50 protein-coding genes, 1 tRNA gene and 1 pseudogene (2 of these 52 cut by a window edge) are annotated in these 57,671 nt (G+C 41.7%); 37 read left to right on the forward strand and 15 right to left on the reverse strand.

Annotation, left to right across the window (positions count from 1 at the left end):
• Window positions 1-1,382, forward strand: the 3' portion of a protein-coding gene (locus tag H2245_RS00250) for a diguanylate cyclase (RefSeq protein WP_182405027.1). It extends 151 nt beyond the left edge of the window; only the last 1,382 of its 1,533 coding nucleotides appear in the window; its start codon lies off the left edge, out of view; the stop codon is at window positions 1,380-1,382.
• A gap of 91 nt (window positions 1,383-1,473) precedes the next feature.
• Here H2245_RS00250 and truD read toward each other — a convergent pair whose 3' ends face one another.
• A complete protein-coding gene (gene truD / locus H2245_RS00255; protein WP_259365014.1) occupies window positions 1,474-2,706 on the reverse strand; it encodes a tRNA pseudouridine(13) synthase TruD in 1,233 nt (410 codons plus the stop codon).
• Window positions 2,707-2,930: 224 nt separating this feature from the next.
• On the opposite strand from truD, the gene H2245_RS00260 reads away from it, so the two are divergent.
• Complete coding sequence (locus tag H2245_RS00260; RefSeq protein WP_182405028.1) at window positions 2,931-4,589, forward strand: FAD-dependent oxidoreductase; 1,659 nt, start codon at window positions 2,931-2,933, stop codon at window positions 4,587-4,589.
• Between the two features lie 156 nt (window positions 4,590-4,745).
• The gene (locus tag H2245_RS00265) at window positions 4,746-5,354 is read left to right on the forward strand and encodes a GNAT family N-acetyltransferase (protein ID WP_182405029.1); all 609 of its coding nucleotides are present in this window, start codon (window positions 4,746-4,748) and stop codon (window positions 5,352-5,354) included.
• Here the strand turns inward: H2245_RS00265 and H2245_RS00270 are convergent.
• A complete protein-coding gene (locus tag H2245_RS00270; RefSeq protein ID WP_182405030.1) occupies window positions 5,351-5,572 on the reverse strand; it encodes a hypothetical protein in 222 nt (73 codons plus the stop codon). The two genes, H2245_RS00265 and H2245_RS00270, sit on opposite strands and share 4 nt — an antisense overlap.
• Before the next feature lie 112 nt (window positions 5,573-5,684).
• Between H2245_RS00270 and H2245_RS00275 the strand changes: the two genes are divergently transcribed.
• Complete coding sequence (locus H2245_RS00275; RefSeq protein ID WP_182405031.1) at window positions 5,685-5,966, forward strand: DUF503 domain-containing protein; 282 nt, start codon at window positions 5,685-5,687, stop codon at window positions 5,964-5,966.
• Between the two features lie 86 nt (window positions 5,967-6,052).
• On the opposite strand, the gene H2245_RS00280 is transcribed toward H2245_RS00275, so the two are convergent.
• The 4 genes from H2245_RS00280 to uvrA all read right to left on the reverse strand — a co-directional run bounded on the left by H2245_RS00280 (window position 6,053) and on the right by uvrA (window position 11,267).
• Window positions 6,053-6,499, reverse strand: a complete 447-nt coding sequence (locus H2245_RS00280) for a TM2 domain-containing protein (protein WP_182405032.1) — start codon at window positions 6,497-6,499, stop codon at window positions 6,053-6,055.
• A 91-nt stretch (window positions 6,500-6,590) separates the two neighbouring features.
• Window positions 6,591-6,959, reverse strand: a complete 369-nt coding sequence (locus tag H2245_RS00285; protein ID WP_182405033.1) for a double zinc ribbon domain-containing protein — start codon at window positions 6,957-6,959, stop codon at window positions 6,591-6,593.
• A 133-nt stretch (window positions 6,960-7,092) separates the two neighbouring features.
• Window positions 7,093-8,133, reverse strand: a complete 1,041-nt coding sequence (locus H2245_RS00290) for a hypothetical protein (RefSeq protein WP_182405034.1) — start codon at window positions 8,131-8,133, stop codon at window positions 7,093-7,095.
• 227 nt (window positions 8,134-8,360) lie between these two features.
• Window positions 8,361-11,267: an excinuclease ABC subunit UvrA gene (gene uvrA, locus H2245_RS00295; protein WP_182405035.1), complete on the reverse strand. Its 2,907-nt coding sequence runs from the start codon at window positions 11,265-11,267 to the stop codon at window positions 8,361-8,363.
• A 674-nt stretch (window positions 11,268-11,941) separates the two neighbouring features.
• Here uvrA and H2245_RS00300 point away from each other — a divergent pair.
• The 10 genes from H2245_RS00300 (at window position 11,942) to H2245_RS00345 (ending at window position 23,717) form a co-directional block, all read left to right on the forward strand.
• The gene (locus H2245_RS00300) at window positions 11,942-13,306 is read left to right on the forward strand and encodes an MFS transporter (protein WP_182405036.1); all 1,365 of its coding nucleotides are present in this window, start codon (window positions 11,942-11,944) and stop codon (window positions 13,304-13,306) included.
• A 132-nt stretch (window positions 13,307-13,438) separates the two neighbouring features.
• The gene (gene ssb / locus H2245_RS00305) at window positions 13,439-14,095 is read left to right on the forward strand and encodes a single-stranded DNA-binding protein (protein WP_182405037.1); all 657 of its coding nucleotides are present in this window, start codon (window positions 13,439-13,441) and stop codon (window positions 14,093-14,095) included.
• Between the two features lie 401 nt (window positions 14,096-14,496).
• Window positions 14,497-14,820 carry an H-NS family nucleoid-associated regulatory protein gene (locus H2245_RS00310; RefSeq protein WP_182405038.1) on the forward strand — a complete coding sequence of 108 codons (324 nt, stop codon included), beginning with the start codon at window positions 14,497-14,499 and terminating at the stop codon, window positions 14,818-14,820.
• Window positions 14,821-15,071: 251 nt separating this feature from the next.
• Window positions 15,072-15,851, forward strand: coding sequence for a type II secretion system protein N (gene gspN / locus H2245_RS00315; protein ID WP_220464356.1), 780 nt, complete (start codon window positions 15,072-15,074; stop codon window positions 15,849-15,851).
• Window positions 15,852-16,760, forward strand: coding sequence for a type II secretion system protein N (locus H2245_RS00320; RefSeq protein ID WP_182405040.1), 909 nt, complete (start codon window positions 15,852-15,854; stop codon window positions 16,758-16,760).
• Window positions 16,761-17,054: 294 nt separating this feature from the next.
• A complete protein-coding gene (gene gspD, locus H2245_RS00325) occupies window positions 17,055-19,316 on the forward strand; it encodes a type II secretion system secretin GspD (RefSeq protein WP_182405041.1) in 2,262 nt (753 codons plus the stop codon).
• A gap of 34 nt (window positions 19,317-19,350) precedes the next feature.
• Window positions 19,351-19,530 (forward strand): hypothetical protein, encoded by a 180-nt coding sequence (locus tag H2245_RS00330; RefSeq protein WP_182405042.1) that lies wholly within the window; start codon window positions 19,351-19,353, stop codon window positions 19,528-19,530.
• A gap of 268 nt (window positions 19,531-19,798) precedes the next feature.
• On the forward strand, window positions 19,799-20,821 hold the full coding sequence (locus H2245_RS00335; RefSeq protein WP_182405043.1) for a TatD family hydrolase: 1,023 nt from the start codon (window positions 19,799-19,801) through the stop codon (window positions 20,819-20,821).
• A gap of 304 nt (window positions 20,822-21,125) precedes the next feature.
• Window positions 21,126-21,947 carry a ThiF family adenylyltransferase gene (locus tag H2245_RS00340; RefSeq protein ID WP_182405644.1) on the forward strand — a complete coding sequence of 274 codons (822 nt, stop codon included), beginning with the start codon at window positions 21,126-21,128 and terminating at the stop codon, window positions 21,945-21,947.
• Between the two features lie 66 nt (window positions 21,948-22,013).
• Complete coding sequence (locus H2245_RS00345; protein WP_404944640.1) at window positions 22,014-23,717, forward strand: ATP-binding protein; 1,704 nt, start codon at window positions 22,014-22,016, stop codon at window positions 23,715-23,717.
• A 115-nt stretch (window positions 23,718-23,832) separates the two neighbouring features.
• On the opposite strand, the gene efp is transcribed toward H2245_RS00345, so the two are convergent.
• Window positions 23,833-24,408: an elongation factor P gene (efp, locus tag H2245_RS00350; RefSeq protein ID WP_182405045.1), complete on the reverse strand. Its 576-nt coding sequence runs from the start codon at window positions 24,406-24,408 to the stop codon at window positions 23,833-23,835.
• A gap of 218 nt (window positions 24,409-24,626) precedes the next feature.
• On the opposite strand from efp, the gene epmB reads away from it, so the two are divergent.
• From epmB to H2245_RS00385, 7 genes are all read left to right on the forward strand, one after another.
• A complete protein-coding gene (gene epmB, locus H2245_RS00355) occupies window positions 24,627-25,634 on the forward strand; it encodes an EF-P beta-lysylation protein EpmB (protein ID WP_182405046.1) in 1,008 nt (335 codons plus the stop codon).
• A 163-nt stretch (window positions 25,635-25,797) separates the two neighbouring features.
• The gene (locus H2245_RS00360) at window positions 25,798-27,708 is read left to right on the forward strand and encodes a hypothetical protein (protein ID WP_182405047.1); all 1,911 of its coding nucleotides are present in this window, start codon (window positions 25,798-25,800) and stop codon (window positions 27,706-27,708) included.
• 198 nt (window positions 27,709-27,906) lie between these two features.
• Window positions 27,907-30,000, forward strand: a complete 2,094-nt coding sequence (locus tag H2245_RS00365) for an EAL domain-containing protein (protein ID WP_182405048.1) — start codon at window positions 27,907-27,909, stop codon at window positions 29,998-30,000.
• 102 nt (window positions 30,001-30,102) lie between these two features.
• Window positions 30,103-30,711 carry a cytochrome c family protein gene (locus tag H2245_RS00370; protein WP_259365016.1) on the forward strand — a complete coding sequence of 203 codons (609 nt, stop codon included), beginning with the start codon at window positions 30,103-30,105 and terminating at the stop codon, window positions 30,709-30,711.
• A 136-nt stretch (window positions 30,712-30,847) separates the two neighbouring features.
• Window positions 30,848-31,831 carry an AAA family ATPase gene (locus H2245_RS00375; RefSeq protein WP_404944641.1) on the forward strand — a complete coding sequence of 328 codons (984 nt, stop codon included), beginning with the start codon at window positions 30,848-30,850 and terminating at the stop codon, window positions 31,829-31,831.
• A gap of 95 nt (window positions 31,832-31,926) precedes the next feature.
• Window positions 31,927-32,949, forward strand: a complete 1,023-nt coding sequence (locus H2245_RS00380) for a DUF58 domain-containing protein (RefSeq protein WP_182405050.1) — start codon at window positions 31,927-31,929, stop codon at window positions 32,947-32,949.
• Window positions 32,946-35,204 carry a DUF3488 and transglutaminase-like domain-containing protein gene (locus H2245_RS00385; RefSeq protein WP_182405051.1) on the forward strand — a complete coding sequence of 753 codons (2,259 nt, stop codon included), beginning with the start codon at window positions 32,946-32,948 and terminating at the stop codon, window positions 35,202-35,204. The genes H2245_RS00380 and H2245_RS00385 overlap by 4 nt, the downstream gene beginning before the upstream one ends.
• 38 nt (window positions 35,205-35,242) lie before the next feature.
• Here the strand turns inward: H2245_RS00385 and H2245_RS00390 are convergent, their stop codons facing one another.
• Window positions 35,243-35,470: a hypothetical protein gene (locus H2245_RS00390; RefSeq protein WP_182405052.1), complete on the reverse strand. Its 228-nt coding sequence runs from the start codon at window positions 35,468-35,470 to the stop codon at window positions 35,243-35,245.
• A gap of 235 nt (window positions 35,471-35,705) precedes the next feature.
• Between H2245_RS00390 and H2245_RS00395 the strand changes: the two genes are divergently transcribed.
• The 5 genes and pseudogenes from H2245_RS00395 to H2245_RS00410 all read left to right on the forward strand — a co-directional run bounded on the left by H2245_RS00395 (window position 35,706) and on the right by H2245_RS00410 (window position 38,788).
• Window positions 35,706-35,782: transfer RNA gene (locus H2245_RS00395), tRNA-Val, on the forward strand.
• 397 nt (window positions 35,783-36,179) lie between these two features.
• Window positions 36,180-36,455, forward strand: coding sequence for a DUF4172 domain-containing protein (locus H2245_RS12020; protein ID WP_259365017.1), 276 nt, complete (start codon window positions 36,180-36,182; stop codon window positions 36,453-36,455).
• Window positions 36,456-36,524: 69 nt separating this feature from the next.
• Window positions 36,525-37,223: pseudogene (locus tag H2245_RS12025) on the forward strand (Fic family protein); the annotation flags it as partial.
• 931 nt (window positions 37,224-38,154) lie between these two features.
• Window positions 38,155-38,511 (forward strand): hypothetical protein, encoded by a 357-nt coding sequence (locus H2245_RS00405; protein ID WP_182405053.1) that lies wholly within the window; start codon window positions 38,155-38,157, stop codon window positions 38,509-38,511.
• A gap of 115 nt (window positions 38,512-38,626) precedes the next feature.
• Window positions 38,627-38,788 carry a hypothetical protein gene (locus H2245_RS00410; RefSeq protein ID WP_182405054.1) on the forward strand — a complete coding sequence of 54 codons (162 nt, stop codon included), beginning with the start codon at window positions 38,627-38,629 and terminating at the stop codon, window positions 38,786-38,788.
• 160 nt (window positions 38,789-38,948) lie between these two features.
• Here the strand turns inward: H2245_RS00410 and H2245_RS00415 are convergent, their stop codons facing one another.
• Window positions 38,949-39,581, reverse strand: coding sequence for a hypothetical protein (locus tag H2245_RS00415; RefSeq protein ID WP_182405055.1), 633 nt, complete (start codon window positions 39,579-39,581; stop codon window positions 38,949-38,951).
• A gap of 320 nt (window positions 39,582-39,901) precedes the next feature.
• On the opposite strand from H2245_RS00415, the gene H2245_RS12030 reads away from it, so the two are divergent.
• From H2245_RS12030 to H2245_RS00430, 3 genes are all read left to right on the forward strand, one after another.
• Complete coding sequence (locus H2245_RS12030) at window positions 39,902-40,102, forward strand: hypothetical protein (RefSeq protein WP_259365018.1); 201 nt, start codon at window positions 39,902-39,904, stop codon at window positions 40,100-40,102.
• Window positions 40,103-40,690: 588 nt separating this feature from the next.
• A complete protein-coding gene (locus H2245_RS00425) occupies window positions 40,691-41,356 on the forward strand; it encodes an acetyltransferase (RefSeq protein WP_182405056.1) in 666 nt (221 codons plus the stop codon).
• Between the two features lie 246 nt (window positions 41,357-41,602).
• Window positions 41,603-41,887: an aminotransferase class I/II-fold pyridoxal phosphate-dependent enzyme gene (locus H2245_RS00430; RefSeq protein WP_182405646.1), complete on the forward strand. Its 285-nt coding sequence runs from the start codon at window positions 41,603-41,605 to the stop codon at window positions 41,885-41,887.
• Between the two features lie 350 nt (window positions 41,888-42,237).
• Here H2245_RS00430 and H2245_RS00435 read toward each other — a convergent pair whose 3' ends face one another.
• From H2245_RS00435 to H2245_RS00455, 5 genes are all read right to left on the reverse strand, one after another.
• A complete protein-coding gene (locus H2245_RS00435) occupies window positions 42,238-42,696 on the reverse strand; it encodes a DIP1984 family protein (RefSeq protein WP_182405057.1) in 459 nt (152 codons plus the stop codon).
• 591 nt (window positions 42,697-43,287) lie between these two features.
• A complete protein-coding gene (locus H2245_RS00440; RefSeq protein WP_182405058.1) occupies window positions 43,288-44,043 on the reverse strand; it encodes a DUF305 domain-containing protein in 756 nt (251 codons plus the stop codon).
• A gap of 186 nt (window positions 44,044-44,229) precedes the next feature.
• Window positions 44,230-44,871: a DUF411 domain-containing protein gene (locus tag H2245_RS00445; RefSeq protein WP_182405059.1), complete on the reverse strand. Its 642-nt coding sequence runs from the start codon at window positions 44,869-44,871 to the stop codon at window positions 44,230-44,232.
• 202 nt (window positions 44,872-45,073) lie between these two features.
• The gene (locus H2245_RS00450) at window positions 45,074-47,506 is read right to left on the reverse strand and encodes a copper-translocating P-type ATPase (protein ID WP_220464340.1); all 2,433 of its coding nucleotides are present in this window, start codon (window positions 47,504-47,506) and stop codon (window positions 45,074-45,076) included.
• A gap of 101 nt (window positions 47,507-47,607) precedes the next feature.
• Window positions 47,608-47,754, reverse strand: coding sequence for a hypothetical protein (locus H2245_RS00455; protein ID WP_182405060.1), 147 nt, complete (start codon window positions 47,752-47,754; stop codon window positions 47,608-47,610).
• Between the two features lie 234 nt (window positions 47,755-47,988).
• Here H2245_RS00455 and H2245_RS00460 point away from each other — a divergent pair, with 234 nt between their 5' ends.
• From H2245_RS00460 to H2245_RS00480, 5 genes are all read left to right on the forward strand, one after another.
• On the forward strand, window positions 47,989-48,705 hold the full coding sequence (locus tag H2245_RS00460; protein WP_182405061.1) for a heavy metal response regulator transcription factor: 717 nt from the start codon (window positions 47,989-47,991) through the stop codon (window positions 48,703-48,705).
• Window position 48,706: 1 nt separating this feature from the next.
• Window positions 48,707-50,176, forward strand: coding sequence for a histidine kinase dimerization/phospho-acceptor domain-containing protein (locus tag H2245_RS00465; protein ID WP_182405062.1), 1,470 nt, complete (start codon window positions 48,707-48,709; stop codon window positions 50,174-50,176).
• Window positions 50,177-50,563: 387 nt separating this feature from the next.
• The gene (gene nirK, locus H2245_RS00470; protein WP_259365019.1) at window positions 50,564-51,934 is read left to right on the forward strand and encodes a copper-containing nitrite reductase; all 1,371 of its coding nucleotides are present in this window, start codon (window positions 50,564-50,566) and stop codon (window positions 51,932-51,934) included.
• Window positions 51,935-51,985: 51 nt separating this feature from the next.
• The gene (locus H2245_RS00475) at window positions 51,986-52,696 is read left to right on the forward strand and encodes a succinate dehydrogenase iron-sulfur subunit (RefSeq protein ID WP_182405064.1); all 711 of its coding nucleotides are present in this window, start codon (window positions 51,986-51,988) and stop codon (window positions 52,694-52,696) included.
• A gap of 11 nt (window positions 52,697-52,707) precedes the next feature.
• On the forward strand, window positions 52,708-53,898 hold the full coding sequence (locus H2245_RS00480) for a leucine-rich repeat domain-containing protein (RefSeq protein ID WP_182405065.1): 1,191 nt from the start codon (window positions 52,708-52,710) through the stop codon (window positions 53,896-53,898).
• A gap of 558 nt (window positions 53,899-54,456) precedes the next feature.
• Here the strand turns inward: H2245_RS00480 and H2245_RS00485 are convergent.
• Window positions 54,457-55,362: a LysR family transcriptional regulator gene (locus tag H2245_RS00485; protein WP_220464341.1), complete on the reverse strand. Its 906-nt coding sequence runs from the start codon at window positions 55,360-55,362 to the stop codon at window positions 54,457-54,459.
• A gap of 176 nt (window positions 55,363-55,538) precedes the next feature.
• Here H2245_RS00485 and H2245_RS00490 point away from each other — a divergent pair, with 176 nt between their 5' ends.
• From H2245_RS00490 to H2245_RS00500, 3 genes are all read left to right on the forward strand, one after another.
• Window positions 55,539-55,928: a RidA family protein gene (locus H2245_RS00490; RefSeq protein WP_182405066.1), complete on the forward strand. Its 390-nt coding sequence runs from the start codon at window positions 55,539-55,541 to the stop codon at window positions 55,926-55,928.
• Window positions 55,929-56,003: 75 nt separating this feature from the next.
• On the forward strand, window positions 56,004-57,467 hold the full coding sequence (locus tag H2245_RS00495; RefSeq protein ID WP_182405067.1) for an aldehyde dehydrogenase family protein: 1,464 nt from the start codon (window positions 56,004-56,006) through the stop codon (window positions 57,465-57,467).
• Between the two features lie 29 nt (window positions 57,468-57,496).
• Window positions 57,497-57,671, forward strand: partial view of a dipeptidase gene (locus tag H2245_RS00500; RefSeq protein WP_259365020.1) — the 5' portion only. Its footprint extends 890 nt past the window's final position; the window shows 175 of its 1,065 coding nt (coding positions 1-175); the start codon lies at window positions 57,497-57,499; its stop codon lies off the right edge, out of view.

Genomic DNA, 57,671 nt, shown 5'->3' on the forward strand with positions numbered 1-57,671 from the left:
GAGACATGTATGGCAAATACGTCGATATGGCGCTGCTATATCCACTATGGGCAGGCGTTACTATACTGGGACTGTACTTCTGGTTTATGGTTGGGCATTTTGCTCGTGTAAAAAATGACTATCAGCGCCTGCATTACTGGCAAGTCGTTTTAATTATTATTTATAGTATCTACATTGCGGTTATGGTGTTGGTCATGGGGCATAGCAGTTTGGTCTCTGGCGTATCGCTGATGGGCGGTGCAATGCTTGGGATGATGCTACTACGAAGGCGATATATTTGGTATGCCTTTTTATGGCACATTGCATTAATTATCGTCGTGACTCTCATTCCCTATTTGGGTGTTAAGTTGCCCAATTTACGCCAGCTTACCATTACTTCTATTCCCCTCGATACGTACAGCTATCTCACTTACAGCGAAACCACCACCCTAGAAAACGCGATAACTGCTTCTATCTTCAAAAATGGTACTATCAGTTGGGAGATGGTGCACAAGCTGCGCTTATCGTCTTCGTTTTTTTGGCGCTCAACCCATTTATATTTAGCTTTGCCTAAAGCCATTTTTATGGTGTATGTCTTCCGTCTTTTATTATTAATAGTTGATAATAGTAAAGCAGAAATCCTACAGCATGCCAATCAAGATGGGCTAACCAGCTTAAATAATCGCCGCTTTGGTTTGAACCAAATGCAGCAGACCATCATCGCCACTAACGCTGGGCAAAACACCAGTGTTATCTTGATGGATTTGGATTGGTTTAAAAGCATTAATGATGACTATGGTCATGAGGTGGGCGATCAGGTGCTTTGCGAGATAGCACAAATACTCACCCATACCTTTAGCGATATAGGCATTGTGAGTCGTTATGGTGGTGAAGAATTTTTGGTGGTGCTGCCCGATACTGGGCATGAGCATGCGATGGCACTTGCTGAGCAATTACGTGAAAATATCGCTGAACATGCGGTACAGCTTGAGGGCGGCGCTGTACTTCAGATAACCGCTAGTATGGGGTTATATACCTTAGTTTATGATAGGTTATTTAGCATCAAACAAGAATGGAAACCTGCCGACACCAATCTTGCTAAAGACACCTGGAGTATCAGAGATGGCGGCCCGTTTGTCAATCTAAAGGCACATGCTAGTGTTAGGAGCCTTGAAATAAATGGTCACTATCGGACAAAGCCACGCCTTGATAAGCGCGCGGTATTGAAGCTCAGTCAACAACATCAAGAGCTGTTCGCCAGTGACATATGCAATTGTATTATCAGTACGGCGGATAAAGCGCTGTATAAAGCCAAAGAACGTGGACGTAATTGCGTCCTTAGCGCCAATGAGTTACTTGCAGAGGGTAGTATTTCGGAGCCGCGTTATGGTTATGGCACTTGATTCAGCTAATAAATGGAAAATAGCTCTTAAGAAAAACTGTTCTTAAAATAGCTTAAACAACAGTTTAAAATTATGTTAATTACCAAGCTGATTATAAATGCAGCTGTTGCACCAAAGCGGCAAGCACGCTGGTTGCAAAACTACCTGTAGGCAAGTTAAAGGATAATACCAGCGTTTGTGCGTCCTGCCATTCCCACTTTAAACCTTCAATGGGCAAGCGTAATGCTCGCCGTTGCGCTTTAATATCTCGTTGTATTAGACCTGTTGCCAGTTGAGTTAACACTGGATTTTGCTGTACTACATCATTCTCTAAAGCTGCCGCTGCGCCACTTACCTTATCATTGTCCACGCCCCACAATGGGGCAGTCGGATGGATATCGCCTTCAACAAGTCGTGCGCGTAAGGCATCGTCCATTTCTTCACTTGAAAATATCGAGCCTGAGCCGTTAAGGTTAAATACTTCTCCTGCCATGCCTGTATTCCAGCTGCCGTCACGTACTCGCACTGCTAAAATCTCATTAAATACCAAGCTGCGTGCGGCAGACAATGCCATGGTATGGTGCTCTTTTGGTGCACGTTTGCGCTTATTTTTAACATTATTTTTTCGTGCAGGTTCAGCAAACAATCTTAGCGCCTCTTTAATATTATTACCACCATGACCAAAGCGCTGCGAACCGAAATAATTGGGTACGCCCATTTGGCTGATGTGCTCTAAATGCTGTGCTATCTTTTGTTTTGCCATGAGCTGCTGTTCTGCATCTAAGTTATCGGTTGCCAACTGAACATCACGTAAGGTAATGATAAATTGATTGGCTTGATGCGCACCGCGACCCAATTTTTTATGATGCCAGTGCTGTGCCAGTATCTGTACGGTTTCATCGTCGCCAAGATCAACAGGCGCAAAAGGGGTTGGGGGTAATTGCTTTTTAGGAATGCGCAAACTAACCCATTGCGTTGTTAAGGCGTGCCTATCTTTTAACCCCGAATAGCCGATATCGCGCAATGGAATATCTGCCCACTCTGCTAGTAATTTAGCCAGATACGCGGTATTCATACCCATTTTTTGGATATGTAGCCATAAATGTTCGCCTTCATCAGTAAAGGTATTCGGCAGAACTTCATTAACCACAAAGTCAGTTGCGACTGCCTTATATTGGGCTTGCAAAATAGGCGGTGTCATCGGTTGTGGTAACTTGGCGGTATCGGCTATTGCTGCTATATCAAGTGTGGCTATATCAGGCATTGATATGAGGTCAGATGTTGCATTATCTGCTGGCAGGATGGCGGTCGGCGCTATGAGTACAGTACAAGCATGATTAGTCATAAAATAGGCTTCAATGATGGTTATAAGAACAGGTATAAGAAAGTGGAAATGCTTTCAGTTTACGTTTTGCTACGCGCCAGCCATACAAGTATACAGCTGAACTTGAGTAGGCTTGCTACTATCAAGAATGTCTGTGTATTCATGACGCTATTTCGCTCACGATAATAAATTTTACTCATTATTATAATTAATAAGGCAGCAATCGCTACCGTTAAGGATGACTTATGACTGACTCAAAGATTAATACCGTAACCATCAATAAAGCTGACGTTCCCAGTGGTGGTATGAAGTCGTATAAACAAGAAGATAATAGTATCATTTTAATCACTCGTGACGATGATGAGTTTCATGCGTTCGACGGTAAATGTCCTCATGCCGGTGCAGATTTAGGCACGGGATTACGTTGTGGCAATCGCGTCATTTGTCCGTGGCATCATGGCACCTTTGATAGCCGTGATGGGTCATTATTGGAGCCAGTGGCAACGGAAGGTCTCACGCAATATGAATTCACTGATAATGGCGATAGTCTGACTGTCAATACCGCAGCGAAAGTAGATAATACTATTGATACTAATAAACTTGAGGCAACGCATACCGTTATCGTCGGAGGTGGAGCGGCTGGCTTTATGACCGCGCATCATCTGCGCAATACGGGCTATGGCGGTAAAATTACGATAATCAGTGCTGATGATAAAGCACCTTATAATCGTACGCTGCTATCTAAAGCATTTTTAGCGGGCAATATGTCTGAAGACAAACTGTTACTTGGTGGTACGGATTGGGCAGAAAAACAGAATATTGAGTTACGCCTGAACCAAACCGTTAGCGAAGTTTTGCCAAGTGAGCGCACCTTAATTATTAATAATAATAATGTTAAAGGCAATGATAAAAAAGGTAATGGCTCAAATAATAGCGAAAAATTAACCGCAGACTTTTTAGTCGTCGCAACGGGTGCATCTCCTATTGTACCACCCATAAAAGGTGCTGACCTTAATGGTGTTTACACCTTGCGCAGCATGGACGATGCCAAAGTTATTAAAGCTGCCAGTGAAAATAAAAATGTCGTCATCGTTGGTACGGGCTTTATCGGTATGGAAGTCGCGTCAGCATTAGCACAGGCAGGCACGAGTAAATCTATTACTGTCATTGGGCAAAATCAGCGGGTTATGGGTAATATCATCTCAGAAACCGTCAGTAATGCATTGATTAAATTGCATGAAGATAACGGCATTAAGTTTGTACTCGATGCCACTGTCAACGCTATTAATGGCACTGAACATAGCGATAGTGCGACAACGGTAGGTAGCATTACTCTTGCCAATGGAGAGCAACTCGATGCCGATATTGTGATTTTGGGCACAGGCGTGTTACCACGTACAGAATTACTGGGCGAAGAAATCAACCCCCGTGAAGGCGTTGAGGTTGACAGTCATCTACAATTGCGCGATGGCGTCTATGCGCTGGGTGATATTGCTAAGGCAGACGGTCAAATGGGACGATTGCGAATCGAGCATTGGCGTGTGGCATTGCAACATGGTCTGGTCACGGCAGCAGCAATTTTAAAAGATGATAGCGTTCATTCGCTTGATGAACGTGTACCGTTTTTCTGGACGATGCAGTATGGCAAAAGCTTGCGCTACAGCGGACATGCCAAAACACCCGATCATAATATTTTAATCGGAACCCCTGACACGCTTAATTATATTGAATACTATTTTGATGATGAGGAAGATAATAGCCGCGCCACTGCCGCAAGTACGCTTGGTCATGATAAGGAGCTGATTGCCTTTGGTGAACTCTTGCGCCTTGGTCATGCGCCAACCCGCGCGCAGATTAACGCTAGATTTGATATTATTGCCCAAGCTCACGCTTTATCGCTTTAATAAAAAGCAGCTAAAACGGCTAGAAATATATCCATAGTGATAAATAATAATCAAAAACAACCTTTAAAGAAATAACCACGAAAAAGGCTATCATTTATTTTATCTTGGTAGCCTTTTTTCAAGATTAAATTTTCAAAGTTAAATAAGGAGACGCATATGACCGATAACCATACAGACAGCTCCGTATTTTTACGCCTAGCAGTACCTAATGACATTTTGGCGCTTGAGAGCTTTCTCAATCGTTGCTATCGCTTTGATGAAGGCTGGACGAATGAGTTTGAGCTGGTCGGCGGCATCCGTACCAATCAAGACGAGCTAAAAAGTGTCATTGCTGACCCTACGCAATATCTGTTTGTTTATCCAAAAACAGACAATGCTCAGCGTGACGGTGAAGAAAGTGGCGAGATATTAGGCTGTATCAATGTCGGCATACATGATGGCAGCGCTCACATTGGCATGTTTGCAGTGCATCCAGAATTGCAAGGATGCGGCGTTGGGAATACATTGTTGCAGGCAGCTGAAACCTTTGCACAGCGTCATTTATCGACCAATAATTCAACAACTGACAATTCATCTACTGGTGCGGAAAACCCTACTGTTATCAAAATGCTAGTATTAAACGGTCGCCCAAAGCTGCTCGCTTATTATCAGCGCCGTGGCTATCTCAGCACCGGCAATACCGAGCCATTTCCAGAAGATGGCAATAATGGTGAACCCAAAAAGGACGGCTTATTCTTTTTAGAATTAGCAAAATCAATCTCTTAGCGATGGCTGACCCAAAAGTTATTGAATGTCAAAAAAATACCGATACTCAGCAAAATGAATGCCACAATGAGTAAGCGTTTAAACCATTTAAATGCAGGCAGGCGCGTGGCATTTTCATTAGAAGTCAAATAGGCAAACAGACACATCAGGCTAGCAACCAAGGTCATAATGCCCAAGCCAATCGGTAGAATAAACAGATATATCTGCCACATAGTCATCTCTCAGCGGTCGTTGCTCATTATTAATCGCATCATAACAGTATGTGGATTGCGCTGTCTGTAATGCGCTTGAAAACTGAATCATTCCCACCTTCTGTATAAGGAAAATCACATGCATATCGGCATCCTCACGTTGACATTTTCTTTACCCGGATGTGGCTCATTAAAAGAAAAACGCCAACGCATGGGCGGCTTGCATGCGCGCTTTGGTAATACGCCAAGTGTCGCGGTATGCGAAAGTGGAGAGCGTGATCGCCATGATGCCAGTGAATGGACTTTCGTAATAGTCGGGCTGTCGAGACGTGAAATCGAGTCGCAGTGTAGTCAAATCGAAGATAAAATAGAGCGTACAGTAGATGGTCGAGTGATGAATGTGGTGAGGGAGTTTATTTAGGTGGGGAAGTTTTTATATATTTCAAAAAATACATAATCTGTAGGTTGGGTATCTCAAGCCCTACTCAACCTACGGGCTATAGTTTGCTAACCAAATCTTTTATTGAATTCAGATTCATTCATAAATAACAATATTATTACTTCGAAAAGAGAGATTATCGCTGGAATAAATGTCCAACAGAATAATAGATACAAAATACCCCAGAGAGTTTGACCTAAATAAAACTTATGTATTCCAAAGCCTCCTAAGAACAAGGCTAACAATGCTGCAACACCTTTACTTTTGCGATTTACATGTACGATGGTAGTGTAGTTATTAGTAGGCAAAGGAGGTGGGGCGGCTTTGAACGGTGAGGGTTTAGCAATAGGAAAACCACAACTAGTACAAGAGTTGCTTTGATTACTAGTGGACTCAGAGCATTCAGGACATTTAATTAAAAAATTCATTTTAGAAGTTGGGAATCCACAGTTAGTACAAGACGCGCTTTGGTCGCTAATTTTATGTGTGCATTCAGGACAATCAATAATGGCCATATATTTTCCGTTTCTTACATTTTTTAGTTGTTATCTATAACGTTTTTATCAAATGAATATGCTATCTCTAAGAAATAGAGAGCTAATTGCTTTACCTTGAAAATTGGTCTATTACATGTTGTAAAATATAGTGAATTTCTTCCTTAGATATAAAGTAAATAATAATGCAGCCAATGATGAACATATTTGTATTGTTGAAAAACCCATATTCTTCATGTTCATCAACTTCTTCAAGCTCTTTAAGTTCACTAGACGAAAATGGGGTATTATTAAATACTGCAGGTTTCACAAGAGGAAAGCCACAAGTAGTACAAGACACGCTTTGATTACTAATCGACTTAGAGCATTCAGGACATTTAATCAAAAACTTCATTTTAGAAGTTGGGAATCCACAGTTAGTACAAGCTACGCTTTGGTCGCTAATCTTATGTGTGCATTCAGGACAATTAATAATTGCCATATTTGTCCCTGTATTTAGCTAATAGATGGCTTATTCCCATAGTCAAAATTGACTATATCTGTTCTGTCTCATTCGCTTCTGGGCTCATTTTGATACATTACTTACGAATAACACCGATTTGTATTTACTAATTTCACTCATATAGTTTATCTTTCATACAATTGGCACGCTCAATTGCCTTCCACTGACTATATTCCGGTTCGTCCTTCCCTAGGTAAGCATTGTTTACTTTTATAGCTTGTTCACATATTGCTCTATCATCACTTTTTCTGCGTGCTATGTCCCTCTCTTTTTTATCGTCCGCTGCATTATTAACTACTTTTTCGTTGTAAGGTTCTTTCGTTTTTATTGGTGTTTCCCGTACTTTATGTTCTTTCTCACTACCCGAAGGGACATTCGATAATAAAACTTCCCTCGGTCTTGCTTCTACTGATATCACTGGCTCTGGCTTGAATTGCTCCAATGTTACTTTTTCAACTACTTCGTTCTTTGGAGCTTCTAGCGTTACTACTTTCTCAACTGCTTCATGATGTTCTATGTTTTTTGACACTACTCTTTTGATTGGACATATGAAATTAACAATATCTTGATCTGTCCAATCTGGTGTTGGCGTATACCAATCCCCCAGTTCTGCTGATGGTAAGTCTTTAAAACTCTCTGATGATTTTTTTCTTATCTCATGGTCTGTGCAGTTAATTTGCATTTGCCCATAAGAATTACTTGTGTTCCCTCTACGTACATACTCAATATGTTCAAGATCATAAGATGTAAAATGGGAGATGAGGAAATAGCGGCCATCTTCACCTGAACCAGAAAGCAACATTGGTATCTGTGTTAATTCAGAATCAAGTAATGAGTCCTCGACTTGTGGTGGTTCGTCATCAGGTTCTGACTGCTCTTCACTGTATTGTCTTGCTTTTTCTGTATAGCTGTCATAAGCATTCACAAGCCAATAGCCGATAGCAACTATAATAATAAGTAGGAAAATAGTTGCACCAGAGCAGCCGCTATTTTTCTGTCTTTGACGATTACCTGCTAGTGAATCATTGTTATCAGAATATGCTTGTGGTAAAGGAGGAGGAACAACTCTAGCAGTAGGGAAACCGCAACTGGGGCAAGCAGTACTTTGATCGCTGATGCTCTTGGAGCATTCAGGGCAGTTGATTAGAGCCATATTTTCTTCTTTATCTTGATGTGTCGTATCTCTAGAAGATTTTTAAAAGCATAAGCACTACAAAATTTATTGGATAAGTGATCCATAAGATAAGTATTATAACTTACCAGCAACAATTGAACAACAAATGTCAATATGTTTTATTTAAACACTTTTTTGTTTTTCTCATTAATAAAAAAAGCCACTCCCTAAAGAGTAGCCTTTTATTAAAAATTTACTAGTTTGTATTAACTCACTTCTTTCATCGCTTGTTTAAGCATCGGCTTCAAAAATTCACCCGTATATGAGCCTTTAGCCTCAGCCACTTCTTCGGGTGTGCCTTCCGCGATAATCAGCCCACCACCTTTACCACCTTCAGGACCCAAGTCAATCACCCAGTCTGCGGTTTTGATCACATCCAAGTTATGCTCAATCACGATGATAGTATTGCCTTTATCACGCAGCGCATGCAGGATATTGAGCAGCTTGGCGATATCATGAAAATGTAGACCAGTGGTCGGTTCATCCAAGATATACAGCGTCTGTCCGGTATCACGCTTCGCTAGCTCACGTGCCAGTTTCACCCGTTGCGCTTCACCGCCCGATAGTGTGGGCGCAGATTGACCAAGGCGAATATAGCTCAGACCAACTTCCATGAGTGCTTCAAGGCGACGATGAATCGCAGGAATCGCAGAGAAGAATTCTGTCGCATCTTCCACGGTCATATCGAGCACATCGGCGATACTTTTGCCTTTATAAAGAATCTCTAAGGTCTCGCGGTTATAGCGTTTGCCTTCACAGCTGTCACAGGGCACATACATATCTGGCAAGAAATGCATCTCAACTTTGATAAGACCATCGCCTTGGCAAGTCTCGCAGCGACCCCCTTTGACGTTAAAGCTAAAGCGACCGGGTTTATAACCACGCGCGCGCGCTTCTAAAGTTTGGGCGAACATTTCACGCACTGGGGTAAAGACGCCGGTATAGGTTGCCGGATTAGAACGCGGTGTACGACCAATCGGGCTTTGGTCAATATCGACCATTTTATCCAAATGCTCAAGTCCAGTAATGCTGTCATGTTTATCGGCGATTAACGTTGAGGCATTATTCAGCTGTGTGGCGGCAAGTGGCATTAAGGTGCGGTTAATCAAGGTTGATTTACCAGAGCCGGATACGCCCGTCACGCAAGTCATGATGCCAACCGGTATAGTCAAATTCACATCTTGCAAGTTATTACCTATGGCACCTTTTAGCTCAATGGTCATTGGTGCTCTTTTTGGTTTCGCCTTTCCTTCCACTGCAACATCAATCATTTTGGGTTGATGGCGGATTTTAGGCACTGCTATTTTTAATTTGCCCGATAGATATTGTCCAGTCAGCGATTCTTTTGATGCCATGATGTCATCGACTGTGCCCTGAGCGATAATATGACCGCCATGTACGCCTGCACCCACGCCAATATCAACGACAAAATCTGCCTGCCGGATAGCGTCTTCGTCATGCTCAACCACCAATACGGTATTACCCAAGTCGCGCAGGCGAGTCAGGGTATTTAACAGGCGATCATTATCGCGTTGATGCAAACCAATAGACGGCTCATCGAGCACATACATAACGCCCATCAGACCAGCACCGATTTGGCTTGCCAAACGAATACGCTGCGCTTCACCGCCGGATAAGGTTTCAGCAGAGCGGGCGAGTGACAGATAATCAAGCCCGACACTGACTAGGAAGTTTAAGCGCTCGTTAATCTCTTTAAATATTTTCTCCGCAACTTCACCTTTATGACCGTCAATTTTTATGGTTTTATAATAGTCTGCGGCATCACCGATAGACAGTTTTACAATCTGAGCGATGGTTTGGTCATCAACGCGCACATTGCGCGAAATCTCATTAAGACGTGCGCCATCACAGACATTACAAGTGGTATCCGCCAGATACTTTGCCAATTCATCACGCACAAGGTTGCTTTGTGTTTTGGCATAACGGCGTTCAAGGTAAGGTAACACTCCTTCAAACGGAATGGTTTTATTGGTTTTGCGACCGCGCTCATCGGTAAAGTTAAAAGTTAGCTTTTCTTTGCCTGAGCCTTGCATGATTAAATCTTGCTGCTCTTTTGACAGCGCTTGCCATGGTGCATCCATGTCAATTTTAAAATGATTGCAAACGGTTGCTAGCAGACCAAAGTAATAGGCATGACGCTTATCCCAACCATTAATCGCACCTTGGTTCAGTGATTTTTCATGATGGGTAATTAGTTTTTCTGCTGAAAAATACTGACGTTTTCCCAAACCATCGCAAGCCGGACACGCGCCATAGGGATTGTTAAAACTAAACATACGCGGTTCAAGCTCAGACACCGCGCGGTCACAAACCGGACAGCTGTGTTTGGCGGATAGCAATTGGTCGTCGCTACCGCCTTCTTTTGGATTGCCATCCATGTGATGCAAGATAACCAAGCCTTGACCCAGACGCAGTGCCGTTTCTAAACTTTCGGCAACGCGGTTGCCCAAATCATCACGCACTTTAAAGCGATCAACGACCACTTCAATCGTATGCTTTTTATTTTTCTCAAGCTCTGGCAGCTCGTCCATATCATAGACTTGACCGTCAACGCGCACGCGTACAAAACCTTGCCCAACCAGTTGCTCAAGCAATACGGTATGTTCGCCTTTACGCTCACGAATCACAGGCGCTAGAATCATCAGCTTACTGTCTTCGGGCAGCGCCATAACGTGATCAACCATTTCGGTCACCGTTTGCGCAACCATCGGCTCATTATGTTCTGGACAAAAAGGCGTACCGATACGCGCATAAAGCAAACGCAAATAGTCATAAATTTCGGTGATTGTCCCCACCGTTGAGCGTGGATTGTGATTGGTTGATTTTTGCTCAATAGCGATTGCAGGCGATAAACCTTCGATGCTATCGACTTCTGGCTTTTCCATTTGCGATAAAAACTGACGTGCATAAGCCGACAGACTTTCGACATAACGGCGCTGTCCTTCGGCATACAGGGTGTCAAACGCCAATGACGATTTACCAGAACCCGATAAACCAGTAATCACCACGAATTTATCACGTGGAATGTCTATATCAATATTTTTTAAATTATGCGTGCGTGCTCCGCGTACTGAAATATGGTCATGTGCCATCGATGATAGGTATCCTATTTGCTAAAAGAATGATTAAAACCAATATAGTAGATATTAAACGCTGATTAAAAATACAAACAAAGGTTTATTAAATAAGATTTAAAATAAAAATAACTTTAGTTTTAAGTAACTTTTAAATGAAGTCATTAATCGGCTTGAACAGAATAATTTAATAATATCGTTAATCAATATCATTAAATGAATAGTTATTAATAGGAATGGTTAAAATAGTTATTTTTGAATGCAATTGCGATGATAGTAAAAAGATATAGGTTGTTATTATCAGTTTGAATCAACTTTTGTTTTTACCAAAACCAGTCGCTTTATATTCATTGTGTTGGACTACTTTATTGTTATGGCAAGCGTATTATTCAAGGTATATACACGAATACGACGCACTTAGTAACAAAAATTTTAAGTAGCTGGTGAAGATTGGCGTCGGTGTGGATGCAGATATAAAAGTATCGGCAATAGAGTGGCTAATGTTTTATACTGTGGAGCTAATTTAAGCGCTCAGCGGTTACCAGCCAGAATAATGATCACGTTATATCCTAAGAATAATCTGAAGAATAGCCTTGATAATCTTGAACGATAGACGCATGAAGATAGCGCAGTTTTACAATCTATAAATGTGTAAAACGTCAGACGTCAAATGATGAACCAGTGAGGCAAGTATGAATAGCGTAGAAAAACGGGCAATCTTGGGTGTCGGCGGTATTTTTGCCTTACGAATGATTGGTCTATTTATGATTGTGCCGGTGTTTTCTGTTTATGGAAATGATTACGCCCATGCGACCCCATTTTTGATTGGTTTAGCCGTCGGTGTGTATGGTCTTGGGCAAGCTGTATTTCAGATTCCAATGAGCCTTGCCGCCGATAAATTTCCAAGAAAACCTATTATTATGCTCGGTCTGGTATTGTTTGCGATAGGCGGTATCATCGCTGCCAATGCTACCGATATTTATGAAGTGATTATTGGGCGCGCGCTTGCAGGTAGTGGCGCGGTATCAGCGGTGTTAATGGCGCTATTAGCTGACGTCACTCGTGAAGAGATGCGTACCAAAGCGATGGCGACGATGGGACTTACCATTGCCACGTCTATTATGCTGGCGTTTGCTTTTGGACCTTTATTGGTAGGCTCGCTGGGTATCTCTGGCTTATTTTGGCTGACCGCAGGCTTTGCGGTTTTAGCAATGGTATTGTTGTGGGTTGTGCCATCTCCTATGCGAGTTCTTAAGCACAATCTTGATAGTAAGTCGATTGGTCAGCAGTTATCCGCTGTCCTTAAAATCGGTGATTTAAACCGTTTGCATATTGGTATTTTTGCTCTGCATTTAACCATGACTGCGATATTTGTTATTCTGCCACACCAGTTGTCAGAAGTGATGGGTTTAAGCGTACGTCAGCAAGGCATGGTCTATTTGCCATTATTGTTTATTGGTTTTGCCATCGCCATTCCATTTATCATTATTGCTGAAAAGAAGCGTAAAATGCGCCAAGTATTCTTAGCCGCAATTGGGTTAATGACCGGATCACTTGTGATATTAGCGTTGGGTAGTAGTTGGGGTATCGGTATTATTTTAGGTTTATTGCTGTATTTTATGGGCTTTAACTTATTAGAGGCGACCATCCCATCTTGGATATCCAAACGCGCGCCAGTTGCGAATAAAGCAACTGCGATGGGCTTAAACTCTTCCAGTCAATTCTTTGGTGCGTTTGTGGGTGGGGCAATGGGTGGCTTGCTGCTTAATCAGCCAAACCTATTAGCATGGGGCATTCTTGCCGTTATCATGGCGGCATCCTTACTACTGATTATCCCCATTGCTGATCCACCTTATTTATCAAGTACTACTGTTACTATTCCAAAAAATATTGATATTCAAGACTGGTCACGGCAGATGCTGGCGATTCATGGGGTTGATGAATTGGTGGTTATGGCAAAAGAGCAAGTCGCTTATTTAAAATTAGACAAAACGCAATTGACCGATAATTCGCGACAAGAGCTGTCGCATCTAGCGCAAAGCCCACTAGATATTTGAGATAAAATTGGTTACAGTAAAATAAGAATAATGAGTTATAGAATTGATTTTATGTCTATCATTCATTAAATTTTTTGTTAAAATTATTCATAATTAAACTTATAAAGTGATTCATTAAAAAAGGACAAGCTGATGCGCGGTGTTAATAAAGTAATCATTATCGGTAACCTGGGTGCAGACCCTGAAGCCCGTCAATTTAACAATGGCGGTAGCGTGACCAATATCTCAGTTGCCACCTCCGAGCAGTGGACAGACAAGCAAAGCGGTGAGAAAAGAGAAGCGACTGAATGGCACCGTATCGCGCTGTTCAATCGTTTGGGCGAAATTGCCGCTCAATATCTGCGTAAAGGTAGCAAAGTCTATATTGAAGGCAGCTTGCGCACGCGTAAATACCAAGACCAAAGCGGTCAAGATCGTTATATTACTGAAATCCGCGCTGAGCAAATGCAAATGTTAGATGGTCCTGGCGGTGCGCAAGACGGTGGTTCTGCAGGTTTCGGCGCTCAACAAGGCGGTTATAATCCAAATAACCAGGGCTCTAATAATCAAGGCTTTAGCAATCAGGGTTCTAACAACCAAGGCTCTAACAATCAAGGCTCTAACAATCAAAACTACGGTAATCAAGGTTTTGGGAATCAAGGTAATGCGCCAAGTCAAGGCAACGATTTTAGTAATAACGCCAACACGTATAATCAGCCCAATCAATTTAATAAACCCGCTCAATCACCATCTCAGCCAAAACCAACCGCTATGCCAGACGGTCCGGTAGATGATGATATTCCATTTTAGGATATATAATAATACAATATTGTATTTATAAAGATTAAAGTTATGAGAGCCTATAAATATAGGCTCTTTTTTATTGAAATTTTTTAGAATGTGAAAAATAATAGTAAAAATAGAATTATACTTAAAGGCATAATTGTTGATTATATCTCTTTCCTTAAAGTAATAAGTCCGTCAGTAAAAAAGTAAATAAAAGTTGTTTAATTTATTAAAGCAATGATTGTTCTTAATAATTTTAAAGATTAGAAATACGATATAGTTATTTTTTATCGTAATAAATTATGTTAGTCTACTATCTTTATGACTATTGCCTCTATTATTAATATTCTAAGATTAGATTAAATATAAAATCAATAGTTATTGAATAGACCATTTTATATGTACCAAATCAAAAAGAGACAATTATGACTAACAGTACCTCTATTAACTTAGATAATTTAAATGTAGAAGAACTAAGAGCTATTACTGAAAGTGCTCAGCAATTGATTCATCAAAAACAGCATCAAAGTTTGTTTGAAGCTTATATTAAATTCGAGCAGATTGCCAAAGACACTGGCAGTACGATTGAAGATATCTTGAAAGCTGGTGAAAGCTTAGAGAAAAAACGCAGTATTAAATACCGTAATACTGCCAATGCTGAAGAGACGTGGACAGGTCGCGGTCGTAAGCCAACGTGGTTGGTAGAGGCATTAGCAGCCGAAAGTAAGCTAGAAGATTTTGCTATATAAGTAATATGTGTAATAAAAAATACGTATAATTTCCAGATTTTTTAAATCCTTGAAATAAAAATGCATGACATTGTACAAGAATAGAAGCCAGTATCTTAGTTATAGGATACTGGCTTTTTTTCTGTCATCTGTAGGGAGTAGTTTGTTATGATGATGGCATTTTTAACTGTTACAAGAGTACTGTACCTGTGCCCCAAGTATCTGCGTCGTCTAATAAATACCCTCGCAAGCGGTGGTGGCTAGTCGGAGGTATGTTATTTGTGCTATTTGCATTTCTGCAACTTCCGGCAGCATGGGTGGTAAAAAAGGTGGCTGCAGACTCAACCTATATCCAGCATGTATCCGGTAACTTATGGCATGGCTCAATGATTTGGCAATTACCGTTAACGGATACGCCACTAACCGGTGCGGCAAGCTGGACATGGCAGCCATGGCATTTGTTTCTCGGCAAACTCGGAGCAGAGGTTGAGGTAGGTACGGGACAGACGCGTCTTGATGGTCAAGTCAAAGTTGGGCGTGATTCATGGCAGATTAATGATATGAGCGGTAAGATTGCCCCTGAAACGCTGACCAGTGTTGTTAAATGGCATCTGCCCAATACCCCAATTCAAGTTAATAAAGTGTCATTGCAGCGTCAATCCAATTCCGGTGGCAATACCGATGCAGGTACGGGCAAAGAGAATAGCGCCGCTGAGTTTACCCGTGCTGATGGTCAGTTGACTTGGGTGGGCGGTGAGATGGGCTATCCAAGTGGCGGCAAAACCTTTTATTTGACCTTGCCGCCGCTGCGAGCGCAATTAAGTACTGAACAAAAAAATAATAAAAACGTGCTACATATTAATTTATTAAACAATCAAGATAAGCGTTTGGGCGACTTATATATCGATGGGGACAGTATGCTGGATGTGAGCTTAACCCAGCGCTTACTAGAAAGTATGCCTGAATATAAAGGTCAAGCGCCCCAAGACACGCCGGTGGTCAGCGTGCGTCAGTCGCTGTTGTCAGGGCTATCTGGGGCAGGGGCGCAGTAGATGCTAAGTATGACACCGCGCTTAAAGCCAATCCTCGAGCTGCTTAATCGCTTCTCAGTATGGCTACTGTTATTGGCGATTGGCTGGTTGTGCTGGACGGCAGCGCGCTTATTGTGGCTGCTGGTAGCAGCGCCTGTTGCACCGACGTTGCCACTTGTACCGTTACAAAACAATAAAGCAACGACGGACTATAGTGGACTGTATGCGATATTTTCTGACCCAGCACCTGCTACCGCTGCTGTCCAGCCGCCCAATGTGTTGTTAAAAGGGGTGCTGCTTGCAAGTCCGGAAAGTTTGTCCTCTGCGATGTTAGACGTCAATGGTGAGGTAAAAAATTATCGGATTGGAGACACCTTGCAAGGCAGTGGATATACCCTTATAGCGGTTGATTGGAATGCAGTGATTATTGCCGATGCCAATGACCAGCAGACTGTTATTCGTATGGCAGATGCGATATCGCTTGACCAACGCGGATTGGCAGAGGGTGCCATGAGCAATCAGCGGCTGCCGGACGGCATTCAAAATATGGGTGCGCCTATGCAAAATGTGCCTATGGAAGATGGGTCAGTCGATAATAATGGCGCTGGCGCAACGACCGACAATAACAATCCTGAATCGCCTATTGACGAAGCAGTCACTGCCTTACAAGAAAATCCGGCAAGCTATTTAAGCCGTATGGGCGTCATGGCATCGGGAGAAGGCTATCAGGTAACCGCAGCAATGCCAGCAGGCGTACGCAGCCGCTTAGGGTTGGAGCCGGGGGACAAAGTGCTATCGGTTAATGGGCAATCGGTCGGTAATAATCCTAGCCAAGATGCTGGGCTCTTACAGCAAGTGCAGCAATCAGGTGAAGCCAAAATAGAGGTGAAGCGCGGTAATCAGGTAATTACGATACGTCAGCAGTTTTAATAAGACCGTTTGCCTAGCTATATTTTAGGCGTTTTATTTAAGTGTTATTTCACTGTTTTATTTTTATTAAGCTCTATATTCTATTGAACAAGTCATTTTATTTATTCATATTTTCTCTTTACAATACTAACGAAATACTATTTAGCAGCTATTGCTTATAAACGCTTGGGTATAACTATTTGAGTTTGAATTAATAACAGTCGGATGGTTATCGGCATCCTTTGTAGCATTATTTTCTCTTATTTTATTTCATGTTGCGTACTATTAGCGACATCACAGTGGGTAATTATCACCATGGTACGTTCGCATAAGTTTTCATTGACGCCTTTATCTCATGTTGTGCAGCGCTTGCTTTATATTTGCCGTCCACTATGTTTGGCGTTGCCACTTTGGGCGGCATCGTGCGAGCTTGCCAGTGCGGAGAGCTGGAAAGTCAATCTGCAAGATGCGGATATTAAGGCGTTTATTAATGAAGTGGCGACCATCACTGATCAAAATTTTGTGCTTGACCCGCGTATTAATGGCAACGTGACGGTTATCTCAAACCGTGCCTTGTCTCGCGATCAGATTTATGAGCTGTTTTTAAGTGTAATGCAAGTAAACGGTATTGCCGCGATTAAATCGGGTACGACTACAAAGCTAGTACCGGATAATGTGGCTAAGCAATCGGGTATCGCGGTGGATTTGCGCGGTGAGATGGTCGGTGAAGCGCTAACCACACGGGTAATTTATTTAACTAATACTCAAGCTGCAGAAGTCTTAGGGGTCATTCGTCCGCTGATGCCACAGTCAGCACATGCTGCAGCTGTACCTGGTATTAATGCATTGGTATTGTCGGATCGTGCTGATAGTCTGAATCAATTAACTACATTAATTCGTGACTTAGACAGCAATGTGAATGACAGCTTGCGCGTGATTCCGTTGCGTCATGTTGATGCGGAGCGCATGATGGACTTAATCAGTGCCCTTGTTGCGAGTGCCGGTAGCGGCGCACAAGGTCAGGGCGGGGATCAGCTCAAAGTCATCGCTGACGCCTCAAGCGATAGGCTGCTGGTAAAAGGCAGCCCTGAGATGATTGCTAAAGTTCAAGATATGGTCAATCAGTTGGATACCACACCCACGCGTCGCCTGAGCGGTCTACGCGTGTTCCGGTTAAAATACGCCAGTGCCAACCATATTGCTCAAATGCTGCGTGGTCTGCTTGCCAATCAATCTATCAACAGTGCCAGTGCGGCATCGACTTTAGAATCTGCGTCCTTAGCCAATTCTAGCACTGTAGGGGCGTCGTTAAAAAATGAGGACACGTCTGCGCTATTGAACAATCAGCTGGGTAATCAGCCAGCAGTAAGTGCGCCTACTACAGGTACGGGTGGCTCAGCAAGCGGCAGTAGCGCGCGTCCTTTTAGCATCATCGCTGATGAAACTCAAAACTCGGTTATCGTTAATGCCTCCCCCGAGCTCATGTTTGAGATTGAAGAGGCGGTCAATCAGCTGGACAATCGCCGCGCCCAAGTTCTCATCCAAGCGGCAATCGTCGAAGTATCCGGCGATGATGCGACCCAACTGGGTGTGCAATGGGCGCTGGGTAATGCCAATAGTGGCTATGGCGTGGTAAATTTTAATAATGTTGGTGCAAGTGCCACGACCCTTGCCGCCGCTGCATTATCAGGCGGCGCTAATATTAGTGCTGCCGCTGGTTCCATTGCAGGTGCGTTACTTGGTATTGGTAGCAGCAGCAAAGACAGTAAAGGCAATGCTCAATTTTATGGGGCTATCTTACAAGCATTAGACTCCTCAACCAGTGCCAATTTATTATCTATGCCATCAATTTTGACCTTGGACAACGAAAAAGCCAGTATTTTAGTGGGTCAAAACGTACCTTTTGTGACTGGTTCCTACACCACTGGTAGTGATTCTTCAACCAATCCATTCCAGACCATTGACCGCAAAGATATCGGTATCAACCTCAATGTTATTCCTCATATTGGTGATAACGGCACGGTACGACTAGAGGTGTCTCAAGAGGTTTCCTCAGTCGTACCGGGTAGTATTGGCAACGCCAGTGGTCTAATTACCAATAAAAGCCTAATTAATACCACTATTTTAGCCGATGACCAGCAGACTATTGCGTTGGGTGGCTTAATGCGTGACAATTCCACCACCAGCCAACAAAAAGTCCCCGGTTTAGGTAATGTACCGCTCATTGGACGTTTATTTCGCTCCGATAATGACAACACGCAAAAAAGTAATTTAATCATATTTTTACAGCCAACCATTTTACGTGATGGCGGAGCAGTGGCAAGCGTCACTGAACGTAAATTTAATCAAATGCGCGTGTTACAGTTGGTCATTGATAAAAATGGCACGATTAAGCAATTACCATTAAGTGGCACCGAAGGCTGGGATGGTAATGTCAGCACCGATTATGAATTAATGCCGCTCAATCCACTGGTGCCCAAACGCGATCAAACGCCAAAACCCTCTACTAAAGCAAAACCAATCACTAGAGTAGATACTGGCGACTCAGGTATTACTACCTATCCCTTAAGCCGTTAAATTTACATTTTAAAGACATTCTAGGCGTGACATCATGACCAAACAAGATGATAAAAAGCTAAGCGATAAAAGTAATAAGAAAAAATGGTTAACGCTGAGTTTGATGGGCGTAGCGTTACTTTTGATTCCAAGGCGCAGTAGTCGGCAGGATAGTGCGCCTATCGATAAAAAATATAATAAGCCAGATAACAATAATAATCCTAGCCTTCCCTAATGATTGGCGCATTATTATTATAATGAGTTAGTGGTGATTGGATTTGAATTTGTATTTTTTAACACACTTTCTTTGGAAAACGTTTCAGGCGCGATTACCATACAAATTTGTCCTAATTATAGAGTACGTTCATTATATGATGGTAGGTGCAATATCGACGTAACTACACCCTATTATTTATAACATCGAAGATGCGGTTCATAATGCTAAGTATTGGTAATTATTTAGCATTTTATTGATTAAAAATGTTAAATGGTAAAGGCTATTTATGACTGCTATTAACCACCCAATAATAGGTGATGCCAAATCACTGTTATTGCCTCCTGTACTGCCTTTGATTGATACTCACACTCATTTTGATGCCCCTGTTTTCGATGGGGATAGAATGATACAAGCGCAGCAGGCCTATGAGTGTGGAATACGGCATTTGGTATTATTAGGCTATGTTGCTCGCCATTTCAAACGCTTATATGTGACTCAGCAAGCCTTAACGCAACCTTCAGTACCGCAATCTTCAGTACCGCAACTAACATTACCAGAATTAACAACCCAACACTCATTATTACCGCACGCGCATATCGCTGTAGGGCTACATCCTTTTTATATTGACCAGCATACTGAAAACCATTTATCACAGATGGCGCAGCTAATAGAGCAGTGCCGTCCGTTAGCCATTGGCGAAATTGGCTTAGATACATTTACCCCTGCCATGAAACAGCCTGAAATGCTTGCCAAACAGCAGTATTTTTTTAAGGCACAATTGGATATGGCGGTACAGCATCAACTGCCCGTTATGCTGCATATTCGTAAAGCGCATGCTGAAGTGTTAGCGATATTAAAGACACATGATTATGATGCGCATTTATTGGGTGGCATTGCTCATAGCTTCAGTGGTGGTGAGCAAGAAGCAAAAGCTTTTGTGAAATTGGGCTTTAAACTTGGCGTTACCGGACAAATTACTAATCCTAATGCCAAAAAATTAAGACGTTCTATTTGTGCAGCAGTAGCAAAATATGGTGTAAACTGCTTAGTTATTGAGACAGATTGTCCCGATATGACTCCTGTTATGTGTCAGACATCAAACTATACTCAATCAGCACTTGGACAGCATGCAGATAATGAGTGGCATGGAGCTGAGGGTCAAAATCGTAATGTACCGAGCAATTTACCTTGGGTGCTGCTGACCTTAAGTGAGTTACTAAATGTTGCGCCAGCTGATATTGCTCGACAATTGTGGCAAAATAGCACCCACGCATTACAAGTTGATTGGAGTTATCCTGGGCTCAATTGATTTAAATATACAAACGTAAAAGGATAAAAGCTGTTTTGGTTAAAGCCATTCTAGTTATTAGCTACTTTTTCTGTCATTAACTGTCCTAGAAAAGTTATTAATAACTTATTATTAATAACCGACTATCTTATGCACTTTTCTTTACCTTGTGTCTTTTCATTTCTATCAGAGTGTTATCTTGCCTATGAGTTATTCACCGACCACTGTGACGACAAATATATCTGCTGCCCTCTTTGAGAGTAGTGCTGATGCTACCGATAATAACCTGACGAATACAGTAGCTAATAAAGATTCTATCGATACGATGGCGAAAGCTGTAGCCACAGATGATCAGCAATACCAGCGACGCTTTCAAGGCACGCAAACATTATACGGCAGTGCAGCATTTGATATTTTTGCAGCAGCGCATGTAATCGTGATTGGCATTGGTGGAGTCGGTTCTTGGGTGGCTGAAGGGCTAGCAAGAACGGCAGTTGGTACGATAACGTTAATCGATTTGGACGTGTTAGTAGCATCCAATGTGAATCGCCAACTGCCTGCACTTGATAGTACCTTTGGCCAAAGTAAAATCGCAGCAATGGGTCAGCGTGTGACGGAGATTAATCCAAACGTTACCTTACATTTAGTTGATGATTTTTTAACTCCTGAAAATGTTGCAACCTTACTACCGAATCGCGCTACCGCGAAAGCGGCTGCTGCGGCGAACCGACCCATTATTATTTTAGATTGTGTGGATGATATGCAGGCAAAGCTTGCAATTGCGCTGCATTGTCGATTTAATAAACTTAAGTTGATTTGCGCAGGCGGGGCAGGGGGCAAGCTTGATCCGCGTCATATCACCGTTAGCGATTTAAAAGACAGCTATCAAGATCCGCTATTGGCAAGACTGCGCACCAAGCTGCGGGTTGAAAAGGGTATCAATAGCGAGCTTAAAGAAAAATTTGGCATTAAATGTGTGTATTCAACCGAGCCACCAAAAGTAGATAAAAGTTGCCAAACTGGCGGTTTGCACTGCGGTGGTTACGGGTCGGCAGTCACAGTGACGTCCGTTGTGGCGATGATTATGGTGAGTGAGGCGCTACAGATACTTATGCAGCATGCTGCAAAGCCGTCTATTTCGCATTGATTAATGGAGACAGTTTTGTCTACTTATACCTACCCTGTAGCGGATGACGACTTTGCTCGCGTTGCTATGTTAAAAGAATATAAAGTACTGAATACCAATGAAGAGCCTGCATTTGCCCGTTTGACCGAATTGGTTAAAATGTTTTTTGGTGTCCCTATAGTGACGATTGCCTTTTTGGATGAAGACACTCAATACCTTAAGTCGCCGCTCGGACTTGGCGATATCTGCACGACCACGCGTGAAGTATCTATTTGTAATTACACAATTTTGTCGGACGATATATTTTTAGTTCCGGATTTATTGCTTGATGAGCGCTTTATTTACCATCCTTTTGTCACTCAAGATCCACATTTACGCTTTTATGCTGGCGTCCCGATTGTTTTATATGATAAAGATAAAACCTATCGCTTAGGGTCATTATGTTTAATTGATATCAAGCCAAATCATAATTTCAACGCTGAACAGGCCGAGTTATTAAAGAAATTTGCTGTCATGGCAGCGGATGCCTTGCAGTTACAAAAAAGTCAGCGCGTGGCAAAATATGCTAATGAGATGAAATCTGAGTTCTTAGCTAATATGAGTCATGAGATACGTACACCAATGAATGGTATTGTGGGTACGCTCGATATGTTGAATGACACTACTCTTAGTCATGAACAACAAGAATATGTAGACAATATAAAGCTGTCGAGCGAGCATTTATTAACGGTTCTTAATGGTATCTTAGATTTATCTAGAGTGGAATCTGGACAGATGGTTATAGATGCTGTACCCATGAATTTATCGGTACTGTGCAATGAAGTTATCAGTTTATTTGCTGCAAAAGCCCTTCAGCGCGGTGTCATACTAGAGTATCACTATACTGAAGCCCTATCGCCTTATGTTCAAGGTGATTCAGTGCGCATCAAACAAGTATTAGCCAATTTAGTGAATAATGCGATTAAGTTTACGCGTGAGGGCGGGCTAGTCAGTATAAAGGTTAATCATGCTCTAAAGTGCGAATGCGTTTCTTCTGTCCCTACTAGAAACAAACTAAAGAATGATCCCACGTATGATTCCCATAATTGTAGAGATATGACATTATGTATCACGGTATCGGATACTGGTGTTGGTATCAAGTCTGAGTCTTTAGAGGCGATATTTGATGCGTATAATCAAGCCGATAAGTCAACGCATCGGCTGTACGGCGGTACTGGGCTGGGTTTGTCGGTTTGTAAATCATTGGTTGAACTGATGGGTGGCCATATTTGGGCTGACAGTGTGGTGGATGAAGGTACTAATTTTCATGTGGTACTACCACTTGCCACACTAGATAAAACGCAGTACGATGTTTGGCAATACTCTGAACGTATAGAGCCGGAAGTGACGGCACAGCATATTGGTCATGTGTTATTGGTAGAAGATGACAAGGTTAACGCTATTATTGCGCAAAAAGCGTTAGAGAGTAGTGGTCATCAAGTGACGCACGTAACGAATGGGCAACAGGCGATAGATAAATTTGTAGCCAATCCGCACAGCTATGATTTGATCTTAATGGATCATCATATGCCTATTATGAATGGGATGCAGGCAACGATGAAGCTCCATGAACTTTATGGTGCCAGTCGATTGCCGCCGATTATTGCTTTGACTGCCAATGCTATGAATGGCGAGCGTGAAAAATATCTGCAAGCAGGTATGCAAGACTACTGCACCAAGCCCTTCAAAAAAGAGCAGCTCAATTCATTAGTGCAATATTGGCTTATGTATAAACAATCTATGCAAACATGATGGTTAGCTGGTTATAATAAATTTTTTTCATTACATTTTTTTATTACATTAAAGAAAAAAGCTCAATCTGAAACCAGATTGAGCTTTTTTTCCTGCCATTAAAATAAATAGTAAACTATTGGCTAACGCGCGTCTGGTAATCGCCGGTACGTGTATCTACCCGTACCACTTCGCCTTGCTGGACGAATAATGGTACGCGTACCACAGCACCCGTCTCTAATGTTGCAGGTTTGCCGCCGCCACCTGACGTGTCACCGCGCAGACCAGGATCCGTTTCAGTGATTTGTAGTTCAACAAAGTTAGGCGGGGTAATCGACAGTGGCACGCCATTAAATAAGGTGATGGTACACAAAGCATTACCATCGTCTTTGAGCCATTTTATCGCATCAGCAACGGCTGTTTTATCTGCTTGCATTTGCTCAAAGCTTTCAGGATGCATAAAATGCCAAAAATCACCATCGTTATACAGATAGTTCATTTCAGTATCCATCACATCTGCAGCTTCTAAGCTTTCGCCTGATTTAAACGTTTGCTCAAGCACACGACCGCTGCGCAGATTGCGCATTTTAACGCGGTTAAAGGCTTGACCTTTACCCGGCTTTACAAATTCGTTTTCAACGATGGAATAAGGGTTGCCGTCAAGCATCACTTTTAGACCGGCTTTAAATTCGTTAGTAGAAAAACTTGCCACAAAAAGACTCCTAAGGGTTGCTGGTAATGGTATGAGCCCACTATTATTAGAGCGAGTTCATCATTGATTATCGTTGTGCTACCAAACAGATCTCGTGCACATCATGCGAACATCATATCAGGAATGAATAGGGTTGAATGATGATGTTTGGCATGTTTTGATAGAGGATGGATGAACAGCGTATAATGTCGCCTTTTAAGCATACGTCATAGGCTGTCATGATAAACCATTTAATCACACAAAAAAACTGGCAAACGCAATTATCCGAAGCCATTACTTCTGTTGATGAGCTGTTGTCTATCCTTGAGCTAGAAGATTTAAAGTCGACTACTTATTTCCCTAAACATTTTGTACTGCGTGTACCGCGTGCGTTTGTGGCAAAAATGACAGTGGGCGATGGCAATGATCCATTATTAAGACAAGTGCTGCCTGATGAGCAAGAGCAAATCAAGGTCACCGGCTATGTCGCTGATCCCTTAGCAGAAAATTCGCACAATCCTGTTAAGGGTATGCTACATAAATACGAGTCGCGTGTGTTACTAACCTTAACCAGCGCTTGTGCCATCCATTGTCGTTACTGTTTTCGCCAGCATTTTGACTATAGCGCTAATATGCCAACGGCAACTGCGCAAGCCGATATTATTGACTATATTACCGCGAATCCCGAAATTAATGAGGTAATTTTAAGTGGTGGTGACCCTTTAAATGTTACCAATCGCCGCTTGTTTGCCTGGCTTGAGATTTTAGAAGCGATTCCGCAACTGACCATCATTCGCCTGCATACTCGCTTGCCTATCGTCATACCCGAACGCTTAGACGATGAGCTGATTATGCGCTTGGCAAAGAGTCGCTGCCAAATTGTCATGGTTGTTCATTGCAATCATGCTAATGAGATTGACGAGACAACAGCGCGCGCGTTAAATAAAACTCGCTTGGCAGGAATTACATTACTCAATCAAACCGTATTGCTATCTGGGATCAATGATAGTACCGCTGTACAAGTCGCTCTCAGCCAGCGCTTATTTAGCGCTGGTGTATTGCCTTATTATTTACATGTCTTGGATAAAGTGGCAGGCGCCGCCCACTTTGATAGTGACGAGCATTCAGCTTGTACCCTATATTGGTCGTTACTAGCGGCACTGCCGGGTTACTTGGTACCAAAATTGGTCAGAGAGTTGCCGAACAGACCGTTTAAGGTGCCGGTTGACATTTACAAGTCATCGTAGAGAAGTCACTATAATGCCAACAGAATGTTGATGGTAATTGCACTGCCTAGCGACCTATTATTCATTAGGCGACTTCGTAAAAACTGCAGCATAAGCGGCATGAAAAAACGCTATTTATCAATCGCACTCTGTATTAATGAGCGATTATTAAAGGGCGCATACCATGAAGCTATTAAATTTCCAAGGATATCTCACCTCTAAACCATCTCTGATGTCACCAGCAGGTAACTATATCAATGAGCGCGAGCAACTACTGCTGAAGCAAATTGCCAGTTTGCCGGTACAGTCAGAGGAGGTTCAAGTAACTCAGCTACAGGGCATGCTCACTGAAATTAGCGTGACAGATATAGACGATGCCCTACGTCTGCGTTTATTGGCGATTGTCATGATGGCTATGGAAAGTAGCATTGCAGCTTTACGCAAGCAGTATATCTATGCAATAGGAGCATTGAGCAATCGGCAGCTTGAGATAGTCAATCAAGTAGAATCACTATATTATTTAGCCGTCATGGTATTTGATGCTGTTGTTCAGCGTGAAAGTTTGAGACTGCAATATCAGCAGCAACAAGTGGTGCCGCCTAGCTTTTGGCAACGGATGATAACGCCAGAATCTGTGCCGCCCGTCACTTTGGCAGTGGCTATTTATCAAGCCTTAACGATCTATCAAAACTTATTATTCGAAAAAGCCATTTATTATCAAAAACCACTACGAAATATGTGGCTGTCACTGAATCAGCTGTATTTTTTAGCTTGCGAGCATAATATTACTGAGCTAGATTTGACTCCCCATGTGGCAACGCGTCAAGCTGGTAATATTCATCAATTATACTGCCAAATTTGCCTATACAGTCTGTTCAATGTATTGGCAATGCGCCGTACCAGTATGCTATTAATACAGCGCTTGTTGCCAGAATGGGCATCACATCTTGTTGCTACTATTGATCCACAAACGCAGACGCGCGTTTTTATCGATTTGAATAGTGATGCACCGCCGCAGTATCTCACTGCAACCACCTCCATTAATCCTTATAAAGAAAATCAAGATTGCTTATTTATTGAGCTGGAACCGTTAGCGGCTTACTTAAAACTGCGACAGCATGAGTTATTGGCACAAGATAATGCTTTAAATGAATACCGATTGATTACTCAGATTTTAATGATCATGACTTATCGTTATATTGCTCGTGAGCCCACTATGATATCGAAATATAGTCGTAAAAAGTGCGCTACGCTCATCGCAGGATTTAGTGATGTTCACTATCATGTTGCTGGAAATCGTGGTTTGAAGAGCATGGTGGCAGCTCAAGATTTATCTACTGATTATCTACCGCGTTATGATACGGTACCGAGAAAAGAGGATACACCGCCGCTATTTGAAATCGAAATAAATGACGATACAGAGTCTGTATCGCACTTTAGAACCTTACGCCTATTGACCGCTCAAGATATTTTGACTCAGAGAATAGCAATAAATGATGACATATCCAGCCATCAAGAAAATAGCGATAAACGCCAGAATTTAATGAGTCCGCCATTAAATGAGATATTCCGACCCATAACGCTAGAAGAGACAAAAAAGATAAATAAGGGTGTTAAAGAACAAATACTAGCAACTGCACCCCCGCGACTGCGTATGATGAATTTATGCTTATTGACTGAGAATGAGGAACCGCTAGAACAGGAAAAATATCACCAGAAAAACTTATTTCTATCTGAACGAGCGTCTGAAAAAATTACAGAAAAAAAGAGAGCTCAGGCGCTGGTTGTCATACGTTGGTTAACAATAAAGGAAGAATACGTTGAGGTAGAAAGTCAGACACTCGGTTATTATCCAACCGCCTGTGCGCTGCGCCTTGGTAATCGAGACAATCGTAGCCAAAGTTTTGTTCCCACGTTATTGTTGGCGGAACAGGATGAGTTAAAAACCCCTTCTAGCTTATTAGTGCCTACCTCCCATTTTAAAGTCAATGATAAGGTTGTTATTCGCCTGAATGACAAACAGAAATCATTACGCCTAAAAAGTGTATTGTTAACGACGGATGAATTTACCCAATATGAAGTGTTGGTTCTCTAATCTTAACTCTATAAAATCTTGTATGATCTTACGTTCAGGCGTCCTAGTATCCCCGTTTTAGCAGACTTATACTCTAATTACTCTCCATTGATAAATATATTATGAGAATAATCAGTAGCATAAAAAATTTGTGCCTTTATAATTGATAGCATGATTAAGCCAAATTTTTTATTATGATCTAATACAAAAAGGTCTGCTATGCAAAACAATCCTTTATTGAATATATTGGTAATCGACGACGACCAGCTCTATGCTGAACGTCTGGTTCATCTATTATCTTCCTATTATGATGAGGTGAACTTGGGATTTTTAGATGATAAAGAGGAGTTGAACAGAGCATTACGGCATCAGTGGGACGTATTGGTCTTTGGTCGAGCGTATGACATGAACTTTACGGAAGTCGTCGCTATTGTGCAAGAGCATGAGATAGATTTGCCCATTATTGGACTGATGAATGATCAGATGGCAAAACAGGGGCTAACTGAAGACGGGCTGCCTGCCGTTATTAACGGTACTATGGTCAAAGCTATACGGGCAGAAAAAGAATCTCAGGTAGTCATGGCTGTCTGCTTACTGCATGCCAATTTAGCTAGCAGACAATATTCAAAAAGCTTACGCCATGTGTTGCTAGAAGCAGAGCAACGCGCTAATATTTTGATTGAAAATTCCAAAAGCGCTGTGGCTTATCTTGATCAAGGTATTCACATTTTTGCAAATGATCCTTATCTTAAATTATTTGGTTTTGAGAGTAACAATGACATTATTGGGGTTCCAATAATTGATTTGATTGCTGGCGGTGACAATGTAAAAGCGTTTAAAAAGTTTTTAAGTGATTTTGATAAGGGCGGTCGCGCACAAGTAGAGTTTACTTTTGAAAGCTTACGCACAGATGGCACCACTTTTGCGGCGAAACTACAGCTGGCAAGTGCAACGTTAGAAGGGGCGCCGGTTACTCAAGTTATTATTCAACAGAATAATAACAATAGTGCAGAAGTCGCTGAGCGATTGGCTGCGGTAGAACGTCAAGACAGTCTAACGGGTTTATTCAATCGGCGCGGGTTTGAAGAGCGCTTAGAGCAGCTATGCCAGCTGGCAGCTCAAAACAAATTAAGCGCTGCATTATTATATATTCAGCTAGACAACATTGGTAAAATTAGTAGTAGCTTGGGTTTACAAGGCATTGATGCGACCATCAAACAAGTCGGTTATGCGCTTGATGAGCTAATAACGGACGGTTACATCAGCCGTTTTAGTGACACCACATTTACAGTCTTGATTGAAGACATCAGCACACAGAAATTAACGGTGTTGGCGGAACAGATTCTCGCTATGGTTGCTAATCTACATATTGAGGTCGACAAGCGAACCACTAGTACCACTGCTAGTATCGGTATCGTAAAAATTGAGTCCAATCCTGCTGAATCAAAAATACTGCTTGAGCGCGCCATTGATGCTACTAATCATACAAAGACAGATACCAAAAATCAGGGTAATGTCTATCATATTTATGACCCTAGCCAATACGCTGGTAGTGACAATAATGCCATGGCAGAAGTGCTAAATAATGCCATTGCTCAGAATCACTTCGAATTATTATTCCAGCCTATTTATGATATTAATACTGACCGCAGCGATTTTTTTGAAGTTTACTTACGTCTTCCACTATCTGATGCTGACAATACGGTATTAACTGCAGATGATTTTATGGCAGTAGCAGTTACTCACCAATTACGTGAAAAAATAGATCGTTGGGTATTGATCAATGCTTGCAGACAGCTGAATGAAGTACGAAAAACGCATCCACAAGCCCATATCCTCGTACAATTAACCAGTGCGTCTATGATTGATAAAAAATTGCCAAATATTGCCAGCCAATTGATTAATGCGGTGGGCGGCGTTGCAGGTGCGCTCACGCTACAATTTAACGAGCAAGATGTGGTTGATCATTTGACCGTTGCTAAGCTACAGTTTGCGGCCCTTAAACAAGCTGGCTGTCAGGTAGGTATTCGTAGTTTTGGAACCTCTGCCAAATCTATCGAAATTACTGATTTTGTACGCCCTGATATGATTAGATTGGCGCGAACTTACGTTGAAAGTATGGGCAATGCTGATGAGCTGGAAACGGTTAAATCGCTTGTCTCTCGTGTTAAAGCACTGCATAGTGACGTGTTGATTCCCTATATAGAAGAGGCAGCGACGATGTCTGTATCTTGGGGCGTGGGAGCCCGATATTTACAAGGCTATTATCTAGAAGAGCCAAGTAAAATCATGACTATCACTCAAGAACAATAAAGTGTACGCTAGTGAAAGTTGCACTTAATTATTTCATACTGACATTCAATTAAAGTATCAAATTCTTTTTCATGATATGTCCAAATTATAAGCCCCTTATTTATGTTTATTTTTCGTCAGATGTCATATCGTAGCGAAGTAATTGCGATTTCTATCGTTGTGTCTGTACTAACGCTGAGCGGTTGTAAACGTACGCCACCAGACTTTCGCGAGACTGTCAGCGCACCTTTATATACCGGAGGCGATGCTGATAATGGCGCACTGATTTATGAGGAGGCTTGCGAGCAATGTCATAGGTTAAACCCAGGAAGTAACAAAAAGGGTCCACAGCTGATGAATATTTATGCTTCGCGTGCGGCAGATTTGGCAGATTATAATTATAGTGACGAGTTGGTTGCTTCTGGATGGATATGGGATGCTAAAACTTTAGACCCTTATATTGCAGATGCTGAAAAAGCCATGCCAGGGTCAAAAATGCTTGCTGATCCAATGCCGGATGCTCGCGAGCGCGCTGATGTGATTGCTTATTTGTCTACCTTACGTGCACCAATCCCACCGCTCGACGATAAAGGTTTCCCTTTAAAAGACGTGTCTGGTGATACCAATAGTGATAACACTCAGAAAATAAAGGGTCAGCCCACGCAAATGAGTAATGAGCCGGTTGAGATATCCTCTGACCCAGCGCAAAAACCAGCCGCAGATTTTCGATAAATTGACTGTTGATAATTGATAGTATAAGGGTGATTTCTATTTTCTAAGCCATTTAATTTTTCTACTTTCATTTTTTGATAGTAATTTAGACATGATTTCAGTAATAAAAATAAGTCGGTAACTCATTATGTCTGACATACCTTTTTCTACTTCTTTTCTTTCTGACTCTTGTCCAGGTGACTATGAGAGTAATCAACGACAAATAGCGCAGTTATTAACCCATTTAAATACTATTGTCCTTGATAAACCTCAGGTAGTGAAGTTGGCACTTAGCTGTGTGCTGGCAGGGGGACACTTATTGCTACAAGACTTGCCGGGCATGGGGAAGACGACATTGGCGCAGGGGTTGGCACAGCTATTAGGGCTGTCATTTAGCCGGGTGCAGTTTACCAATGATATGTTGCCAGCCGATATTTTGGGTATGAGTATTTACGATCCGGCCAAGCTCGGGTTTGAGTTCCGTTCTGGTCCTATATTTACCCAATTGCTACTTGCCGACGAGATTAATCGCTCCAGCCCCAAAACCCAAAGCGCGTTACTTGAGGCGATGGAAGAGCGACAAGTCACTCAAGACGGTCAGTCGTACCGCTTACCGCAACCTTTTTTTGTGATAGCCACCCAAAACCCATTACAGCAAGCGGGCGTGTATCCTTTGCCTGAATCTCAACTGGATCGGTTTTTGATGTGTTTGTCTCTTGGCTATCCATCCCCAGCGGCAGAGCGTGCGCTATTGCAGGGTCAAGATCGCCGTGAGCTGTTGGCAAGCTTAGCGGCGGTGCTCGATACAGAATCAGTATTACTGGCTCAAAAAGGCGTGCAGCAAGTTTATGTTGCTGACGTAGTATTAGATTATTTACAACGCTTGGTTGCTAAAACGCGCGCCAGTCAAGAATATCATGGTTTATCGCCGCGTGGAGTGCTGTCATTGCAACGAGCTGCACAGGCTTATAGCTATGTTTCGGGACATACTGAGGTGACTCCTGAGGATATTCAAGCGGTGTTTGCAGCGGTGACTGACCATCGTTTAGGTCAGCGGTTTGTACCAGCACACGTTATCAGTGGACAATCACAGCAGACGATTGCTCAGCGTATAATAGCAGAAGTGTCCGTGTTGGTTTAGGCGCTATACTTTGTTGGTATTATTTGTGGGTATAAATAGCACATAAAACACTGAATCTGATATAACGGAATACGGATAGTATAGACAAGGTTGTCATGAGTATCTTACCACGCAAGTTAACCCTTCCTATATCGACAGCACTTGCGCATTGGTTCGTCAAACGTGCGCCAAGAAGTGACCGTGCGACCTTAAATCTGCGCAATGTTTACATTTTCTTCAGTCGTGAAGGGCTTCTTTTTGCCTTGCTATTAGTTATTACCTTTATTGCTGGTATTAATTATGGCAATAATTTGGTATTAGGGTTGTGCTTTTATTTGGTGAGTGTATGGCTGGTCAGTTTTCATGTCACCTTTGCTCATATCTCCGGTCTGCAAATCCAATTGCTAGAAGTCACTATGGCAGAAGCAGGAACGCCTGTGTGGGTGACGTTGCAGCTACGAAGTGACAGCCGACAACCGCGACGACAGTTGTTATTAAGTTTTGAGCACAGCGCTTATCAAGACTCCGCTCAAAAAAATACAGATAATGAACAGGTGTTGCTACCGTATTTGCACGGTGAGCAGATTGTTCGGTTGCCTATTATAACCACGCAGCGCGGTGAGCTTGTGCTACCACGATTACAGATTAAGACGGTTTATCCGCTTGGCATTATGCGTGCTTGGTCTTACGTGTATTTTTCGCGTACGGCTTGGGTATACCCGAAACCTGAAGCCTTCGAAGAGCAGGTACAGTATTTAGCGCTTAGCAACGAGGATATGCCAATAGATGGTCAATATACTCAGTATCAGCAAGGTCAAGATGACTTTGAGCGTCTAGATAATTATATAGCGGGTGAGTCATTAGCGCGCGTTTCTTGGGCGCATGTGGCACGTGGTCAAGGGATGCTGACCAAGCACTTTACTGATCCTATCGGTCACGAGCAGATCTTGGATTATGCAGATATGCCAGCGGCACATCATGAGCAAAAACTAGCGCAATTAGCCTATGGTGTGCTTAGTTTTAGTCAACTTGGTATACCCTTTGCCATGTGTTTGCCCAATGAACCATCCTCGGCGGTGGTTGGACAAGGCAATATATTTGCCCAAGCGTGCTTATTAAGATTGGCAAAATCACCATGAACATAACGCCTTCTCAGCTCTCTAAACCTTCTTTTTCAACAGAAACACTCTCTATATCTCATTGCTCTAGTGTGCAATCTTTTGAGACATTGGCGTTAGGTCAAAGCGTTCAGACGAGCAATAACTCCTCTCCAAACCGGAAATGGTATCGCAAGGTATTAGCGCTACCGGCATATTACTGGGTACTTATTGCTCAGGTTATCGTGATTTTGCCGCATGCTGTTCATTTGCCATTATGGTTAATGGGGTTTGGCATTATCAGTATTAGCGCCCAGCTGCCAATTATTAAGGCTAGATTCCGCCGCATCAAGCAGCTAAAACGTATTTATCAAGGTATGCAAATGCTGGGCTTCTTATTAGGTCTGGCAGGTCTGTGGTTGACCTATAACGGCTCTTTTGGGCTAGATATGGGCGTGGCGTTTTTAGTCTTATGCTTAATTAGCAAATTATGGGAGCTCTATAAACGTCGTGATGCCTACGTGGTACTGAATTTATCGTTGTTTGTGCTTGCCGCGCTGTTCTTAATGGACCAAGGGCTGGTGACTACCTTAGAGGTTATCTTAGGTACAGCGATTGTTTTATTAGCCTTTATTGCGCTCAATGATGATGGCAATATTGATGGTGAAGGGCGCTTGCGTACGTTAGGGGTTTTAGGGATTGGTGCTATTCCTTTGTTAGTGATATTGTTCTTATTTTTCCCACGTTTGCCGCCTTTATGGTCGGTGCAACTATCCGGGGAACAAGCTACTACTGGGGTATCAGACAGTATGTCGCCGGGTGATTTTGCCAAATTAGGTCAGTCAACGGCATTGGCATTTCGGGTGCAGTTTGCAGATAACCGTCCGCCACAAGAGCAGTTATATTGGCGCGGATTGGTATTTAGTGACTTTGATGGGGTGACATGGCGTCCGAGTTCTACGCAGCAGTTGTGGCAAACGACATTACCAGCACCGCCTTGGGCGGAGTCGGCTTTTGCGACCATTCCTGATGAGAATAACAGCACACCTGTCAGCTATGAGGTGATACTAGAACCTACTCAGCAGCGCTGGTTATTTGGCTTGGATTACCCTTTGACGCAAAGTCGTGATATTAGCCTGACTTCAGATTTTACCTTATTACAACCTCAGCCGGTCACCCAGCAGCTACGCTATGATGTTCTGCGTTTTACACCAATGGCTATCGATATCACGCTTGATGCATCAGCGCGGCAGCTTAATTTGGCATTGCCCATTCAAGGCAATCCACAAGCACGCGCCCTTGCCAAGCAGTTGTTTGCCCAATCAGGCTCTGATCCTATCCGCTATATACAGGCGCTTGAAAATTGGATTCATCAGACTGAATTCCGCTACACCTTATCGCCGCCGCGCCTTAATAATAACCGCATTGATGAGTTTCTATTTAACACCAAAGCTGGATTTTGTGAGCATTATTCCTCAAGCTTTACCTTTATGCTGCGTGCTGCTGGTATTCCGGCGCGGGTAGTGGCGGGCTATCAGGGTGGCGCGCTAAGTCGCAACGGTAAGATATGGGAAGTACGACAAATGGACGCGCATGCGTGGACTGAGGTTTGGCTGGATGGGCAAGGCTGGGTACGGGTCGATCCAACCAGTTTTGTCGCGCCTGAACGTGTCGAGCGTGGCATGAATGCAATGACTCAAGCGCAAGGTGCGGCGCTGTTTGGCAATGGAGCTGGCGCGCAAATTAACTATCAGCAATATCAAATGCTACAAAGCTTACGCCGGCTATCGGATCAAGCCAGCTATTATTGGCAAAAGGATATCGTCGGCTATGACCAAGATAAGCAAGCAGACTCGCTGCTAAAGTGGCTGAATATTAGCTCAGTGACGCAGCAGATTATGTGGTTAGCAAGCAGCGCCATTGCCGTACTCTCAATTTTGGCACTGACTATTTGGCTGCGCAGACGTAAGCGCTGGCATCCGGTTGATTTGCCATTAGCACGGCTGTCCAAATTATTAAGCAAGCAGGATAAAGCGCTTGCTCGCCATGATAATGAAGATCCGCTGGCATGGTTAGATAGGGTAGCCACCTTCTGTACTTCCAATGCTTTTATTTTAAATAATAGAAAAATGGCTAAAAAAAGCGTATTGATTGACCAGTATGTCCATAATATTAATGATATCAAACAAAGTTATCGTCAGCTGCGTTATGGTCGATTAAGCACATTCGATACTCATCATGTAGAGTATCAGCAAACCTTGCAACAGATAAAGAAAACAGTACGCCTGCTCAAGTAAGCTGCGTACGCTGCCCATTATTTATAATATTGATGCGCTTAAATCGTTACCTTTCTGATCGTTTTATTGCTTTGGTTTGAAGCCTGCGGATGGGCTTTGCTGACATCTAATTTTTTGTTTACAGTAGTATGGATTTTAGCTTTGTGTTTGGTAGTAATGGTTTGCTGTGGTGCTTGATGTTTTGTATTATGATGGGCATCGCACGCATACGCAGCACTGGTCGATAGCAATGATAAGGCGGTTAATGATAATAACAAAGATTTCATGCGGTGGTGTCCTAGCATATAGGGAATAAGAGTTAGTATTAACGACAGTTGGTGCGTCGCCATTGAACATAATATGATAATAATTAAAAATAGTAAATTAGCATAAAACTGCGTAATAAATGATATAAAAATGCGGTAAAGTGCTCTTTATTATTTGCTAGTAAATAATAAAGAGCACTTTTTAGAAAAAATGCTTGCAAAGTAGTCGAAACTTGATAGAATACTCAACCTAAATAGGCGTATAGCTCAGTTGGTTAGAGCGCTACCTTGACATGGTAGAGGTCAGCAGTTCGAGTCTGCTTATGCCTACCAAATTTAGAAAGCTCCAATCTTAAGATTGGAGCTTTTTTTGTCTGTAAAATATGGGCTGTAGCAGAAATGTAAGGTGGATTTTAGTCAAAAAATTTATACTTCTAACAGCGGATAAATTGTATCAAAAAGTCTATGTGCCTAAATTGTGGAAATAAAAGTAGTGAAGTTATATTAAATTCAATGAGATGATAACTGACCTGCTATAGGCGCAATCTCATTATTTAAGCTGATTTATTGCTATTGAAATGGCATTTTATTGTCTTATGTAATTAGTCTCTGCATAATATAAGGAGATTAAAGCTTTATTCTCTGCATATTATTGAGAAAAATATGAAATACGTGACCTATATCTATGAAAATAAAAATTGGACCCAGTGGCAGTGGTTAGATAAAACTTTTGCCACTCGTCAGTCGTGTGCGCCTCTTACAAGGCCGTTTGCTGGGTAAGCTGCAAACGCTAGGATTTGATCTGAATGTCGAGGCACAACTAGATGCCGTGACCTTAGAGGTCATTAAAACCTCCGAGATTAAGGGTGAGGCATTAAATAATGAGCAAGTAAGATCCTCTGTCGCCCGGCATTTAGGAATAGATAATGAGTATATGCTAACCGTAACCCGTGAAATTGATGCGGTGGTAGAGATGATGCTGAGCGCCACATATCACTATCAGTAACCCTTATTATTAGATAATTTATTAGGGAGGCATAGGGCGTTATTCCCAGATGGATATAGTGGGCTTTACCGTATTAAAGCGGGCAGTATCCGTGATGATAGCCAAGTACCTATGCAAGTGGTCTTTGGTGGTTATGGTCGTGAGCAGGTTCACTTTGTTGCGCCTAGCGCCGATAAGCTATCAGATGAGTTAGACAAGTTTCTATCTTGGTTTAATACGTTACCACATCAGCAGGACCATATAGATTTGGTGATTAAAGCAGGTATTGCGCACTTATGGTTTGTGACCATTCATCCCTTTGATGATGGTAATGGGCGATTGACTCGTGTCATTACCGAAAGAGTGCTGGCTCAAAGCGATGACAGTGCCCAACGCTTTTACAGTATGTCAGCGCAAATTTTAAAGCAGCGTAACGATTATTATAAAATACTGGAGAGAACCCAAAAAGGTGATACGGATATCACGGATTGGTTGGTCTGGTTTTTACAAACGCTAGAACAAGCCCTGATTGCGGCTCAAACCACCCCCAATACCATCGTCAATAAAGCCAATTTTTGGCAGAGACATCGACTGCATGCACTGAATGCCATGCAAGTCAACATGCTCAATATTTTACTCACCAATTTTTATGGCAAGCTGACCACGAAAAAATGGGCAACGATGACTAAGTGCTCTATCGATACCGCTCTACGCGATATCAATGATTTAATAGAGAAGGGTATGCTTAAAAAATCGGATTCTTTAGGACGTAGTATCAGTTATGAGTGAGAGCTCACTTAAGGCACTGTCCAGTAAATAGGGTTTTAGAAGCTTTTGGGCGCTTCTTATCCTAATAATGCGGCTGTTTATAATGCAGATGGCGGTTTACACTTTCAGATTAAATTAACAGACTATCTTGATAGCAGTTTGTATACATAAGTATTTGTACAAAGATTTATAGATTGTCCTGATAAAAATATCGTGACTCTAAATTGTGCTACTAATCCTATATATTACTTTCATAAAATTTTTGCAGTGGAATTGAATGACCAATAGTTAATTAAAACTGCACAACAAATACAACGATAAAAATTTAGGGGCTGTAGTACTTAATATTATATCTTAAGAAGTTCAGTATAAGTGGTTCTACTATATTAGTCTTCTTAAGATGGTATATAAATAAGTTTATAGGAGGTTAGTGCTAGTCTTGGTAAGAAATACCAAAAATAAAACATCACCGAATTTTACTTGTAAGTATTTATGAGTGCTACCCAAGCAAAAAAAATGTAATATTTTTTTTTGGGAAAAGGTGACAAACCTTAACATAAGATCATTAGGGTCTATGGTCAGGAAATCTGAAACATTCCACTTAATAGTTTTCATTTTTTTATGAAAATCTTCTCGATTGTAGACTATATCCCATATGGAATTAATAATTTTTGCACGCTTCATAATCTTAAATGTACAGATGCCTAATGTGACTATGTATAAGACGAAAATATAAAATATGACTGTGCCTATATTCATGATATTTAATACTCATCTCAGAACAAAAACGATAATAGGCTGATTGACTTTATAAATAAATAAAAAGAAGAAGTACTTATTTCTTGCGTAGTTACAAAGCCTACGGTTAGATGCCTGTATAGGGCACCGAACCTTATTTGAAAAAACCATAATATCAACGGATGAAATTTCTACTTCCCTTAAGGACAACATAATGAAGAGGCTGTTTTTATTATTGGGAAGTTTATTGATATTAGTTAGTTGTGCTAAGCCAAATATATATGACCCTAATGCTCGAATTAAAGTCAGTATAGATGATGACAAGTATATTATTCCTCTAAATCATATCACTAGACCAGATACTGGCAGTTATGCAAGTTTCGAGACGGATATGGGAGGAGCTTACTTCTTTTGGCCTAGTGGACGAGGACTTACTAAAGAAGATAAAAATCCGAGCGTTTTAGAATATGATGATAATATTATCAAGTTCTATTGGACAGCGGAAAATTCAGGGATTGTAGGCAATGATATGTCTACAAGAGTAGATATCGTAAAAAAAAACGAATCGTAAAAATACGGAACAAGATAAATTTAGATTAAAGGCTTATATTGACAACAATGATGACTCAATAATATCTTATACAGGTAATGTCTATCCAAATTCGCCAACTACCATTGGCTGTTTGATGGCAACCAACGATGAGCAAAACAGCGTTTGCCAAATGGAATATTTACATCCTATTTATAATAACAACATCTTGCTTGAATTCTCAGGAAAAAACCTAGCTGATTGGCAATCAATTAATACAATGGCTATTAATTATATGGAAAAGTGGCATAAGGATTGAATAGGAAATAGTACCTATTTATAAACCTTAGTAAGCAGGACAATCAGCCGATATTTCAAAGCTTGTATAGCGCACTCAGCATATTCCCATAACGGTGATTATGACAAATGATTTTAGAGCGAGAAAGGTACGTTCAGAGTGGTTCGCTTGAGGAATAGCTTTAGCTAGCTAATAGTTTCAAAGACATAGTCGCGATGGTTTCCCTACCTTCGACGTTATAATACTTAAAGATGGCACTTTCATCGTCTTTATTAACGGTGAGCTCTCCAAATCCTCTGTGAATGCGTAATCCAGCATGATTTAAGTTTTTAGGACGGTTTTCATAACTATAGAGTAATTTATACTCATTACTCTCATCATATACAATAGTAGCAGAAATACTATTTGAGACTGAGTGTTCTGTTTCTAGCCTAATTTTAACGTTTGCCCAACTTTGAAGGATGAGGACTGTACCTTTCCATTTAATATCTTGTTTGATCATATCATCATTTTGAAAGCTTGATACTCCATCGCAAGACCATTGCCCGGATATGTTTGTATGTTTTAATCTTTTAAAATATAAATTCATTTTCCAGAGCCATTTTTCACATAAAAAATGAACCACCAAAAACAGTATGCCTGTCGTAAGCGTGGAAATGATCGTATTCCAATGAGAAGGAAGCTCTTCGAATATTTTTAATAAATCGTAAATGAGTAACCAAGAAACTACTGTAGCAAAGGCGTATACGTATTTGCTTACATGTGACCTGTTGTATGCATTTTGAACGCCATACCCGTGTCCTTTTTTTTCCATCGTGTACTCTTTCTTAAAACTTCTGATTATTTTCAAGGAGAATATAATTAAAAAATTTCTGAAAAGTAGTAAAAATGTTATAGGTCAGTAGAGTTAACCCCAGCCACAAGCCGTTACTTGCTGGATTATTGTACTTCGGTTTTAAAAAGTAATAATAAATTTTGATTTATAAGCTCATATTAAATAAGCATTTGCAGTTTGCCCTGCTGTTTTTGATGAAGCAACAATAATTTGTTGCTTCATCAACGTACTTTATTGCTCGCCTTGCCCAAAGTCTGACTCAAGACACTATTTCAATTTTATATATGGTGCTATTTGCCGTGTCTTTAGTAGCAGTCTATGTGCCTGCATATTTTTGTGTCACCAATACAGAACGCACTAAGTACGACGCTCATAAGCTGTACAGCGATAACTTTAATACTGTCTTTTTAGGAAAAACCTCTTTGTTATCCAGCGCCGAGTTACAGAGCACAGCCACAGCCACAGCGACGCTCGCTCAAGAAAGCAACTACACCCTTTAGACAGTCATTGATAGTATTTTTGATATTTCAGCGTTGGTACTCAATGTCTTATTTAACGTGTTGGTCATTGCTTAGTTTTTGGATGGTACCTTACTGCTTGGTTATGCAGTAGGCATTATTTTTGCTTTCGTGTTTGTACATTTTAGACGACATACCCTAAAAACGGCTGCCAAAACAGACCAGCAATCACGGCTAAATTTGACGGCTAAACTTTTTGACAGTTGGGATAATGTCGTTATTTTCAATAAGCATAATTACACGCTCTATAACAATATGGTTCAAAAAAGCTTTGCAACAGCCAAGAATAATAGCGTTAAATTCACCTCGATCTAGTACATCAATTCAAGCTTAGGCATGATTTTATTAAATAAATTATATTGGATCACAGGCTCTAGTCGTAACAAATGTATTTCTACTAAATATTTTCTATAGAGAATACTAGTTATTTATTAATAAGCCAGTATATGTCGTAAAGAGGTTTCCGCTTAACTTTCCAAAACAACCGTCTGTATCTATAAGAACAGTATAGTTAAAAGCATGGGTATATATTATTAGTCATTAATCAAACAATTAACTACCAGTAGAGATATGATGAAGAAAAAATTAGTAGTTATTGGTACTGGTGGTCATGCAAAGGTTGTTATAGATATAATTGAAAGTGTAAAAAAATTTAAAATAGTGGGTCTTTGTGATGAGATAGGAGCTGGTGAAAAAGTAGCGGGATATAAAATATTAGGTAAACAAAATGACTTGCCTGAATTAATAAAAAAATACTCTATTGATTGTGTGATAGTTGGTATAGGTGATAATTTTACTCGCTCAAAAGTAACTTCGCTAATAAAAGAGACCTGCCCTAGTCTTAAATTTATATCTGCAATCCATCCTAATGCTTCAATTGCTAAAAGCGTAACTATTGGCAAAGGCTCTGTAATAACGAATGGTGTAATAATTAGCCCACACTCTATCGTTGGAGAGTCTTGTATTTTAAACACATCATCATCCCTTGATCATGATTCAGTTGTTGGTAGTTTTTCAAGCTTTGCTCCTGGAGTAAGAACTGGTGGTTTCTGTAATATAGGTGATCTAACAGCATTGGGTATAGGTGCTACCTTAACTCATGCTATTAATATTGGTGAAGAGACTATAATCGGTGCAGGCTCTGTTGTAATGAAAGACGTAGGCTCATTTGTTGTTGCTTATGGTGTTCCTGCAAAAATATTACGTACTAGAAAAACAGGTGAAAAATACTTATAAAATTAGCTCCTACTTTAATAATTATTGTCTGAATAGTCGTTTAAGCCTTAGGTGGATTTGGGTAGGTTACAGAGCACGTATTACAGATATAAAAAACCACCGAGCCGATAGTTTATTTTTGATAAGTGACTTTTCGGACAACTCAAAGTCACTTATCAAAAATAAGCTCATGAACGACTTATTTAATCTATCATTAGTAACCACTTTTGAGGAATGTTTTGACAATGAAGTCACTGAAAAAATAATATAGGGCATACGCTATATGGCCCAGATGTAGATGCCTTTGCAGCGATATTGAAGGAGCATAAGCCACGCATTTATATTACCAACGCTGCAATACATAACCTCACTGGTGCTACTTTGTCATCCGCTACGGTATACCGCATACTAAAATTGGCACAAGCCGCAGGCTTCTATATTATTGAAGATAAGATCTTTGCAGATTTTGAAACCACTCCAGCGCCTAGGTTGGCGGCATCAGATGATTTATCACGGGTCTTTTATATTGGCAACTTCTCCAAAATTCTATAGAAGCTCATATTAATAACTTTATTAAGCTAACGATTACGGTTGTTTTAGCCGCTGATTGTCAGACCACCTCTATGATGAGTAGTTAGACTTTAATACGCGAAAATAAAATTGAAACCGACTGTCAGTGTCTGGTAGTAAGGTCTAAGTGGTGATTTTTAACGAGTAATAAGTGCTGGGCATTAAGTGTAAAAAAGACGTCTACCCACAACGTATGTCATCCACTACAGTATATTTTCAACCCCCTGCTGTGGAGGTTTGGGGTCTGACACTCGCCCAGTCGGTTCCAAACCGGTATTCCAGCAACTTAGCTTTCAGTTGCTAAAGAAATGTTTGTTAATTAATTGATTAGATTATTCGACAAGGTCGATTTGCCAATTATTCGATTGAATAACCATGTTAATTTGGCGAAGTTTCATTGCAATATCATCAGCCTGTTTTTGTAAGCTTGCAATCGATATAATTACATGCCACTTAATCTCTCGATGACTATAGCGATCAGACTCGCTATTCGCCGCTTCAATGGCCTCTATCAAAAGTTTATGTCGCATCTCTAAAGTGTCGCGCTCGACCAATAGGGTCAGCATTGACTGACCTTTATCCGTATTGGCAATGGCATTGGTACGATGGATACGTTCAATCAAGGCAGCCAGTTCACTAATTATTTGGCTGGCATTAATAATTAACTCGTTAGGGTCTTCGCTTGGTACGTCACCTTCTTGGACTTTAGCGTTATTACGAATACGACTCTTGAGCTGGGCAAGCTTCTTTTGCATGTCGCTACGGATAAGGAGGGCTTCAGCGAGTTTCATTTTTATTCTCTTTTGTATTCATAGCGTACTATATAAGATATCAGACTTGAGCCTTTTTTCAACCTGCATCCTTGAGACCAAGTGATTTTAATCGAGTGTTAAGCTCTGTATACATACCCTGATATATATAGCCAGCTATAAAAATAGTTCAATATTTATTAGATGTTATATTAAAAAACCATTAACCAATCACGCTATTAAGTTGACAATAAAAGCACAGAGTAGCGCACTAGCAGCTGCCACACTGAGATATCAATTATAAACAAGGACTTGTTATGAAATTTACTGCTAAAGATAAGTTGAATTCAGGGGTACCTTCTATTCATTATAATACGAGCTGTACTTGCTCGAAATGTGGCTGTACCTGTCCATCCACCTGCGATAAATGCGATATGTGTTCGAAATGCTGCAAGTGCGGTGAAAAGTAATTCGCTGAAAATTTATGATTAACTGAATAGGCTTCTATCCTCTTATTAATCCTACTTATTAAAAAGTTAATCACCATTAAAAAAGCAGCCCTTATAAATTATAGGGGCTGCTTTTTTAGGTTTAATCACTATCGTTATAATTATCGTTTAGATGAAACAGCGTTTATGCTTTATTGGCTGCAATCCAGCTTTGCATTTGCTCAATTTCAGCCTTTTGGGCATCGATAATTTCTTGTGCCAGTTTCAGCATTTCAGGGTTTTTACCATATTTAAGCTGAGTTTCTGCCATGTCTACTGCGCCAACATGATGCGGTAACATACCACGAGCAAATGCCAAATCAGGCACTGGGTCGGCAATACCTGCCATCATCTCTTCATGCATTGCGTCCATACCGTCGGCATAGGCTTGTTGCATCGCTTTAGTATCTGCTGTTGGTGTTTTGGTATCTGGATTACTAGCGAGCCATGTTTTCATCTGCGCAATTTCAGACTGCTGAGCGTCGATGATTTCTTGCGCCAGCTTACGCATCTCTGCATCAGTACCGTATTTGAGCTCAATCTCTGCCATATCTACCGCACCGATATGATGACCGAGCATACCTTGAGCAAATGCTGCATCAGGATCGTTATAATCCATACCCATCATCATCTCTTCATGCATTTTAGTCATTGATTCGCTGTACTCTTTGAGCATAGGGGTCATCGGAGTTCCGTCTGCTACCATAGCATCTGCACTCATATCATGCCCTGCATGGGGATCCATCGCTGGTGCATCTGCTTCAGTGGCATCAATTGTTGCTCCTTCTTCAGTTATGGGCAGCTCAACCTTTTCATTAGCTGGCTGACAAGCGCTTAATAAAAGAGCGGCACTGACACTAGCAGCAACAACAGATAGGCGTAACTTGTAATGAGTTTTCATGATATATCCTTGGCTTGAATGAGTTAAATATCTTTAACTGTGTGAAATAGTTTATTCAAAAATTTATAAATATTTTAGATTTTAAAGTCATCAGAGATGAGTTTGACGTAAGGATTCATCTGATTTTATGGGCATTATCCATAAAACCATTTTGATAGTTAATAAAAATGCATACCAGTATCAAAGCTATAGTTGTTGCGTAGTAGACTTAATATCTGCATACACTTGGGTGGTGCCGTCTTTGTTGAGCTGCATAATTTGATACGGCATGAATTTATTTTGATACTCCATACCTGGGCTACCAACTGGCATACCCGGTACCGCAAGACCAATGGCTTGTGCTGGCGGATTCTCTAAAAACTCTGCCATATACTTGGCTGGTACGTGACCTTCAAAAACGTAACCATCAGTGGTGATTGCCGTGTGGCAAGAGCGCATCTCAGTGGGTACGCCATAACGGTCTTTAAATAATCCCACATCAGCAACATCCTGCGCTGTTGCGCCTAGACCATTATCTTCTGCATGGCTTATCCAGTCTTTACAGCAGCCGCAATTCGCATCTTTATAAACGGTTGCTGAGATATTTTTAAGTAAGTCTGGATTGCTTACTGGCGTACTCAGCACAGAAGTGGATGCATTATGTGTTTCAGCTACGTTCGTAGTAACAGCCTGATGCTCAGCCTTTACAGTGCTGGCAGTAGAGGCACTACTTTCCGGTTGACTACAAGCAAATAAGGCTGACGCACCAAGTAATATCAGTGCGCTATGCACTAGCTTATAGGATTGTCGTTTATGGTGAAGGTTTGATTTTTTTATGAGGACTGTCATAGTGAGTCTCGTATTGGTCGCGTAGTACACAGTGCGCACTCAGCAACGCCTGATATTGTTTAATAATAAATTTAGCAATAGATTAATATTACGAACAGCTTAGTAGAATGACTCTGACAACAACATGACGCTAAGATGACAAAATTGTCATATTGCGATTTTGACGTATAAATAGAGCTACCATATATGCACAGTATTAACCTTACAACTTCAAACGGCGTAATCGCAGCGCATTACCAATAACCGATACCGAAGAAAGACTCATCGCAGCGGCCGCTATCATTGGACTGAGTAAAATTCCGAAGAATGGGTACAGCACACCTGCCGCAATCGGTATGCCAAGCGCGTTATAGAAGAAGGCAAAGAATAGGTTCTGTCTGATATTACGCATTGTAGAATGGCTCAGTTTATGGGCTCTAGCAATTCCCATCAGATCGCCCTTCACTAACGTGATGCCTGCACTTTCCATGGCCACATCTGTACCTGTGCCCATGGCGATGCCAACGTTAGCCTGTGCAAGAGCGGGAGCATCATTGATACCGTCTCCCGCCATTGCTACGACTTTGCCGCTGCTTTGCAGCTCCTTGATGATACGGTTTTTGTCCTCTGGAGAGACATCCGCATGTACCTCATCAATATTTAATTTACTGGCAACCGCTCTAGCCGTTATCTCATTGTCACCCGTCAGCATGACTACGCGTAGTCCAGCTTTGTGCAGCAGAGATATTGCCTCGCTCGTACTTGGCTTGATAGGATCAGCCACTGAGATTAGACCAGCGGCATGCCCATCTACTGCAACGAACATGACAGTTTCACCGTCCTTTCTGCGTTTGTCGGCACGGTCTGAAAGCGCACTGTCAAAACTATGAAGACGATGCATGAATTTAGAATTGCCTACGGCGACTTGTTTACCATTAACCAGCGCCTGCGCGCCTTCACCAGTGGTCGAACTAAAATCACTGGCTTTAGCCATATTGAGGGATTTTGCCTTTGCAGCCTTAACGATAGCTTCTGCTAAAGGATGTTCGCTGGCACTCTCTACCGCTGCGACTAGCACAAGAAGTTCATCTTCATCTAATCCGCCAAGCGCTTCGATAGCGGTAAGCTCTGGTTTACCTGCTGTCAGCGTTCCTGTTTTGTCGACAACGATGGTGTCGACTTTTTCCATGCTCTCTAACGCTTCAGCATTCTTGATAAGTACGCCGTTTTGAGCCCCTTTGCCAGTACCAACCATAATCGACATTGGTGTGGCGAGCCCTAACGCACAAGGGCAGGCGATGATTAATACCGCGATAGCGTTGACCAGTGCAAAAGCCATTGCAGGCGCAGGTCCGAACATAGCCCAGACAATAAAGGTTATCACAGAACAGATAAGGACGATCGGCACGAACCACCCAGCTACCTTATCCACCAGCTTCTGTATTGGTGCGCGACTGCGCTGAGCTTCAGCGACCATCTTGACAATCTTGGATAATACGGTGTCATCACCAACGTCGACCGCTTTAATTAATAGCGTTCCAGTACCGTTGACTGTGCCGCCGGTGACCGTATCCCCTTGTGCCTTTAAGACTGGAATGGGTTCGCCAGTCACCATCGATTCATCGATGCTGCTACTGCCTTCAAGCACCGTGCCGTCTACCGGGAGCTTTTCTCCTGGCTTCACTCGCAGTGTGTCACCGCTAACAACTTCGTCAAGTGATACTTCTGTCTCGACATCATTCTCATCCACACGTCTTGCTGTTGGTGGAGCCAGCTCAAGTAGCGCGCGAATCGCGCCAGAGGTCTGACTTCTAGCTTTGAGTTCTAACACCTGCCCCAATAGCACCAAGGTCACAATGACAGCTGCCGCTTCATAGTAGACACCGACTTGACCAGAAGCATCCCTGAAGCTGTCTGGGAAAATATCCGGAAGGAAGGTTGCTATCAGACTGAAACCAAAAGCTGCGCCTACGCCCACTGCAATCAGAGTGAACATGTTCAGGTTGCGGCTTTTTATTGACTGCCAACCACGAACGAAGAACGGTGTGCCTCCCCATAACACCACTGGTGTCGCAAGTGCCAGTTGAATCCACTGAGCAATCTGCCCAGAGATATCGCCCTTAATAAGGTTGTCTAGGTTTATACCTACCATATGGCTCATTGCATACAAAAACAGCGGTATTGTGAGTACCGTGCATATCCAAAAACGGCGAGTCATATCGTCGAGCTCTGAGGTGTCTTCCTCACCAATAGTAACCGTCTCTGACTCCAGTGCCATGCCACATATCGGACAGCCACTATTCTCAACATCTCTGACTTCTGGATGCATAGGACAGGTATAAACGGTTCCACTGTAGCCAGCTGGAACCAAATCGTACTTGCCGCCTTTGACAGATTTTAACTCTGTATTAGACGTGTTGTGGTTATGACTATGGCAGCTTGCGTGGTCATCTTTTGTGTCTTTGTCAGTCATCTCTGCCATTTCGACAACAGTGTCTTCAGGTTTAAGAGACATTTTGCATATTGGACAACCGCTATCTTCAACGTCTCTGACTTCTGGGTGCATAGGGCAGGTATAAACGGTTCCGCTGTAGCCCGCTGGTACCTTATTGTGCTTACTGTCTACTTCTTTTTCTTCATGCGTATCATGTTTCATAAAATCATTCCTTGAAGACGGTAAGTAGACATCTAGACGACGCGGAGTTAGTACCCGAACACTATTTCCCTACTGTCAAATTCAGATGTTTATCGTTAAGCTTATTCTTGTTTACGCAGATACTTTAGTAGCGCCATAACTGTTAGTATCAGTATGGTAAAAATTAATATTACAAACAGCAGCCAGATAACCATCATTCCCCAGCCCATGCCATTCATCATGCTCCCATGCATCATTCCGTTCATCATAATATTTCCCCGTAACTCATCGTGTTAGCATTAATAATGGTATGCGAATGCCTTCCAAATAAATATTTATCTGCTACTAACGAGTTGTGATAAATAACAGCGTAACATTACGGCTCTGACAACAACATGACGCTAAGATGACAATGCTGTCATGTTGCGGTCATAGCATAGGAATGGTGCTGACATTCCTCTATGATTAACACCATTAAACTAACGAACCAGCATGGGTCTGCTATGAAGATATTATTAGTCGAAGATGAATTATCGCTTGGTGACTATATAAAAAAAGGTCTGAGCGAAGCAGGCTTTATCGTTGACCATCAAACCACAGGACTTGATGGTTACCATGCCTTAATGAGCGAGGATTTTAACGTTGTGGTGATGGATGTGATGCTGCCTGATATCAGTGGCTTTGAGCTAGTAAGTAATTACCGCGCTGCTGGTAAGCATACCCCTATCTTATTTTTAACGGCTAAAGATGATTTGAGTGATCGTATAAAGGGGATTGAAATAGGTGGGGATGACTATCTGACTAAGCCCTTTGCATTCGCTGAGCTGTTAGTGAGAATAAAGAGCTTGCTACGCCGTGCCAATCAGGCGGATTACAGTAGTAACCTCATGCAAATTGCAGATTTGAAGATGGATATCGCTAAACGTAGTGTACATAGAGGTGAGCAGCCTATTAAATTAACTGCAAAAGAGTTCTCCCTATTGCAGTTTTTACTTGAGCGCCAAGGCGAGGTATTACCGCGCTCAGTTATTGCCTCTCAGGTTTGGGATGTAAATTTTGATAGCGACACCAACGTCATTGATGTCGCGATTCGGCGCTTAAGAATTAAAATTGATGATGATTATGAAGTAAAGCTGATACACACGGTTCGTGGTATGGGATATCGCTTAGAAGTTATGGATAGCAGCCATGATTTAACACATCCGATAGACAACCAATAACATGACGCCCATTGTCACAGACGGACGCCTATCACTGTTATGGCGGACACTATTTTTACTAACGCTTTGTGTAGTAATTACCCAAATCTGTCTTTATTTATGGATTCAGCATTCAGTTAATGGTCATTTTGAGCAAATGGACGCAGAGATTCTAACCCATGCGGCGTTTAATGTGCGTCAGAATATGACGGATAGCTTGCTCAATAATCAGGGTACAACACAACTTTCTAGCCAGTCAATCCAACTACAAAACGTTGGACTGGACTACGATGTAAAAACCGTTATTACCGATAAACAGGGAAAATTTATTGCCAGTAGGCCCACAGGCTTTATGAGTCAGTCAGGTGATAAGCGTTCAGTAAAAGACTTGTGGCAACAACATCATGAGCAGCCGTTTGATTTAAAAATTGATAGTCGTCATTATCGAGCGATTGTCATTCAGCATTCTGGGCGCTTAGCCCTTATTGCCTTACCTATCGACGTTCACCATCAATACCTCGCCCAATTTAACCGTCAGCTCATTCTTATCTTAATGGCTATTACCTTTATATTGGTATCCGTTGCGGCTTTCAGTGTCCATTTAGGGTTTGCCCCACTATCGACCATCAGACAAAAGATGACCCGAATTAATGCCGAAAAGCTTGATGATCGTATTGTCATTAGTGAGATGCCCAGTGAACTGCGCCCACTTGCTGACGCTTATAACGCCATGATGGATAAGCTTGAGCATAACTTTGCTTCATTATCGCGCTTCTCGGATGATATTGCGCATGAGCTTCGTACTCCGCTTGCAATCTTAAGTACCCAAACTCAAGTGATGTTAAGTAAACCTAGAGATAGCAATGAATACGTTGAGCAACTGCACGATCAGCATGACACCCTTGAGCAGTTATCCAGCTTGATTAACAACATGCTGTTATTGGCAAAAACGCAAAAAGGACTCTATGACTCGCAATTCGCTGCTGTTGATACCGAGACTCTGATTACTAAGATGATTGCTTATTACGAATTTATAGCGGAAGATCGTGGGATTGTATTTGAAAAAAGCGGAGACTTTAAAGCTGTATTGGGAGATGACAGCTTATTGCAAAGGCTGTTTGCCAATCTGATATCAAACGCTATCTATTATTCGGCAAGCGATAGCGTCATTACTATTGCCGCCTCTACTACAGATAATAGCGTTATGAGTCATACAGAGAAGGAAAATCGATCGGTATCAAACCAGTCATTTTTAAAGCCATACCTAAAAATAACACTCACTAATCAACTGAATGAACCCTTAACACAAATAGAGGCCGATAGATTGTCTGAGCGTTTTTATCGTCATCATAAGAACAATACTTTGCATTCAGGTACGGGTCTAGGGTTATCGATCGTACAAGCGATTGTGAATGCCCATGATGGCAGAATGAGCATCACTGTCAAAGATGAATATTATTTTCAGGTCAGTGTGGAGCTGCTAATCCCTTAATTATAGCGTATACCCAAGAACTTTTTATTTAATGGGTATTGTTTAAAGTTATAGAGGATTTGTTTATTAAGTATATCTATATAGTTTATTTAAAATATATAAGTCGCATAAGTAACTGTTTTCATTTAGGATAAATATTAAAGAGCCTACTCTTATCAGGGATATGAGTTTATTGCTAATTTTACATACGATTAAAAGAACCTGAACCACTTCACATAATAAAAGGAACTTATTATGCTTTTATTCGATTCTACTTTTAATCATCACAAAGAAATATTTAACTATTCGAATTTAGCCTTAGCCTGCCTTTTAGCGCTGGGCACTCTAAATATAACTGGGTGTGATAAAACCAATACAGAAGCGACAGCCACTAACGCGGTCGAACCCATGACAGATAAAGCCTCGAGTAAAGATAACGGCGGAGAAGGGGACTTGCCAATTATCGATGCGGTGCTGACTCATGCGCCTAACGTACCACCACCTATTAATCGTGACTATCCTGCAAAGGTTAGGGTAAAGATGGAAACTGTCGAAACAGTTATGCGTTTGGCGGACGGAGTAGATTATGAGTTCTGGACATTTGGCGGCCAAGTACCTGGTCAGTTTGTTCGAATTCGTGAAGGTGATGAGGTCGAGTTCCACTTATCAAATCATCCTGACTCTAAGATGCCACACAATATCGATTTGCATGCAGTGACAGGACCGCATGGTGGCGCGTCGTCGTCGTTTACTGCACCGGGTTATACCTCGGAGTTTAATTTTAAAGCATTAAATCCAGGACTGTATGTCTATCACTGTGCAACGGCGCCCGTTGGCATGCACATTGCCAATGGTATGTACGGGCTAATATTGGTTGAGCCCAAAGAGGGCTTATCAAAAGTTGATCACGAGTATTATGTGATGCAAGGAGACTTCTACACCAAGGGTAGCTACGGTCAGCAAGGTCTTCAGCCCTTTGATATGGATAAGGCAGTCTCAGAGAATCCAGACTATGTCTTATTTAATGGCTCAGTGGGCGCGCTGACCGGTGATAATGCGCTGAAGGCCAATGTGGGCGAAACAGTACGCTTATTCGTTGGAAACGGTGGCCCGAACCTAGTGTCGTCTTTTCACGTCATTGGTGAAATCTTTGATAAAGTATATGTTGATGGCGGCACTACAGAGAATCATAACGTGCAGACGACGCTCATACCGTCAGGCGGTGCTGCGATTACCGAATTTAAGACAGACGTACCTGGTGAGTACATCTTGGTCGACCACTCAATCTTTCGTGCCTTTAATAAAGGAGCTTTAGGGATTTTGCAAGTCGAAGGTAAAGAGAACAAGCGCATCTATTCAGGCAAAACCAAATACCGTGTCTATCTACCGGAAGGCGCAGCCACGCAAAGTATCGCTAATAGTAAACCTGCTCCGCGAAAAGTCGCCGCAAACAAGCAGCAGCGAATTGAGATGGGTAAATATGTCTATGATAATAACTGCGCCGCATGTCATCAGCCAACGGGGCTAGGTATCCCTAAAGCCTTTCCGCCGTTGGCTAAATCTGACTATTTACTCAAAGATCCCAATCGCGCTATCAATGCGGTCATACATGGCCTCAATGGCAAGATTATGGTTAATGGTGAAGTTTATGATAGCGTTATGCCAGCCGTTGCGCTAGATGACGAAAGAGTGGCAAACGTCGTGACTTATATCCTCAATACTTGGGGAAATAATGGTGGTGAAGTAACGCCAGATCAAGTTAAAGCCGCTCGTAAGTAGAACTATTATTCTCTATAAGCCTACTATCACATACATCTGGAGTTTAGCATTATGAGCCGAGGTACTCGCACCATCGAAATCTATCGCTATGACCCTGATAAGGACACAGCGCCACGCATGCAGAGCTATACGATTGAACTGCTGGACTCAGATCGTATGTTGCTTGATATATTAATACGTCTCAAACAACAAGATGAAACCATCACTTTTCGTCGTTCTTGCCGTGAAGGCATTTGCGGCTCTGATGCTATGAATATTAATGGTAGAAACGGCTTGGCATGTCTAATAAATTTGAATAGTCTACCTGAAAAAATAACGGTTCGTCCGCTACCAGGTCTACCAGTTGTTCGTGATTTGGTTATCGATATGAATCAATTTTACGAGCAATATGAAAAGATTCATCCTTACTTAATCAATGATCAGCCCCCACCGCCAACCGAGCGTCTGCAATCACCTGAGCAACGTGAAAAGCTAAATGGTCTCTACGAGTGTATTTTATGCGCGTGTTGTTCAACTGCTTGCCCATCGTTTTGGTGGAATCCTGATAAGTTTTTAGGCCCAGCAGCGCTATTAAACGCTAATCGCTTTGCTGTAGATAGCCGAGATACGGATACTCGGGCACGTTTGCTACGTTTAGAAGATCCGTTCAGTTTATTCCGTTGTCGAGGCATAATGAATTGCGTGTTGTATTGTCCAAAGGGATTAAACCCCACTAAAGCCATTGGTAATTTGCGTAACATGCTGATTAACCAAGCGGGCTAAGGAGCAAGGCTATGTTTCAAGATAATAATAACTATCATCAGGAAATCTCTAATACTTCTAACAAAACGTTAGATACTGACGATAATTGGGTTAAGAAAATATGGGCATGGGCAGACGAATTTGAATTGCTCAACTCTGAGGTTCCTCGTAATAAAGAGGCTTTGCTGGCCATGAAAAAGCTAGAAATTCTAGAGCCTGAACTGGATGAACAACATTCTAGAGATGTCTATAGAGTGGGCTATATACCTGACGAAATCACTTATCTGACGAATCTTGTAGAAATTAGTGTTAGTGGTATTAATTCGAGTCATTTACCGCAAAATATAGGGCTACTCTCTAACCTAACCAAACTGTCTATCTATCATTCTAACCTTATAGAATTACCCAATAGTATTGGGCAACTCAGCAACCTGACTGAACTTCTTATTGATGATAGTAAGCTCAAACAGCTACCTGATAGTATGGGTCAACTTGCTAATCTTACTAAGCTTTTTATTAGTCGGTGTAAGCTTAGATGCTTACCGGATAGTTTTGGTCAGCTCTCTAATCTTACGGAACTTGATCTGATTGACTGTGAGTTGGCAGAATTACCTGACAGCATTGGTCAACTTAGTAGTCTTACTAAGCTTTTTATTAATCATTGTAATCTTAAACACTTGCCTAATCATGTCGGACAATTCAGTAACCTGACTCAGCTAGACCTGATTCACTGTGCGTTTAAACATCTTCCTGATAATATTGGGCAACTCGCTAACCTAACTAAGTTGTATATTAATCATTGTGAGCTTATAGACCTTCCTAATAGCATTGGGCAACTTCATAATTTAACGGAGCTTTTTATTAGTCACTGTCTTCTGGAAGAATTACCTGACAGTATTGGCCAGCTCACTAGCCTAACCAAGCTTGATCTTATTAATTGTAACCTTAAATGCTTACCTGATAGCATTGGGCAACTTAGTAACCTTACGGAGCTTAATCTTATTCACTGTCATCTCGAATCTTTTCCAGACAGTATTCATCAGCTCAATAACCTAACCAAGCTTAATTTTACGGATTGTGGACTTAGAGAGCTACCTGAGAGTTTTTTACAGCTCACTAATCTAGAATGGGTTAATTTTAACGGAAACCCTCTCGATAATCTTTCTACGCCTATATTAAATCATCTACTTACCACAAATACAGTATATGGTTTGGAGAGATAGTAATATCGCTGATTATAAGGAACCACTATCGAATGACTGACAATAGCCCCTCGGTTAAGTAGGCTGGTTTGCTTGTTATAGCCTCATATTAGACTGGCAGCATCAGTTAATAAAAGAGACATTTTAAAGACACCATGTAAATGGTCCTCAGTTTTACGGCGCATCCTTTTTCTCTTGCAATAGTGAACCTTAAGTTAAATTAACCTAGAGAGAGGAATCCACTTACCCAGGTATTTGAAGATAAGATTGGCGTAAAACTATTGCACTAACCGATCTACTTAAGCAAATCATAGCAATGGGCTGGTAGTGATGCATCATGTTCCTAGATAGCTGCTAAATAATTACTAATAGGAAACACTGGTAACAGTGCTAGCCTTTTCATAAGCGAATGTCAGCCAGCTAATGAGACAGTTGATACTGCTTATCCAAAGTTAAATTGCTGCATATAAAGAGTAGATACAATAACCGTCTCCTCCCTTATACCTTAAAATTCTAATAACATAGTTATAATCTATAAATCTAAAAAAGAAGGCAATAGTTAGCCTTATTGTTAATACATTACAAGAAATAATACTCTTGAACGTAGGCCACACATAGCTCATAGAAAGCTTGAGCCGGTGGAGATATAGATTTATTGGCTAATTTAAAAATACCGATTTGTCTATTCAAAGAAGGGTCAAGTAAATTTATCCAGACCAGTTCGGGCTCATTAGAAGGGAAGGCAAGTTTCGGCAGGGTAGTAATGCCAAGATCGTTTCTTAATAAGGAGAACAGTGAGGTAATATTTTCTACCGTATATCGAGCCTTTCGATTGAGCACTTCTGCAGGTGTATTCTCAAGCAACTTACAAGTGCCGTTATAAATAAACGGCTCTGCCATAAGTTGCTGCCACTTTAATCCGTGCGACTGAGTTAATTCATCACTTTCTTGCAAATGGTTCAGCTCATTACTTTTAAGACAAACCACACCGATGGGATCTGATATAAGCAGGGTAAAATCAATTTCTTTTTCATCAATACTCGTACAGTTTCCCAATGCCAAATCTACTTCACCCGTGAGTAATCGATTTGCTACGCCAACCGCATTATCATCTATCAATACGATTTCGATATCGGGATATTTTTTTGAATAAGCAACTAACACGCTAGGCAATAGCTTAGTCACTAGCGATGGCACACTGGCAATTCTTATTTTCCCCTTTTCTCCTGATGCTATTGCCTGTAAATCGTCTTCTAATCCTTGATAGACACTGAGAAACTGTTGAATTTTGGGCACACAGCTTTCTCCAAAAGGGGTCAATGTTGCTTTATTTCCAACTTCAAATAAACGCTGATCTAGTGTCTTCTCAAGCTCCTTTATCGATGCGGATAATGCTGCCTGTGACCTGTTAGCGCGGTTAGCTGCTGCACGAAACCCGCCTTCTTCTACCACAAATAAAAAATGTCGTAACTGCTGTAGTTTCATAGTGATTAGCGCCTTTGTGCTTGCTGTTATTGATTAAATACATATTAATTATCAATGATAGATTAAATCTATCGTTTTTGATATTTAATTAGTTAGATTTATCATTATTTATTGCGTAGGATAAGCACTAACAAAGAAATAAATTGTGAAACCATTCAATCAAGGGATATGACGATATGACCACTCACTCAACCAAACAAGCGGTTAAAACCTCACTTTATGCCTCTAAGTCGCCACTTGAATGGGCAGTCACAAACAATGGAACTTTATATACTGCGCAAATTCCTATTGATGAGAATGGTGACGTGGTTGCGGGTGGTATCGAAGCCCAAACTCGACAAACGCTAGATAACCTTAAACACACCTTAGAATGTGCCAATGCCAGCATGGATTCAGTATTACAAGTACTCATCTATGTTACAGATCGCGAGTATCTAAAAACGGTTAATCAAGTTTATGCTGAATACTTTACTGCACCTTACCCAAACCGTGCTGCGCTAGTCATATCAGGATTGGCAAGAGAAGAAATGCTGGTTGAGCTGGTCGTATATGCGGCTGTGCTATAAACCTTTTCGACTCTATTTACCTAAGTATTCAAAAACTTTCATCATTCAAATTTTTAATAAACTAAGGACAATATAATGTCAAATCAAGCCCTCAAACAAGACCCAAAAAAATCACTTTATATCAATGGTGAATGGCAAGCGGGTAGTAATACCATTGCCAATATTAATCCATCAGATGTTAGTGAAACGATTGGCGAGTTTGCTCAAGCCAGTAGCGAACAAGTACAAGATGCCATTGCCGCTGCACGCCTTGCACAGCCAAAATGGGAAAAAACGCCCATGGAGAAAAAGCAATCTATCTTGCAAGCGATTGGCGATGAGATGATTGCGCGTTGTGATGAATTGGGTACTTTGCTATCACGTGAAGAAGGCAAACCTTTCGCTGAAGGTCGTGGCGAGATTTATCGTGCTGGTCAATTCTTTCATTATTATGCCGCTGAAGTATTACGCCAGATGGGTGACCTTGCTGACTCGGTGCGTCCTGGTGTGAAAGTCGAAGTGACCCGTGAAGCAGTCGGTGTCGTCGCTATCATTTCACCTTGGAACTTCCCAACTGCTACTGCTGTCTGGAAAATTGCACCAGCGTTAGCCTATGGCAACAGTGTCATCTGGAAGCCTGCGAATCTAACGCCTGCTAGTGCGGTTGCTTTAGCTGAAATCATTCACCGTCAAGGGTTACCAGAAGGTACGTTTAACTTAGTATTGGGTGGTGGCTCATCAGTTGGTGACGCGCTGATTAATTCAAAAGATATCGATGCAGTTAGCTTTACTGGTTCAGTCGCAACAGGCCGCAAAGTTGCTGCGGCAACCGCGCCAAACTTTGTCCGTTGCCAACTTGAGATGGGTAGTAAAAACGCCTTGGTCATTGCCGATGATGCTGATTTGCAAGTTGCCATTGATGCTGCCGTTGCTGGTGCATTTGGTGGTTCAGGACAAAAATGTACTGCATCTTCACGCTTGATTGTGATGGACGGTATTCATGATGCTTTCGTCGACGGTGTTGTCGCAAAAATGAAAACTTTAAAAGTTGGTCACGCGCTTGATGACGGTATTTTTATGGGTCCGATTGTTGATGACAAACAGCTTGCGTCTAACATGGATTGGATCGAAAAAGCCAAGCAATTAGGTGCCAATTTAGCCTTTGGTGGTGAGCGTTTAGACATGCCGCATGAGGGTTACTATATGTCACCAACTTTGTTCACCGAGACTGATAATAGCTGGGACGTTAACCAAGAAGAAGTATTCGCGCCAATGGCTTGTGTGATGCGTGTGAAGAATTTAGAAGAAGCGATTGCTATGACCAATGATACGCGCTTTGGTTTGACAGGTGGCATTATCACTCAAAGCTTGCGTAATAGCGCGATGTTTAAGGAACAAGTACAAGCAGGCTGCGTCATGGTCAATCTAGCAACCGCTGGTACCGATTATCATGTGCCGTTTGGTGGTCGTAAAGAGTCAAGCTTTGGTCCACGCGAACAAGGTTCGTATGCCAAAGAGTTTTATACCATTGTTAAAACGGCTTATCAGAAAGCGTACTAGAGGCTTATTAAAAGGGCTTATAAAAAAGGATGCTAGCCGCAATCGAGGCGCAACTGATTGGACATGCACCTAGCGGCTACTTACACAAAGCAGAAAAGGAATTTGATATGTACCAAGACCATATCGTCATTGACGGATTACAGTATAGCCATTGGGATCGTGATTATTTCAAAATGCTACAAGCCAGTGGTATTCATGCGGTAC

The organism is Psychrobacter sp. GP33 (genome assembly GCF_014119005.1).
Taxonomy (GTDB): Bacteria; Pseudomonadota; Gammaproteobacteria; order Pseudomonadales; family Moraxellaceae; genus Psychrobacter.

Bases quoted from the DNA above. Each gene is read 5' to 3' on its own strand.
- truD (WP_259365014.1), bottom strand. From the start codon at position 2,706: ATGACTAATCATGCTTGTACTGTACTCATAGCGCCGACCGCCATCCTG.
- H2245_RS00260 (WP_182405028.1), top strand. From the start codon at position 2,931: ATGACTGACTCAAAGATTAATACCGTAACCATCAATAAAGCTGACGTT.
- H2245_RS00265 (WP_182405029.1), top strand. From the start codon at position 4,746: ATGACCGATAACCATACAGACAGCTCCGTATTTTTACGCCTAGCAGTA.
- H2245_RS00270 (WP_182405030.1), bottom strand. From the start codon at position 5,572: ATGACTATGTGGCAGATATATCTGTTTATTCTACCGATTGGCTTGGGC.
- H2245_RS00275 (WP_182405031.1), top strand. From the start codon at position 5,685: ATGCATATCGGCATCCTCACGTTGACATTTTCTTTACCCGGATGTGGC.
- H2245_RS00280 (WP_182405032.1), bottom strand. From the start codon at position 6,499: ATGGCCATTATTGATTGTCCTGAATGCACACATAAAATTAGCGACCAA.
- H2245_RS00285 (WP_182405033.1), bottom strand. From the start codon at position 6,959: ATGGCAATTATTAATTGTCCTGAATGCACACATAAGATTAGCGACCAA.
- H2245_RS00290 (WP_182405034.1), bottom strand. From the start codon at position 8,133: ATGGCTCTAATCAACTGCCCTGAATGCTCCAAGAGCATCAGCGATCAA.
- uvrA (WP_182405035.1), bottom strand. From the start codon at position 11,267: ATGGCACATGACCATATTTCAGTACGCGGAGCACGCACGCATAATTTA.
- H2245_RS00300 (WP_182405036.1), top strand. From the start codon at position 11,942: ATGAATAGCGTAGAAAAACGGGCAATCTTGGGTGTCGGCGGTATTTTT.
- ssb (WP_182405037.1), top strand. From the start codon at position 13,439: ATGCGCGGTGTTAATAAAGTAATCATTATCGGTAACCTGGGTGCAGAC.
- H2245_RS00310 (WP_182405038.1), top strand. From the start codon at position 14,497: ATGACTAACAGTACCTCTATTAACTTAGATAATTTAAATGTAGAAGAA.
- gspN (WP_220464356.1), top strand. From the start codon at position 15,072: ATGTTATTTGTGCTATTTGCATTTCTGCAACTTCCGGCAGCATGGGTG.
- H2245_RS00320 (WP_182405040.1), top strand. From the start codon at position 15,852: ATGCTAAGTATGACACCGCGCTTAAAGCCAATCCTCGAGCTGCTTAAT.
- gspD (WP_182405041.1), top strand. From the start codon at position 17,055: ATGGTACGTTCGCATAAGTTTTCATTGACGCCTTTATCTCATGTTGTG.
- H2245_RS00330 (WP_182405042.1), top strand. From the start codon at position 19,351: ATGACCAAACAAGATGATAAAAAGCTAAGCGATAAAAGTAATAAGAAA.
- H2245_RS00335 (WP_182405043.1), top strand. From the start codon at position 19,799: ATGACTGCTATTAACCACCCAATAATAGGTGATGCCAAATCACTGTTA.
- H2245_RS00340 (WP_182405644.1), top strand. From the start codon at position 21,126: ATGGCGAAAGCTGTAGCCACAGATGATCAGCAATACCAGCGACGCTTT.
- H2245_RS00345 (WP_404944640.1), top strand. From the start codon at position 22,014: ATGTTAAAAGAATATAAAGTACTGAATACCAATGAAGAGCCTGCATTT.
- epmB (WP_182405046.1), top strand. From the start codon at position 24,627: ATGATAAACCATTTAATCACACAAAAAAACTGGCAAACGCAATTATCC.
- H2245_RS00360 (WP_182405047.1), top strand. From the start codon at position 25,798: ATGAAGCTATTAAATTTCCAAGGATATCTCACCTCTAAACCATCTCTG.
- H2245_RS00365 (WP_182405048.1), top strand. From the start codon at position 27,907: ATGCAAAACAATCCTTTATTGAATATATTGGTAATCGACGACGACCAG.
- H2245_RS00370 (WP_259365016.1), top strand. From the start codon at position 30,103: ATGTTTATTTTTCGTCAGATGTCATATCGTAGCGAAGTAATTGCGATT.
- H2245_RS00380 (WP_182405050.1), top strand. From the start codon at position 31,927: ATGAGTATCTTACCACGCAAGTTAACCCTTCCTATATCGACAGCACTT.
- H2245_RS00385 (WP_182405051.1), top strand. From the start codon at position 32,946: ATGAACATAACGCCTTCTCAGCTCTCTAAACCTTCTTTTTCAACAGAA.
- H2245_RS00390 (WP_182405052.1), bottom strand. From the start codon at position 35,470: ATGAAATCTTTGTTATTATCATTAACCGCCTTATCATTGCTATCGACC.
- H2245_RS00405 (WP_182405053.1), top strand. From the start codon at position 38,155: ATGAAGAGGCTGTTTTTATTATTGGGAAGTTTATTGATATTAGTTAGT.
- H2245_RS00410 (WP_182405054.1), top strand. From the start codon at position 38,627: ATGGCAACCAACGATGAGCAAAACAGCGTTTGCCAAATGGAATATTTA.
- H2245_RS00415 (WP_182405055.1), bottom strand. From the start codon at position 39,581: ATGGAAAAAAAAGGACACGGGTATGGCGTTCAAAATGCATACAACAGG.
- H2245_RS00425 (WP_182405056.1), top strand. From the start codon at position 40,691: ATGATGAAGAAAAAATTAGTAGTTATTGGTACTGGTGGTCATGCAAAG.
- H2245_RS00435 (WP_182405057.1), bottom strand. From the start codon at position 42,696: ATGAAACTCGCTGAAGCCCTCCTTATCCGTAGCGACATGCAAAAGAAG.
- H2245_RS00440 (WP_182405058.1), bottom strand. From the start codon at position 44,043: ATGAAAACTCATTACAAGTTACGCCTATCTGTTGTTGCTGCTAGTGTC.
- H2245_RS00445 (WP_182405059.1), bottom strand. From the start codon at position 44,871: ATGACAGTCCTCATAAAAAAATCAAACCTTCACCATAAACGACAATCC.
- H2245_RS00450 (WP_220464340.1), bottom strand. From the start codon at position 47,506: ATGAAACATGATACGCATGAAGAAAAAGAAGTAGACAGTAAGCACAAT.
- H2245_RS00455 (WP_182405060.1), bottom strand. From the start codon at position 47,754: ATGATGAACGGAATGATGCATGGGAGCATGATGAATGGCATGGGCTGG.
- H2245_RS00460 (WP_182405061.1), top strand. From the start codon at position 47,989: ATGAAGATATTATTAGTCGAAGATGAATTATCGCTTGGTGACTATATA.
- H2245_RS00465 (WP_182405062.1), top strand. From the start codon at position 48,707: ATGACGCCCATTGTCACAGACGGACGCCTATCACTGTTATGGCGGACA.
- nirK (WP_259365019.1), top strand. From the start codon at position 50,564: ATGACAGATAAAGCCTCGAGTAAAGATAACGGCGGAGAAGGGGACTTG.
- H2245_RS00475 (WP_182405064.1), top strand. From the start codon at position 51,986: ATGAGCCGAGGTACTCGCACCATCGAAATCTATCGCTATGACCCTGAT.
- H2245_RS00480 (WP_182405065.1), top strand. From the start codon at position 52,708: ATGTTTCAAGATAATAATAACTATCATCAGGAAATCTCTAATACTTCT.
- H2245_RS00485 (WP_220464341.1), bottom strand. From the start codon at position 55,362: ATGAAACTACAGCAGTTACGACATTTTTTATTTGTGGTAGAAGAAGGC.
- H2245_RS00490 (WP_182405066.1), top strand. From the start codon at position 55,539: ATGACCACTCACTCAACCAAACAAGCGGTTAAAACCTCACTTTATGCC.
- H2245_RS00495 (WP_182405067.1), top strand. From the start codon at position 56,004: ATGTCAAATCAAGCCCTCAAACAAGACCCAAAAAAATCACTTTATATC.